The following is a 57,671-nucleotide window of genomic DNA, read 5'->3' as shown; positions in this document are numbered from 1 at the left end:
TGCACACCAAAAGGGATTTTTTTCTGCAGTTCATTTTCCACTGGCTTTTCACTTGTTTCCGAGTCTTGATTCTTTTGAAATCTCTTCAATAAAAACTGAATCCAGTACGGTAAAATAATTAACATTCCCACTAAACGAGCTAATTGCATAGTTGCGACAATTTCAGCTTGAGCCCCCATATCAATACTGATTAAGGAAACATCCATAATTCCCCCTGGCAAGCAAGATAGCAAAGCTGTGATTTGATCCAAATGAAAAAATTTACTAAATAGCCAACCCATAGCAAAAGTATTAATAGTAAAAAAGAGCATTAACAACGCAATCGCTTTAGCTAATTTAGGAAAATTCAGCAAATCAGCTTTAGAAACTTGCTGACCAATATATGCTCCGCTGACAATTTGTGCAAAAATCTTCATAGTTCGCGGCATATACATTTCCCCAGTAACCATAGAAAAAACTGCCACTGCAATCATGCTCCCAGTCATAAAAGCTGCTGGCAAACGCATTCTTCTTGCAATCAAGCTGCCTAATAAACCAACCACCAACGTTAAAAGTATTTTTATCAACAACAAACAAATCCTCCAATCATCTAACTGATTAACCCTTTATAAAATATTCTAGCACTTTTTATAAATCGAAAACTTGTTAATCATCAAAAAATAGCAAAACTCACAATAAATCTTAATAGATGATAAGAAAAGCGAAGCAAACAAAAAAATCATATGAAGCCAACTTTAAAAGTTCCCTTCATATGATATCAGTCATGAATTATTTATTTCTAATCAAGTAATCGAAAGCACCTAAAGCTGCAGTCGCCCCTGAACCCATAGAGATAATAATTTGTTTATAAGCACTATCGGTACAATCCCCTGCCGCAAAAACGCCTGGAAGACTTGTTTCACCATGTTTGTTGACGACAAGTTCACCCATGCGAGTTTTCTCTAAAGTATCGCCTAACCAAGCTGTATTTGGTACTAAACCAATTTGAATAAAGACACCGGCTAAATCAATATGGGTTTCTTGATTGGTTTCCCGGTCAATATAGGTTAAGCCATTTACTTTAGTATCACCTGTGATTTCTTTTGTTTGAACATTTTTTAACACGGTAACATTTGGTAAAGCCGCAACGCGTTCTTGTAATACTTGATCGGCTTTTAATTCTGGTAAAAATTCTAAAACCGTTACGTGTTTCACAATACCAGCTAAATCAATTGCTGCTTCAATCCCAGAGTTTCCGCCACCGACAACCGCAACTTCTTTGCCAGCAAACAACGGCCCGTCACAATGGGGACAATAAGCCACACCTTTAGTTTTAAATTCTTTTTCGCCAGGTACGCCGATATCTCGCCAGCGAGCACCTAAAGCTAACACAACGGTTTTACTTTTTAGGACGCCACCATTTTCTAAAGTAGCTTCAATGAAATCTTTCTTTTCAAGGGTAACAACTTTTTGGGCTTTCATCACATCAACTGGATATTCATTGACATGCTCTTCTACAGAAGCCATAAATTTAGGGCCTTCTGTATATTTGGTACCGATAATGTTTTCAATCCCCAGCGTTTCCATCACTTGACCGCCAAAAGTTTCCGCCAGCAAACCTGTGCGAATACCTTTGCGGGCAGCGTAAATAGCCGCACTTGAACCCGCTGGTCCGCCACCGATAACTAACACATCAAAAGGTTCTTTTTCAGTAAATTCTGTTGGATCCGCAACTTCGCCAACTTTCGCTAAAATATCTTCTAAAGTAGTTCGACCACTTTCAAAGAACTCGCCATTTAAGAAAACAGCAGGAACAGCCATAATTTCGTTGGCTTCAACTTCTTCTTTAAACATCCCACCTTCAATCATGGTATGTGAGATATTAGGATTTAAAACACTCATAATATTTAAAGCTTGCACGACATCCGGACAGTTATGACAAGTTAAACTAACATAAGTTTCAAAAGCTAATTTTTTATCAATTTTTTTAATTTGCGCTACTAAGTCATTTTCAATTTTCGGTGGACGACCACTTACTTGCAGTAAAGCCAATACTAATGACGTAAATTCATGACCTAAAGGAATCCCTGCGAAAACCACGCCTGATTGTTGATTAGGTTGGGTTACTTGAAAACTTGGGGTACGTGCTAATTGCACTTCTTGCATACTAATTTTTGCTGACATGGCAGCAATTTCTGCCACAAATTCTTTCATTTTATTAGAGTTTTCGCTACTATCTAAACTTATTTCAAGAACAATATCTTGCTCTAATAATTCAAGATATTGAGCCAATTGACCTTTAATATCTGCTTCTAATGCCATATAACTACTCCTTCTTTATGAAAAATCCACGGAAATTTCCACCGTGATTACTATTTTTTTAATTAAAGGGATGGACATTTGTAAGGCCCATCCCTTTAAAATATGTTTTAGATTTTGCCGACTAAGTCTAAGCTAGGTTTAAGCGTTTCTTCGCCTTCTTTCCATTTAGCAGGGCAAACTTCCCCTGGATGATTGCGAACATATTTAGCAGCTTTAATTTTATTCACTAAAATACTAGCATCACGGCCAATGCCATCTGCGTTGATTTCAATGCTTTGAACTACGCCATCTGGGTCAATAATGAAAGTGCCACGACCAGCTAAGCCAGATTCTTCATCTAACACATCAAAGATACGTGAAATTTTTTGTGATGGATCACCAATCATAATATATTCAATTGTGCTAATTGCATCTGAATGATCATGCCAAGCTTTATGAGTGAAATGAGTATCTGTTGAAACAGAATAAACTTCAACTCCTAAATCTTTTAATGTTGCATATTGACCTTGTAAATCTTCAAGCTCAGTTGGACAAACAAAAGTAAAATCTGCTGGGTAAAAACAAACTACGTTCCATTTTCCTTTAAAATCTTCTGAACTTACCTCAATAAATTCACCGTTATGATAAGCATTTGCTGTAAAAGCTTCGACTTCTTTTCCTACTAATGACATAATAATTCCTCCAATAATTTAAATTTAATAACTCTCTGTTAATAATTATTATAAAAAACTCACCAAATGTCAATAACCATTTCTAAAAAAATGAAAATATTTCCATTGAAAACCACCCTTTTTCGTAAAAAATAATAATTCTCAGTTATTGTTAGTTAACAACAACTAATTGAGAATAAAAGATTGATTATTGAGATTCATTTTTTAAGATTTCAGTGAATTTTCTCAATTACTCTGCTTGCTTAATTTCACTTTAACACAGTCAATTCTGCAAAAAAAGAAATCTGCTTGCGGAACTTTGGGGCAATTTTTTCAATAGTATTAATTTGTCAGGCAATTTATGATAAAATGGAAGCAATAATAATTTAGCATTTGAATGAAAGGGTGTTCTTTTGAAAAAGATACAAGGATTTTTCTCAATTATTATCTTAACCAGTTTTCTATTTGGCTTCGGCTCTTTCGTTGACGCTGAAGATGATATTATGAAAATTACTCAGGATGCTGGCTATACTGACGTCCTAGAAATTAATAAACCGCAATCTTCTATTATTATTGATGGCAACAATGGCCAAATCCTTTGGGCGCAAGAACCTGATATGCCCCGAGATCCAGCTAGTATCTCAAAAATGATGACTGTTTTTCTACTATTTGAAGATATTGCTGCAGGTAAATTATCTTTAGATACAACTATTACCGCTTCAGAAACTGATGAAGCGATTGCTGATATTTATGAAATTAGTAATAATAATATCGTCAATGGTGTTGAATACCCGGTTCATGAGTTATTAACGATGATTGTGGTGCCTTCTTCAAATGCCGCAACTGTGATGATTGCCAATTATTTATCAGAAAACGATGCAACTGGTTTTGTCCGTCGTATGAATGAAAAAGCGGTAGAGTTAGGAATGTTAAATACTTATTTCAACAATTGTAGTGGTGCTTCTGCTGATAATTTTGCAGATTATTATAACCCTGATGGCTATGATATCCATGCCACTAACCAATCGACTGCTCGTGACTTAGCAACCATGACTTTTCATTTAATTAATCGTTATCCGCAAATTTTAGATTTTACTAGTAAACCAGAAGTTACCGTGATGGCAGGAACACCTTATGAAGAGCATTTTGAAACTTATAACTATTCATTACCTGGTGCTGCTTACGGAATCGAAGGTGTAGATGGTCTAAAAACTGGTTCTAGCTCAGCGGCTGCCTTTAACTACATCGCTACAGCCAAACGTGGTGAAACCCGTTTGATTGAAGTTATTTTAGGGGTAGGTGATTGGTCAGATCAACAAGGAGAATATTATCGGCATCCTTTTGGCAATGCTTTATTAGAAAAAGTATTTGCCGAGTATGAGTTTCAAGAAATTTTACCTGTGGGTGAACATAAAATTGCTGATGAAACAATTTATTTAGATCAACCTTTTTCTGCTGTTGTAAAAAAAGATGCTAAGCCTGAGTTGGCTTTAAAAGATGGTCAAGTGGTTTTAGCGAATTCACCAGAAATTGTCGCTGGAACAATTGAACCAGCTGCTTTAGCTTATCATAAATCCGAAGTGGCAGCACAAGTTGCTAATAATCCTGAAATGGCAAACGATCCAAGATATCGTTTGCTGAATACTTTTACTAGCGTTAAAGAGTTCTGCAAAAAGAATCTTATTGGGATTATTTTCCTAATTATCGGCATCGTTTTGGCACTAGCTTCCTTAGCATTTCCTAGCAAAGAGCATAAAAAGACTGCCTCACTAAGAGATGAGCGACGAGAATCAGTCTCTATCAAACCTATTTTGTTAGGTTTAGCTGGTATTTTTTCAGTCGGTGGAGTTGTTTTAATCCTGCTGGCAACTTTCTTATTTTAATAAAAAAATAGCGAATCCCCCCAATTTTAAAACTTGGCGGTATTCGCTATTTTTATTAATACTCAATCAAAGTCATACCTTGGGCAAACTCAGCTTTCAAATGTTTTTTCCGATAAGTTTGAAACGCGGCTTGATTATTTTTTAAAATCGTCCGAATTTTTAACGGATTATATTTTTCAACTAAATGATTTTTTAATACAAAATCTCGCGTTAATTGCCATTCATAATAATAACCAAAAGGCCGACAACTATAACGGGTACCGTGAATCAGTTTATCTTCAAAACGGCGATGAGTGTGCCCGAAAATGACTTGTTGTACATGATTGAATTGATCTAGCACAGCCCCTAATTTTTCAGAACCTAAAAAAGCATTTAACTGATTCCAGCGCTGATATTTCCCCGTTTGATAAACAATAAATTCTTTTTTCGGTACAAAATGGGTGGCTAAAATCACTTGTTTTTTAGCAGCGGCTAATTTCGTTAAATTAACCGTTAACTCTGCCAAAATTCTTGCTTCCACTTGCGGATCACTGCCACTTCGTTGAATCGAGCGATCATACCAATATACATTTTTAGTTCGCAAAATTTTAGCAGGATCTTTTTCAAGCGCGAAACTATAATCGTACCAGCCGTTGATTGACAGCAACACTTGCTTTTCATTTAGCGGTAACCAGCGTTGATTCAAAAAGTTAGCATCAGCAAAACCTTCAATCTCTTCCTCACCAGCTAAACTAGGCATTTCGTGATTCCCAAAATTGTAAGTCACCGTAAAAGCTTGTTGCTCCAAAAACATCACGATTTCCAATAATTGCTGCAAATGATTGGCGGTATCGCCAGCTAAATGCACATGAGTAACCGCCTGATCCTGTAAAACTTCCACCAACAATAATAATTCAGCTTCTTGTAGCTGATTAATATCAGCATGCAAATCACTAATAATCGCTAACTTCCTCATTACTTGCTAAACCTCATTTTTTTGATTGATTTGCCACATTGCTTGTGTGATTCCCCATTGAATCAAGGTGATTTTTTCACCTTTCAAAATTTTGGCATCCACTATTCGGCCTTCTTGCAACATCCCTAATTTCTTCATTACGCCGCCAGAATTAGGATTTTTTTCATTATAAACTGCAAAAATTCGTAATAAATTTAGTTTCCCAAAACCGAAATCAATCAGCACCTTAGCTGCTTCGGTGGTAATTCCTTGACGCCAATAATTTCGATGTAAGGCGTAACCGATTTCCGCAACTTGATTATTTTCATCAACCCGTAAATCAATCGTCCCCACCATTTTCCCAGAAGCTTTTAACGTAATTGCAAATTTGCCAAAAGATTCCTTCATAAAATAATTGGCAATCACTGAACGTGTCGTGTTAACGTCGGCATGAGGTTCATAGGAAACATAGCGGGCCACTTCAACATCACCAGCAAAAGCAAACATCTCATCCGCATCTGCTAAAGTTAAAGGCCGAAGTATTAATCTTGCCGTTTCCAACTGTTGATTTTCTGCAAAAATCAAGCCATAATCAATTTTTTCCGCCATTACCAACACTCCTTATTTTTGTAAAATTTGTAGCAAGCTTGCTATAAAGCTATCAATTTCAGCAGCTGTGTTCTCGTAACCAAAACTAATCCGCACAGATTCTTTAGCCGCCGCTGCATCGTTAGGATACATAGCTGTAATCACGTGAGAGGGCTCCACTGCCCCCGCTGTACAAGCAGAGCCTGTGGAAACCGCAATCCCTTGCAAATCCAGTTTCATCAGCAATAAATCATTGCGCTGCCCATTAAAGCGCAAATTTAAAATATGGGACGATTTAGTCGTTAAATCCCCATTAACCTGATAAGCTACCTGCGCTTCGTCTAAAGCTTGTAAAATTGCTGTTTGAAATTGTAAATGATTAGCAGCTCGATCTGCTTTTTCGGCTTTAGTTAAAATCGTCACCGCTTGACCTAAGCCAGCAATGCCAATTAGATTTTCGGTTCCCGGACGTCTTTTTTCTTCTTGTTGACCGCCGTGAAATAAAGTCGGCAATTGAACATAATCAGCTTTATATAAAAATCCCACACCTTTGGGGCCATTAATTTTATGAGCTGAGGCACTTAATAAATCAATCCCCAATTCTTGTGGAACAATCTCTTGTAAGCCATACGCTTGCACCGCGTCGGTATGAAAATAAGCCGAATGCTCTTTTAAACGCGCCCCAATTTCTTTAATCGGCAAATAATTACCGGTTTCATTGTTGACAAACATTATCGAAACAAGAATCGTATCCGCCCGCAAAGCTGCTTCAAAGTTTGCTAATTCCAGCTGACCTTGTTGATTAACTGGTAAATAGGTTACTTCAAAACCTTGCGTTTCTAAAAAATTCATCGTATTTAAAACTGCATGATGTTCAATCGCAGTCGTAATAATATGTTTGCCTTCCTGTTTTCGCGACTGAGCCACCCCTAAAATTGCGGTATTCGCCCCTTCTGTACCACCACTGTTAAAAATTATTTCGTGAGTTTTCGCTTGTAAAGAATCCGCTACAACTTTACGAGCAGCGGTTAATTTCTCTTGGGCTTTTCTGCCAAAATGATGCACACTTGAAGGATTCCCAAAATTGCCTGTCATCAATTGGTTCATTTCAGCAATTACTTCTGGATGTAAGGGTGTTGTTGCTGCATGGTCTAAATATATTGACTGCATAGCTGCCAGTCCTTTCTGAAATCAAAGTTTATAGGTGCTATTTTAGCACAGACAAAGAGGGAAAGAAACTCAAGGCTACTTGAGCTGCTTTCCCTCACTAATTTTTTATTCATCTTCCAAAATAACTGCAGTTCCCATAACAAAAGGACGTGTGCGATCACCTAAACTAAAAGAAATTCCTAAAATCCCATTAGCTCCTAAGGTTTTTGCAGCTTTTTCCATATCCTTGATAGCCAATTTAAAATATGCTTCAGAGTAACTTCCGGTGCGCACTAAGCTGATTGAATCATCATAACCCGTAACAATCCCTAATTGCTGAACCACTTTCTTACCTGGGTAACTATCCAAAGTTGAAGTAATCATCTTTTAACCAACTTTCTGAATATTTTTAGCTATTAATAATTTAATTTGGTCGTTCGGCAACAAACAACGGACTGACTGGTCGTTCTTCGTGAATCCGTTTCATGGCTTCACCCATTAATTCGGAACAAGTAATAATCGTTAAATTATCTGGTCGTCCTTCAGCAGGGGTTTCTACAGAATCCGTAATACAAATATCTTTAATTTTTGATTGCTCTAAAATTTCTTTGGCAGGTGGAATTAACAAACCGTGAGAAGCGCAGGCATAAATTTCTTTGGCCCCAGCTGCTGCTAAAATTTCGGCAGCATTCGCTAAAGTCTGGCCGGTTGTTAAAATATCATCAATCATGATACAGGTTTTCCCTTTAACATCGCCAATCACATAGCCATTTTCAGCGCCATCAACATCAACTTGTTCAACAATTGATAAAGTCGCATCTAAATATTCAGCTAAGCCGCGAGCGCGTTTTACGCCACTATTTTTTGGAGAAACAACGACAAAATCATCGCCTGTCATTCCTTTATCCCAATAATAACGGACAAATAATGGTAAAGTATATAAATTATCAGCTGGGATATCAAAGAATCCTTGCACCTGCACAGTATGCAAATCTAGCGTTAAAACTCTAGTAGCACCGGCTTCTTCCAACATATTAGCAATTAATTTAGCGGTAATCGGTTCATGGGGATTTGCGGTCCGATCTTGACGAGCATAGCCATAGTAAGGTAAAACAATATTAATCGTTTTAGCGCTGGCGCGTTTTAAAGCATCAATCATAATCATTAATTCCATGTAATGATCGTTAACTGGTGCATTCGTGGATTGAATCACGAAGACATCATCTCCCCGCACACTTTCCTCAATATTAATGGCAATTTCCCCATCACTAAAATGTTTTACATGACATTTCCCTAATTCTGTACCAAAAACTTTAGCAATTTTTTCAGCTAATGGTTGATTGGCATTTAAGCTAAAAATCTTGAGTGTCCCATCATGGGCTGTCTTTTCCATAATTTCCTCCAAAAGTAAGATTCCTTTTTATTTTAACACAGTTTGTCAGGAAAATAATTGAAAATTCAGGAAAGCATAAAAATTTATTGCTTTATTTTTTGAAAAAAAGCAAAGTATTCCATTAAATTTATGGCTTTACTTTGCTTTTTATAGTTATTTAGTTGATTCCCGCATAATTAATTCTGGTAAAAAACGGCGGTAGCCTTGGCTCTTGCCTTCTTCTTCAATCTTCTTCGTTAACATTTCACCACAAACTTCACCCATTTTAATAATCGCTTGTTTGGCTGTGGTTAATTTTGGCGAACCAATTTGATCAAGAAAAACACCGTCAAAACCAATGATGCCAAAATCCTCTGGCACCTTTCCGCCACAGTTAATAATTCCCCGTTCAATCCCAATCGCTAAACGATCGGAACTACAAATAAAACAAGTATTTTTAGGGAAATCTTCCCAATAAGTTTCGATAAATAATTTGGCTAAAGTAGAGCGATTATTAAAGCGCTCAATTCTGGCAGGCAGACCTTGCTGCTCCATCACTGCTAAATAACCAGATTCTCGTGAGCGCTCAAAAGGCTCATCAACATCAATCCCAATATAAATAATTGAATCATAGCCTCTTTCCAGCGCATACTTGGTGGTCATCGTGGTACCGTAGTAATTATCGCTATCTACAAAATCAATATTATATTTATTTTCACCAAATAAAACAACTGGTTTTTCCAAGCTATTAATCCATTGAAAATCGTCATCACGAAAGCCAGTTATGATATAGCCATCACAAGTCCCGGTATCAAATCCGCCTTTAGTAACTAGCTGCAAGGAATAATGTTCCTCCCCTACTGCTTTAGCAATTCCCATTAATAAATTCATGTAATAAGGTTCAGTCGTGTCAATTTCTTCCAAAATGAAAAGCTTAATGATTTGTGAGCGATTTTTCGCTAAAGCTTTGGCGGCAATATTGGGATGATAATCCAACTCGGCCATCGCTTTAAAAACTAATTCTTTCAGCTCATCAGTTACTTTTTCTGGATGATTAATCACCCGCGATGCCGTCATTTTTGAAACATTTGCCAACTTCGCTACATCAGAAAGTGTCGCCACAACCTCACCTCATTTCATTTTTCACTATTTTTATTATACAGGAAAAAGCTTTTTACTCCAAAAATTTAAGCGAGCTACGATTTTATTTTCTTATAATAGACATTTGCTTCAAATGGTCGTAGTTCTCCTTTATTAGTTGATTCTTCAGGATAACTACTCAACAATCGCTGCCAATTATTAGTCGCTATTTCACTTGCCAGTGAAAAATCAGCGGGCATTTTAGATAAATTACTAACAATCAGAAATTCTGCGGTTTCAGAAATTCTTTTGTAAGCAAAAATTTGTTGATTCTCTGCTAAAATTTCTTGATAAGTACCATAAATCAAAGTTTCATGCTGCTTTCTTAATTGAATCAACTTTTTATAAAAATGATAGACTGAATTTTCATCTGCCATTTCCTTTGCAACATTGATATTTTCTTTATTAGGATTGACTTTTAACCAAGGTGTCCCTTCAGAAAAACCAGCAAACTCGTCATTGCTCCATTGCATCGGCGTCCGAGCGTTATCCCGCGTGGTTTCCGCTACAATCTCTAACGCTTCTGCTGCCGAAGTTCCTTTAGCTAATAATTCTTGATAAAGATTTTTGGAATCTACCACATCAATCTCGGAAATATCATTGAAAGCCATGTTAGTCATGCCTAATTCCTGACCTTGATAAATAAAAGGTGTCCCTTGTAGCAACATATAACTAATCGCTAAAGCTTTCGCTGAAATTTCTCGATAGGCACTGGTATCATCACCCGCCACTGAAACAGAGCGGGGAATATCATGATTTTCCATATATAAAGCATTCCAGCCTTTTCCATCTAAGGATTGTTGCCAACGAGAAAGAGCCGATTTAAAAGCCGGCACATCAAAGCCCTCGTCTTTTGATTGACGCCACAAACGAATATGTTCAAATTCAAAAATCATATTAAAATAGCCGTCATCACCAGCCCATAAAATTCCTTCATCAGCACTGACTCCATTGGCTTCTCCAACAGTCATGATTTCATATTCAGCAAAAACTTGTTGCAATTCTTTCAGATAGCTATCAATCCCAGTAATATTTTGATAGCGCTGAGAAGGATTTTCAGAATCGGCTGGCAAATCGAAGGGTTCCTTTTTAATATGCGAAATGGCATCCACTCTAAAGCCATCAATTCCTTTATCAAGCCACCAACGAATCATATCAAAAATTTCTTGTTTCAAAGCTGGCGACTCCCAATTTAAATCGGGTTGTTCCTTGGCGAATGCGTGAAAATAATATTCGTTAGTTTGTTGATCGAACTCCCAAACGGAACCACCAAAGATTGATTGCCAATTATTCGGTAAAGCTCCCTCCACACCTTCACGCCAAATATAATAATCGCGATAAGGATTATCCATACTTTTTTTCGCTTCTTGAAACCAATAATGCTGATCTGAAGTATGATTAATTACTAAATCCATAATCACTTTTAAACCGTGATTATGCGCTTCTGCTAAAAGTAAATCAAAATCCGCCATCGTCCCAAATTCTGGCTGAATTTTTTGATAGTCACTAATATCATAGCCATTATCAACATTAGGGGATTGATAAATCGGATTCAACCATAAAAAATCAACGCCTAATTCTTTTAAATAGGGAATCTTTTCACGAATCCCATTAATATCACCAATACCATCTTGATTGCTATCTTTAAAACTTCTCGGATAAATTTGATAGCCAATTTCTTCTTTCCACCATACACGTTTCATCATCTAAACCTCCAACATCCTTATTTCACTGCGCCATCAGCCACACCTTTGATAATTTGTTTTTGCATGACAAAATAGAAAATAATTACTGGTAAAACCGCAATTACTAAACCGGCTAAAGCCAAATGCCATTGTTTGGTGTATTGACCAAAGAAGAAAAACATTTTCAAAGGAATCGTTTGCGTGGTTGGTGAATTAATTACCAATGATGGCAATAAATAATCATTCCAAATCCACATGGTATTTAAAACCATCACGGTCACCGTTGTCGGTTTTAGCATCGGGAAAATCACATGCCAGAAAACTTGAAAACGATTGGCGCCATCAATAATTGCTGCTTCATCTAAAGCTTTAGGAATACTTTTTAACGCCCCATGATAAAGGAAAATCGACATACTTCCACCAAAACCTAAATACATGAAAATAATCCCTGCTTGATTTAACAATTGGGCTTTACCAAATAAAGAAACCAAAGGCAACATCACTGATTGAAAAGGCACTAACATTGCTGCCACAAAAATCATAAAAATAATCGTACTGATTTTTGTTTTGTTGCGCTCTAATGCATAGGCACATAAGGCAGAGAAAATCACAATCACTACCACGCTAATAATCGTAATCACCAAAGAATTCATTAAGGTTTTAATAAAATCCAGCTGACTAAAAGCTTCTGGATAATTTCCCCAAGTAAAATCTTTAGGAATCCCTAATGGGTTAGTAAAAATTTCTTGTTTTGATTTAAAAGAGTTGCTAATCATTAAATAAAAAGGAATCAGCCAAACTAGACCTAATAAAAGCCCCAGCAAGCTTCGAATTAACTGGCTTTTCGCTTTCGTTTGTTTCATTATGCTTCAACCTCTTTTCTTTTCGTCAAATAAACTTGCGTTAATGAAATGGCAGCAACAATAACAAAGAATACCACTGCTTTTGCTTGTGCATAACCCATTTTATTTTCTCCAAAGGCTGTATTATAAATATTCATAGCTACCATTTGAGTAGAGTTATATGGTCCACCATTTGTTAATGATAAGTTTTGATCATATAATTTGAAGCTATTTGATAAAGTCATAAATAAACTAACTGTGAAACCAGGCATAATTAAAGGCAATTTAATATTCCAAAATTTTTGCCAAGTGCTTGCGCCATCTAAATCAGCTGCTTCTAATAGAGATTCATCAACACTTTGTAAATAAGAGATATAAATTACCATAATATAACCCGACATCTGCCAACACATGACGATAATTAGCGCCCAAAAACCTGTTTGAGTAGTTGAAAGCCATGTTTTTAAGCCTTGATTACCGATAACATCGCCAATCGCACTAAATGCATTAATAAAAATAAATTGCCAAATAAACCCTAAAATAAGTCCACCAATTAAATTGGGCATGAAAAATATCGTTCTTAAAAAATTAGCCCCTTTAAATTTACTCGTAACTAACATCGCTAAGCCTAAACCAATAATATTGGTTAAAATAATCGAAATAACCGCAAATTTCACTGTAAAAATCATCGCTGACCAAAAATTTTTATCAGAAAATAGTTGAATATAATTATCTAAGCCAACAAAAGTTTCTTTTGAAACGCCATTCCACTGTGAAAAAGAGTAATAAATCCCATAGATAAACGGAACGATGACGACTGCAATCAAAGCCAAAGTAACTGGCGCCGCAAATATATAAAACCAGCTTTTCTTCTGTTTTACCATTACTGTTCTCTCCCTATCTTTACTTTTATTAAGCTAGCTACAAGAGCTATCTCTTTTTGGTTTAAATACAGTTGGGGCAAAAGTTTAGTCGCCTTTTGCCCCAAATTTTTCAAATTATTTTCTTTCTTCAGCCCATTTTTTCTGAACGGTACTGATAACTTCTTCCCAAGAAGCATCGCCTGCTACATATTTTTGAATTTCCGCTCCTAAAGATTGTTCTCCCCAGCCAGCTGGATAACCCATGAAGACCCAACCAGTTGTATTGCCTTCAGTGTAGTAAGTATAGACATCTTTAGATAAAGGATCTGAAATTTTATCCGTATCATAACCTTGATAAGCAGGAACAAATTTGAAATCTTCTAAAACGATTTGTTTGCCTTCTTCTGAAGTGTATAAATAATCTAAGAAATCTTTTGCAGCTTGAATTTCTTCTTCTGATCCGTTGCTGTTAACGCCCCAGTACATTGGCACACCAACCGGTATTTTGCCTTCAACTACGCCGTCAATCGGAATTGGCAATAAACCAATTTTTTCATTAGCTAACGTTTCATCAATTCCTTCAATGGTTGGATAAACCCAATTTCCTTGTTGGGTCATGGCTACTTTGCCGTTAGCAAATAGCTGTTCAATTTGTTGTGAATAATCTAAACTATTCGCTGGTTGCACAGAGTATTTATTCATCCAGTCAATATATTTTTTGAAGGCATCGCCATATTCAAAAGCTACTTCTTTTGATTCAAAAGCCTGCATTACATCATTATTAAACTCAGCATTTAAAAAGGCGTTAGCAGAGTGTAAACCAGTAATCCATTGTTCTTTGGCTGCTAAAGCAAAAGGTGCTTCAATTCCTAACTCAGCTTTTTGTTTCTCTAATGTTTCCGCTGCTTTTTCTAAATCAGCTAAAGTAGTAATTGTAGTTGCATCGATTCCCGCTTCTTCAAAAATTTCTTTGTTATATAAAATCCCGTAGCCTTCAATATTATAAGGTAGGCCTAAAACTTTATCGTCTTTGGTTGCACCGGTTAAAGTGCCATCCAAAGCTTGCTTAGCGGCTTCCGTATCACTTAAATCAGTTAAACTATCCAGCCACATATTTACGTCTTCTGGACCACCAATATTAAAGATATTTGGTTCATTACCTGAAGAAAACTTCGATTTTAAAGCTGCACCATAATCCGAGCCACCACCAACAGTTTCAATATTAATTTTAATATCTGGATTTTCTTCTTCATACTTTTTGGCTAAAGCCTCAAACTGATCTTTAAATTCTACCTTAAACTGAAAAATACTAATTTCTGTTTTACCAGCTGCATCTCCATCAGAACCTTTACTAGTTTCACCGACATTGCCACAAGCCGCTAAACTAGCGACTGCTCCTAAAGTAACAAAAGCTAAACTGATCTTTTTCAAAAAAATGTTTGTCATTTTGCTGACCCCCTATTTCATTTCATAGCCTTATTATGCTACCCTAAACCCTTTAAAGCAAACGGTTTCTTCGTGTTACCGATAACAGAATTTTATTGCTATCATTAGCTTTTCAAAAAGAAAAAAGCAATCAAGGAACATTTCTGAATCGTCCCTTGATTGCTTAATAAAATTTCTTATTTAGTTCTGATTTATTTTAAAGCTTGTTGTACATCGTTTATCATTAATTCAACCGACTTCAAGCCACCACCACTTAAATACCATACATCTGGTGTAAGTGTGTAGACTTTTCCATTTTTACCCGCATTGGTTTCTTTAACTAATTCATTGTCAGCAACTTGATTCTCAGTTGTATCGCCACCAATTGCTTGCGTACGGTCAACTACAAACAAAATATCCGGATTCATTTCTAAAACATATTCATAAGAAACGTTTTGACCATGAGTTGAAGCTTCAATATTTTCATCAGCTAAAGCAAAACCAAAGACATCATGCACAATCCCAAAACGTGAACCAGAGCCATAAGCTGATAACTCCCCTTCGTTGACTAAAGTTACTAAAGCTTTTTCGCCTGATTCAGTGGCTTGCGCTTTAACATCAGCAATTTTTGTTTCTAAATCAGCCAAAGCTTTTTCTGCTTCGGTTGTCTTATCAAAAATTGTTGCTAATGTTTCAACGTTGTTTTCGATTGAATTCCAAGTATCTGCATTATCGACACCTAAAAAGATAGTTGGCGCAATCGCTGATAGTTCTTCTTTATAATCTCCTTGACGACCAGAAATAATAATTAAATCGGGCTCCATTGCATTGATTTTTTCCATATCAGGCTCTTTAATGCCCCCAGCTGATTCAACATCACGGTATTCTGCTAAATATTCTGGTAAATTATCCACTGCAGCACCTACTACTGAATCTCCCACACCTAAAACATCCAGAGTATCTAGTGAACCATTATCAAAAACCACCACTTTTTCCGGATTTTTAGTTATTTCAACGCTATCGCCTTGGCTATCCGTCACTGTCACGGCGGTCACTTCCGCCACGCTTGAACTAGCTTGTGTAGAAACTGCTGTTTCAGAATCTTTTGTGTTACCTCCGCTACAACCTGCTAATGCACCTACAGCTAATAAAAGCCCTAAATTCTTAACTAATTTATTCATATCTTTCCCCATCCTAACTTTTTTTATATTTTAACTACTGAAATCAGTAGTAAATAACTTAATTTATTACTTTTTAACTAAAATACATACAGAAACGTTTGCCTTCAATTTCACAAATTTTAATCTCCATGTCATATAAGTCATTCAAAACTGCCGTTTGAATCATTTCATCTACATTTCCATGAGCGAAAACTTGCCCTTTTTTCATGGCAACAATTTCATCCGCATAACTAGCAGCAAAATTAATGTCATGCAAGACGATAATAATAGTTTTGCCCAGTTCATCAACCAACCGCCGTAATGTTTGCATCATTTGCACCGCGTAATTCATATCTAAATTATTTAAAGGCTCATCTAACAAGATATAATCGGTGTTTTGTGCTAAAACCATTGCGATATAGGCTCTTTGTAATTGGCCACCAGATAAAGTATCAATCGTTTCTTCCGCCAGCTCTAATAAACCTAAATTATTCAAGGCTTCCGTCACTAACACCTCATCTTCAGCAGTTAAGCGCCCTTTACTATAAGGAAAGCGCCCAAAATTAACTAACTCCCGCACGGTAATTTTTAAGGCAATACCGTTGCTTTGTTTTAAAATTGATAATTTTTTCGCTAACTCGTTGGCTTTCCAAGTTTTAACTTCATTATGATCTAAATAAATTTCACCGATATCTTGTGGTAACAAGCGGCTAATCATCGCTAACAGCGTACTTTTGCCAGCACCATTAGGACCAATAAAGGCGGTCAACTTTTGGGGGGTAATCGGCAAATTAATATCGGTAACGACTAATTTTTCGCCATATTTTTTTGTGACATGATGCATTTCAATCATGAAGCTTTTTTCCTTTCACGAATAATTTTAGCGACAAAATATAGTCCTCCAGAAAATTCGATGACAATACTTAAAGTCGTTCGTAAAGCAAAAACTTGCTCCACTAAAAATTGGCCCCCTACTAAAAAAATAATTCCCAGCAGTGTGGCAATTGCAAACAACCAATCATGACGATAAGTCGCCGCATATTGATAGCTAACATTCGCCACCACAAAGCCTAAAAAAGTAATCGGGCCCATCAACGCCGTCGCCGTTCCTGTTAGTAGGCTAACTGCCAATAGCAACCAAATTTGTAAGCTTGATAAATTAATCCCTAACGCCAATGCTTGATCTCGCCCTAAATGCAACACATCAAGCGTGTGGCGCTGTTTAAAGAGCAACACCACTACCAGCAAAATACTTCCTAGCGCCCACAGCAAATGATAACTATTCACATTACCGAAGCTGGCAAATAATTTTCCTTGTAATAAATCATATTCATTCGGATCCATCACCACTTGTAAAAAAGTGCTTAAACTACTAAACAACGTCCCTGAAATCATGCCCACCATTAAAAGTAAAAATAAATTATTTTGAGCTTTCGCTAACAGCCAGCGAGATAACAGTAAGCTACCGCAAGCCATCAAAATAATATTACCGAGAAACATCCCTAAACTTTCTTGCGAGAGCATTGTAACTCCGCCTACGAAAAAGAACAGCAGCGTTTGAACTAAGACATATAAAGAATCCAACCCTAAAATATTCGGGGTTAAAAAATGATTTTGCGTCAAGGTTTGAAAAGTAATCGTTGAAAAGCTACTGGCTATAGCGACTAAAATCAGTGCCACAACTTTTTTTCCGCGAAGTTTCAAAGCAAATTGCCAATTACCATAAGTGTTATAGGTTAAATAAAGAAAAATTAAGCCCGCAGCTACTACTAGTAACGGCAGAAGTTTTAACCATAAAGATGATTTTTTCATGCTTTTTTCCCCTTTGTTAAAAGTAAGATAAAAAGCAAACTACCAATGATGCCCACTACCACACTCACCGGAATTTCATAAGGAGCAATCACCAAACGAGCGATAATATCGCAGCTAAGCAAAAAAATACTGCCGGCTAGCGCCGTTAAACCTAACGTTTTCTGCATATGATCGCCGTAAAATTGCGCAATAATATTAGGAACCACCACACCTAAAAAAGTCACCGTTCCTACCATAATTAAAACAATCCCACTAGCGATAGCAATTAACAAAATGCCCAGCAGTTGAATCATGCGATAATTTAAACCTAAATTTTTAGCAAAATCTTCCCCTAAGCCGACAATTGTAAAAGCATATGCAAAGCCATAAACCGCAATAAAAACGGGAATGGTCAGATAAAGTAACTCATAATTGCCTTTCATGACGGTGGCGAAATTCCCTTGTAACCAAGCGGACATATTTTGAACCACTTGAAACTGGTAAGCAAAAAAAGTTGCGATTGAACCGATAATATTACCAAACATCACACCAACTAGCGGTAACATCATTTGATTTTTACCAGGTAAAAAACGACTCAGACCTAAAAAAGCTAACGTTCCTAAAAAAGCAAACAGAAAAGCCACCAAAGAACGCAACAGCGTCGAAGCACTAGGTAAAAAAATCATCACAAAAACAATCCCTAAGCGGGCACTTGCCATGGTTCCCGCTGTTGTTGGTGAAACAAATTTGTTTTGCGTCGAATGTTGCATCACTAAACCGCAAACGCTCATGGTTGCACCAGCTAAAACTAAACTAATCGTTCTGGGAATCCGCGTTGTAAAAAAAATCAGTCGTTGCTGCCCGACGTCATTTAATACGCCGCTAAAATCCATATCCTTAACTCCAACAAATAAAGAAATCAGAACAAGTAATATTAAAAGTATAAAAAGACCGACTTTTTTCAAAACTTTTACTCCTATCACCTTTTTGCAATTGAGAATGATTTTCATTCCAAGTGCTAGTTTATGAGAATATCACAAAAATTGCAAGTCTTTTTTTATTTTTACTAATGAATTGTGGTGCTTTTATTTATCGTCTGACTTGGGAAAATCACGAATTTTTGCTATACTAAAAATGAAGCTAGATAATAAAAAAAGAGGTATTTCATGGGGAAAGATAAAATTCAACAACGAATAAATGATAGTCAATTTGGACGCAAATTAAATCCTGATGAGCAACATTGCTACTTGGGGACTTTTCGAGAACGCTGCTATTTAACACTTATGGTTCGCCAAATGGCTAGCGACCATAATCAACAAGCCTTAATCAAGGAATTTCAACAGCATCCTGATAGCAAGCTGCTGTTAAACGGTAAAATCTCAGAAGATTTGCAAACAACTTATCTCCAATTAGCCACTAAAAATCAATTACCTTTTACCATAGTTAATGATTTTGCTGGCGATAATCCTGATGATTTTGGCGGGATTTTAATCGCTACAACAGCTGTGAGTGCAGCTATCATTGATGTTGAGGAAAAATATCCTTTAAGCAAACCGACTATCTCAGCAAACATCCCCGAAAAGAAGAGTAAAAAAGGCTTCTGGAGGAAACTTTTTAACTAAATAAACCACTAAAATTTTTTTCAAACTAATAAAGAAGGTGAAAAAAATGCCAACTTATCAAGAATTATCACAGGAGTTGCTGGCAGCTTTAGATTGCCACATTGATATTTTGCGGGAAGTTGAAATGATTGAGGCAGACAGCTTAGATGGCTTTTTGTTTATGATGCGCAGTTTTGGTTTTATTTTTGACCGAGCACCACAAGTTTTAGCGGTTGATGACTTGTTAGAAATGAATTACATGATGTTTCAATATTACAGCTTGCTGACGGAATTAAAATATAATTTAACCTTGAGCTTTCCTTATGCAAAACTGCAAAAACGAAGCTTACTAACAATCGTTGAAACCTTCCCCACCACTTACGAAAAAGAAATGAAAGCTTGGTGGGAAGAACACACTGGTTTGCAAGTCGAAGAAACCAAGCAAACGATTGAGATTGCCGAATTTGAATACTAAATGAAAAAAAACTAAATTATCCTTATCTAACTTACGATAGGATAATTTAGTTTTTTTATATTTGGCTTAACATTTTTGATTGAAAGCTTCTGGGTATAGTAATTTTAAAACTGCCATAGTTAACCGGCGACTGCTGCCTTGGTAAGGATAAATATGCATATGCATCGCCGGATTAAAGTTGGCTTCGATGACGCCGTAATTATCTGAATCAATTGTTGCTGGTTGTTGATAATCAGGAATAATTAAATCAATCCCGGAAATTTCAGCGCCTAAGGCTTTGACCGCAGCAACGGCAATTTCTTTGTAAACTGCTGGCATTTCATCTGTCATGTCGATTGAATCGCCACCTGTGCTGATATTTGAATTTTCCCGCAAGTAAACGACTTCTGACTTAGCAGGAACACTTTCTACCGTAAATCCTTGGGCTTTTAACATCAGTTTTTCAACTTCCCCTAATTGAATTAACTCTAGTGGTGCCCGATGATGACTGCCTCGCAATGGGTCTTGGTTTTTCTCAGCGACTAATTGTGCAATTGTCTGCTGTCCATCGCCAATTACGTTAGCGGGTACTCGCAACATCACCGCCTGAACTGCTCCGTCTAAAACGAAAAAGCGATACTCTGTACCTGGTAAAAATTCTTCTACTAACACCGCTTGGTCCTCTTGAAAAGCGATGGCTAAGCCTGCTTGATAATCAGCAAACGAGGCGCCATCTTTAAAAATCGTAATTCCTAAGCCATAATTTGTCGTTTTAGGTTTAATCACAAAAGCTTTAGCGGCAAATTGTGGAAAAGCTTTTTCAGCTAATGCCATATCATTGAATTCTGCCCCCGCCGGCACTCGAAAACCAGCTGTTGCTAAAACTTTTTTAGTGACTGTTTTATTTTCCATAATTAAAGGTACAATATAATTATCACGACTAGTCATATTGGCATTTTTCACGTACTCTGTTCGGCTAGCAAATCTCAATTTTAAAAATTGCTCTGACTCATCTAAAATTTCCACGGTAATCCCTTTTTGAATAGCATCGAATAAAAAGATTTGCGTGGACAATTCCATTCCCCGATAACCAGCTAGCTGATAAGGTTTTTCATAAGCTTTTTGCTGATATTTTTCAGCAAATTTTGTGGCTACTTCGGCTTGCGAAGTTTCTTCAACAGCGGCTAACCAACGAGCAGCTAAAGTTTCCGCTGGTTGCGTTAAACGTTTTTGTAAGCTTTCAATAAATGGCAATTCTTCTGTTAAATCCAAAGCTTTTAACATTGCTAACATTTCTTCAAAAATCAGTTCTCCTTCGGCTTGTAAAGCGGTTGGCTGTTGTGGCTGCTCCAAGGCAACTTGATTGTTGTACTGGTCTCCTAACGCCACCCATTCATCTGCTGACAATTTTTCTTCCGTCCACAATAAATAAAGCATAAATAACTGTAGAAAATGCAGCTGCTCTTCTTGAATGCCAATTCTTTCAAAAGGATTTAAATCAATGTTTCGTAATTCAACATAACGAATGCCGCTAGCGGCTAGTTCTGACATTTTATGCCCACCCCGTAAACGAATCGGTGCATAAAATTCTTTTTCTTCTGATAACTTCCCACTTTCTACCATCAAAGCAATATCAGCGATATATTTTTCTAAAGAAGCATAAGAAACCTTAACATCGCTATGATTTGTATAGCCATATTGACTGCTACGAATACTGCGGACAGGTTCTTTCGGGCCTTCGCCTGCTGCAAAATAATTGGCTTCACTAAGCGGTGCAACGCCATAAAGATAGGTAATCAACCAACGATAGCGTAAAAAATTTCGGGAAACTTTCATATAAACTTGTGTTTTAAAAACTTCAATTTCCGCGATTTCTGTTTGCTGTTTAAACAAGGCCTGAATCAAGCTTTCAGCGAACTCAAAGTTAAAATGAATGCCGCTAACCATTTGCTTTCTTTTACCATACGTTTTAGCTAAATAGCGGCGATACAACACATCTTCAAACTTAGCTAACTTAGCAATTTGAATCGCCGCTTCATTTTCCGGCAAAGCTGGCGGCATACTCAAAGGCCACAGCATTTCTGTGGTTGCCATCGAGCGTAAAGTAACATCGTGAATCGCTGCCAAAGAACGCATTAAATCTTGACGGCTATTCACAACTGGCGTAATCAACTCCAGCTGGGTTTCGCTAAAATCCGTTTGAATGTAAGGATGATAAGAACGACAACCTAATACCGCTGGATGCTCGGTCGTCGCTAAATGTCCTTGTAAATCGACCCGCTGACTCTCTTTCTCCAAGCCTAAGCGCACCTCTAATAAATAGGGTTGGACTTGCTGACAACTTAATAGTTCTTTAAAATTCATGACGCTATTTCCTCCAAGATTTTCTCTGGCAATTTTTCTTTATCTTCAAATTAATTATACCTAAAGAAGAAAAAAAGAATAGTTTTATGTTTAAAAATTATTTTATCAAAACAAAAAAGCAAGTAGCTAAGCTACTTGCTTTCGTTAATTTTTAAGCTGTTTCTTCATTTAATAAATCTTTAAATAAACCGATAACAAAATCATTAGGGTTGAAAGCTTCTAAATCATCAATACCTTCGCCTAAACCAACTAATTTCACTGGTAAATGTAATTCATTACGGATGGCTAAAACAATCCCACCTTTTGCAGTACCATCTAGTTTAGTTAAAACCAAGCCAGTAACATCAGTGGTTTCTTTAAACTGTTTCGCTTGCACCATCGCATTTTGCCCAGTTGTTGCATCTAGCACTAATAAAACTTCATGTGGGGCATCAGGTACTTCTCTTTGAATAATTCGTTTGATTTTTTCTAACTCATTCATTAAGTTGACTTTATTTTGCAAACGCCCAGCAGTATCCACCAATAAAACATCGGCATTTTCTGCTTTAGCTTTGGCTACTGCATCATAAACTACTGCGGCAGGGTCGCCACCGGCATTGCCCCGTACGACTTCAACGTCGGCTCTTTCGCCCCAAACGACTAATTGGTCGATTGCGCCAGCCCGGAACGTGTCAGCCGCCGCTAACAGCACTTTTTTACCAGCTTGTTTGTATTCGTGAGCTAATTTGCCAATACTGGTGGTTTTTCCCACGCCATTAACACCAACAAAAAGCATAATCGTTAAACCATCCGGTTGCAGATTTAAAGTGTTTACTTCATCGACACCTTCTGATTCGTATAAATCAACTAATTTTTCAATAATCGTATTTTGAACTTCAGCGGGCTTTTTAGCATTCCGCAATTTAACTTCTTGTCGTAAAGATTCAGTGATTTTAATCGCTGTTTCAAAACCAACATCCGCTCCGATTAAAGTTTCTTCTAACTCTTCAAAAAAGTCTTCATCTACTGAACGAAAATTAGCAAAAAGCTCATTCATTCTTTCCCCAAAAGTTTTACGGGTTTTCTCTAAACCTTGTTCATACTTCTGCTGAACCTCGACTTCTTCCGGTGTTTGCTCTTCCTCTTTACCAGTAAAAGCTTTTTTGACTCTATCAAAAAATCCCATAGTCATCCTCCATTTTTAATCGTTATTTGCTAAAGGGGCTAAAATAAAACGCTCGACAACTTCAGCTACCCCATCTTCTTGATTGCTGCTGGTGATATAATCAGCGGCGGCTTTAACCGGGGCAACCCCGTTAGCCATCGCCACACCTAAACCAGCGTATTTAATCATTGGCAAATCATTTTCTTCATCACCAATCGTCATAATTTCAGCTTTTGAAATCCCTAATTCTTTGGCTAACAAATCCACCCCATAAGCTTTAGTTACGCCTTTTGGCATAAATTCCAATAAGCAATCGCGGGTTTTAATAATTTCAAAACGCTCCTGATAACTTTGGGGAATTTTAGGAATTTGTTCATCTAAAACTGCTGGCGTAAAAGCTGAAACAACTTTATTATACAGCTTTTCCTCCGTAATTTCAGTTACCGCTAACTCTTTAAAAGTTAATAAGCCATTTAGCACGTTATAAATTGATTTATTTTTTGCAGAAGAAGGCAATTGGTAAACTGTGCCTTCAGAAACCACATCAATTGGTAAATCTAACTGCATTCCTAATTGATATAAATCTAAAACATCTTGCGTAGTTAAAGCAGCCTTAGCCATGATTTCACCAGTGTCGTTTTTTTGAACCAAACCACCGTTAAAAGTAATGCTGTAATCGCCAGCTTCTTCCAAATTTAACTCTTGTAAATACAAATCAATCGCCTTTAGGGGGCGCCCTGTACAAATTACGACTTTCACCCCAGCAGCTTTGGCTTTTAATAAAGCGGTTTTGTTACGGGGGGAGATTTCTTTTTGATTATTTAATAAGGTACCATCTAAATCAATTGCAACCAATTTAATCATGTTTCAACTCCTTATTTAGTTCTTTGTTTTTCATTTTATTCAAGGGTAGAGCAAGTCACTCCGCTTTTCTTTTTGTCTAGTTGCGTGAGCTAGCGCTCTTCGCCTTTTCTTTATGAAATTGCGATTCTGCCATCATCAGAAACATCTTCCAGTCGAACAGAAACGATTTTTGAAACGCCAGATTCTTGCATGGTTACCCCATATAAAACATTGGCAGCTTCCATAGTGCCTTTTCTGTGAGTGACAACGATAAATTGTGTATCACTTTGAAATTGGCTTAAATAGTGACCGAAACGGGCAACATTAGCTTCATCTAAAGCCGCTTCCACTTCATCTAAAACACAAAACGGTACGGTGCGGACTTGAATAATTGAAAATAGTAAGGCAATCGCCGTTAACGCTCTTTCTCCACCAGATAATAAGCTTAAACTTTGTAATTTTTTCCCTGGCGGTTGTGCTTCAATTTCAATGCCGGTGTTTAATAAATCAGTTGGGTCAGTTAAACGCAGCTCAGCGCGACCACCACCAAACATTTTTGGAAAAATGACTTGGAATTTGCTACGGATAGCTTCAAAAACTTCTTTAAAGCGGTGTTTCACTTCTTCATCCATTTCGGCCATTGTTTCAAAAAGTTGATCTTTTGCAGATAATAAATCGTCTCTTTGGCTAGTTAAAAATTCATAGCGCTCAGAAACTTGTTGATATTGCTCAATCGCATTTAAATTGACTGGGCCTAAATGTTCGATTTGGCGTTTTAATTCACGCACTTCCCGTTTAGCTTCGGTTAAATCGGCTGTTAATGGATATTGCGCTAAAGCACCTTCGTAAGTTAAATTATATTCTTCTTGTAAATAAGCTAAAGCGGTATCTAACTGAATTTCAGCACGATTTTTTTGCACTTCCATTTGGGTTTGTTTTGAAAGTAATTCTTTTTGTTGTTTATTTTTGGCTGTTAGCTGTTGGTCTAACGCATCCACTTGCTCTTGCAAGCTTTGGCGTTGCTCTTTTTCTGCTTGCCAAGCGTCTTTGGCGTTTGTTAAACCATCTTGCAAATTAGCCACTTGTTTATTTAAAGTTTCTTCATTTGTTTCAAAAACAGTGGAATCGCTAGTTAAGGCTTCAATTTGGCGTTGTAAACTTTCTTGGCGATTTTCAGCTTCCCTTAATTGTTGGTGGAAACCTTGTAATTGAATTTGCAAATGATTTTCTTGCTCTTTCGCAATTCCTAACGCTGCTTGTTGTTGATTGCGGGTTTCCAACAATTGTTGGCGCATTTCTTCAACTTTTTCACTTTCGTGAGTTAACAGCTGAATTTCTTCATCTACTGCTTGACGATTTGTTTCTAACTGCTGTCTTTGCGCCTCTAGTTTTTCCTTATCAACTTGATATTCCTCTAAGAAACGTTGTAATTCCCGTGATTCATATTGGAAAAGTTGTAATTCTTTTTCTCCTCGTTGTAAAGACTCTTGGCTGTTGCTCAAGCGATTGGCTAATTCTTGTTCTTGATAGCCGGCTTGCTCGCCTGCTGTTCGCAATTCTTCTAATTTCGTAGAAGCTTGGCGAACTTTTTCTTCCAACTGTTTCACTAGCTGTTCTTTTTGCGCTAATTGTTGATTTAAGCGTTGATATTCATCTGTCAATTGTTGCAACTCTTGCCCTTGACTAAATAAATTACCTTGATTCCCTCGCTTAGTTGCCCCACCAGTCATGGAACCGCCGGCATTCATAACGTCGCCTTCTAAAGAAACCACGCGGGCTTGATATTGAATAGCTTTAGCGATTTGATTGGCGCTAGCTAAATCTTTAGCAATAATAATATTTCCTAATAAGCTTTCGGCAATATTAGCAATATTTTGCGGATAACTAATTAATTTGCTGGCAACTCCTAAATAACCTGGAATTTCAGCAGCTTTCTTTTCATGGTTAATATTTAAATAGCGACCTTTAATCGTCGTTAGCGGTAAGAAAGTTCCCCGGCCACCTTTACGTTCTTTTAAGAAAGTAATTCCTTGACGGGCATCTTTTTCGCTTTCTACAACGATATGTTGGGCAGCGCCCCCTAAAGCTGTTTCGATCGCTAAAGTATATTCTGTTGGTACTTCAATTAATTCTGCCACAGCGCCTAAAATACCACTTAACTGATTTTTATTTTGCAGGATTAAACGTACTCCTTGATAAAAACCAGTATAGTTATCATGAATTTCTTGCAAACTCTTTTGGCGAGCGCGGACTTGTTGCACGCGGCTCATTAATTGATACATACTTTGTTGCTCGGTTTTAAATTGCGCTTCAGCATTCCCTAAAGTCTGTTGCATCGCTACATATTGTTGACGGCGCTCTTGTAATTGAGTCGCCATTCCTTGATGCTGCTCCGCTAAATCGACAGATTTTGCTTTTAAAGTTTGCAAATTATTTTCAAGTTCTTCAGCTTTTTCAAGGGTTTGCTGATTTTTAGCTGTTTCTTGTTGATATTGGCGTTCTAAATGTTTTAAATCATTGTTGGTTTGCGCTTGCTCTTGTAAAACTTCAGTATATTGCACACGTAATTCAGCAATAATCTCTTTTGAAGATTTTTGATATTTTACTAAGCTTGCTTCTGTTTCCGCAACTTCAGCGGCTAAATCGTTAATTTCTTGCTTTTTAGCGGTAATTTTTTCTGAAACTGTTTGAATTTCTCCTTGAATATTAGCGATTCGTTCTTCCGCTTCACTTAAAGCGTCTTGATATTCTTGGGTGTTTTTCAAAGTATTTTTTGAGCGCTCTAACAGAACTTCTTTTTGGCCTTCTGCCTGTTTAGCCGCTTCTGCTAAGCGTAAAATTTGTTGATTGTATTCTTCGATTTTTTCATCTGCTTGACTACGCTTTTGCCGAAAATCAAATAGACGGCTTTCATTTCCTTGAATTTCCGTTACTAAATTAGTTAATTCTTGATTTAAATCAGTTAACAGTGCCGCCTGTTGATCCCATTGTTCTTTAGTTTCTTGAATCTCGGTCACTTGGGCGCTAACATCCACTTCTGTTAGTTGTTTTTTCAAAGTTAAAAACTGTTCAGCAGCTTGGCTTTGTTTCTCTAAAGGCGCTAGCTGATCTTCCAGCTCATAAATAATATCTTGCACACGACTTAAATTGTCTTCCGTTTCAAAAAGCTTTTGTTCGGCTTTTTTCTTCCGCTGTTTATACTTTAGAACTCCGGCAGCTTCTTCAAAAATCCCCCGGCGTTCTTCCGGTTTACTGCTAAAAATCGCTTCAACTTTCCCTTGAGAAATAATTGAAAAAGATTCTTTTCCCAATCCAGAGTCCATAAATAAATCATTAATATCTTTTAAACGACAACTTTGCTTATTAATGTAAAAATCACTTTCACCACTACGACGATAACGGCGGGTCACGCTGATTTCACTAAAATCTAGCGGTAAATAAGCATCGCTATTATCTAAAATAATCGTTACTTCCGCAATATTTAATGGTTTACGAGATTCTGAACCCGCAAAAATAATATCGGGCATCTTTCCCCCACGTAAACTTTTCGCCGACTGCTCACCTAAAACCCAACGAATCGCTTCAGTAATATTACTTTTACCACTTCCGTTTGGTCCCACTACAGCGGTCACACTATTTTCAAAATCAATTACTGTACGATCAGCAAAAGATTTAAAGCCAGCTATCTCAATTCGTTTTAAATGCACTAAACTTTCCTTCCTTGTTTCAACGCTAAAAAACACAACAAGCAGAGAATAAAGTCCTTTTCTTTGGAAAAGCGGCTTTACACTCTGTTTAAACACTCACAGCTATTTTTGAATATCCGCTAAAGCTTTCGCTGCCGCGGCTTGTTCTGATAACTTCTTGGATTTACCATGGCCTTCACCGATGACTTGGCCATCAACTAAAACTTCGGACCAAAATTCCCGCTCATGGGCAGGCCCCACTTCTTTAACTAGCTGATAATCAATCGTTACATCCCCTGATTTTTGCAAAACTTCTTGCAAGCGGGTTTTATGATCCATCTCATGTGAAAAAGCACCATTCTCAACTTTAGGAAAAACAACTGTGGCTAAAAAGCCTTTGACAGCTTCAATTCCTTGATCTAAATATAAAGCTCCTAAAAAAGCTTCAAATAAATCACAAAGTAGTGCAGGTCGATTACGACCACCAGAATTTTCTTCGCCCTTACCTAATTGCACATAAACATCAAAATGACATTCTTTAGCAAATTTAGAAAGACTATCTTCCCGAACAATCGCTGCTCGTAATTTAGTTAACTTTCCTTCAGGTAATTTAGGGAACAGGTGATATAAATGGTTGGAAATTAATAGCTCCAACACCGCATCTCCTAAAAATTCTAATCGTTCATTATCAGATAAATTTAAATGACGATGCTCATTCACATAGGATGAATGGGTAAATGCTTGCTCCAATAAATCTACATTATGAAAGACAATTTGATATTTCTCTTGTAATTCTTTGGCTAACAGATTATTCATTTGCCACATTCCTTTTTTAAAGATTTGCATACTCGCTAAGTTAACGCCATAGCTCTATCTATTATACTGTTTTTTGCCTTTTTTTGAAACACTTCATTTCGGATAATCTCTGATTCCTTGAAAAAATCAAGTAACCCTCTTTTTCAAGGCGAAAAAATAAACTTACAAACATTTTTTCAAAAAGAAAAGTTGTTTGTAAGTTCTCATTTCATAAAAATTTTTTTTACAAATTACCAGTGATATAATCGACTGCTGCACCGACTGTTTCAATTTTTTCTGCATCTTCATCAGAAATTTCAGTTCCGAACTCATCTTCAAGTTCCAAAACAAATTCCATAACACTGATTGAATCTGCGTTCAGGTCATCTTTGATACTGATTTGATCCGTAATTTTTTCAACTTCCATGTCAAAATGTTTGGCAATAATATTTGCGACTTTGCTAAATACTTCTTCCCGTGTCATCTGGATCTCACCTCCAATTATCCTTAACCACTTTTCTCAAGTGCCATCTTTTATTTTACTTACAAAGCAATTACTTGTCTAGCTTTTTTTAAAGCTTTCCCAGTGATTGTTTTAGTCTTTTTGAGTAAAAGACTTGAAATATTTTTTTCTTAGCTAAACTTATGCCTCTTGTTCCGCAAAATATTCAACTAATTGGCCCACAACGTCAGTTTCTAACATTGTATGGATTTGGCGAATCGTATAGCGGACCGCTTCTGGACCAGTTGCTCCATGGGTTTTAATCACTGGCGCTTTCAAGCCAAATAAAACTGCGCCCCCATGAGAAGAATAATCCATTTCATTTTTAATATTCCGTAAAGAATCTTTTAATAGCAATGCTCCTAATTTACCAGTTAAACCTTGATCTGAAATTGATTTTTTTAACAAGCCCATAATTCCTAAAGCTGTGCCTTCAATTGATTTCAAAACTGCATTACCAGTAAAGCCATCCGTAACTACCACATCACAGACTCCGCTTAATAAATCTCGCGCTTCTACGTTACCAATAAAATTCAAGCTCGCTTCGGCGCTTAATAATTCATAAGCTTTTTTCGTAACCTCGCTACCTTTGCTTGCTTCGGTACCATTATTGAGTAAACCGACTTTTGGTTGACTGATATTCCGAACTTTTTCTGCGTAAAAAGAGCCTAAAATACCGTATTGCAATAAATGCTCCGCTTTATTTTCAGCATTAGCCCCTAAATCCAACATATCAAAGCCACCATCTGGCTGACCAATCACTGGTAAAGTCGTCATTAAACCAGGTCGTTCTACTTGTTTAATACGACCAACGATAAATAACCCAGCTGCTAACAAAGCGCCTGTATTCCCAGCTGAAAAAATCGCATCGGCTTCGCCGTTTTTGACCGCTTGGGCCGCTAAAACCATCGAAGCTGTTTTTTTGCGACGAATCGCTTTAACTGGCTCATCATCACTGGCGATTTTTTCATCCGTGTGAATGATTTTAATATTTTTTTCATTGGTTAAATATTTTTTGATTTCAGCTTCTTTACCATATAATTGAAATTCAATCTCTGGAAAATCTTTTTGAGCAAGCATCACGCCTTCTACAATTGCTTGTGGGGCGTTGTCGCCACCCATCGCATCTACAGCAATTCTCATTGTCATAATTAAATGTATCCTCCTTGTGCTATCTTCAAGTGCTTTTTACCACTAATCAAAAAAGCGACTTTCGGTTTGATCTAATTTTAATGTCTCTACTAGACTACTATATTCTGGTAAAACTTGCCAGCTTGAATCCTGCCAAATTTTTTCAGCTTCTTCACGGGCAACTTCTAACACATTAAAATCATTGACTAAGTCCCCCACTAAAAATTGCGGCACTCCTGATTGGCGAAAACCAAAAACTTCACCTGGGCCTCTTAATTCTAAATCTTTTTCACTTAAAACAAAACCATTATTGGTTTCAGTCATGATTTTCATGCGCTCGACGCCCATTTCATTTTTCGGGTTGGCTACCAAAATGCAATAAGAAGCTTCTGCTCCCCGCCCTACACGGCCACGCAATTGATGCAACTGGGCTAAACCAAAGCGGTCGGCATCCATAATCAGCATCACAGTGGCATTAGGAACGTTCACCCCGACTTCAATTACGGTGGTGGAAACTAAAATCTGTAACTCTTGTTCTTTAAACTCTTGCATAATCGCTTCTTTTTCCTGATTTTTCATTTTGCCGTGTAATAGGCCCACTTGATAATCAGTACCATAAAAACTTTGCAATTTTTCAAAAATCTCCGTGGCATTTTTCACATCTAGCGCTTCGGATTCTTCGATTAAAGGACAAATCACATACATTTGATGACCGGCTTGCAATTCTGCTTTCGTCCAATCTAAAACATTATTTAATTGTGGATGCCGCACCCAGCGAGTTTCAACGGGAATCCGACCAGCTGGTAGTTCATCAATAATCGAAACATCCATTTCCCCATAAACGGTAATCGCTAATGTTCGCGGAATTGGCGTAGCGGTCATAAAGAGCACATCTGGCTGTTGCCCTTTCTCCCGTAAAACTTTCCGTTGATTCACACCAAAGCGGTGTTGCTCATCGGTAATCACTAAACCTAACCGATTAAACTGTACATCTTCTTGAATCAAAGCGTGGGTTCCCACTACTAAATCTAATTCACCACTAGCTAACTGAGCTAAAAGCTCCCGCCGCTCTTTTGTTTTCGTAGAACCGGTTAATAAAGCAATCCGCACATCAAAAGGCTGAATCAGCTGACTTAAACTTTCCATGTGCTGTTGCGCTAAAATCTCCGTCGGCACCATTAAAGCCCCTTGGAAACCAGCCGTTACCACGGCATATAAAGCAATCGCCGCAACCACAGTTTTGCCGCTCCCCACATCCCCTTGCAACAAGCGCTGCATATGTTTAGGGTTGCGTAAGTCCCGACAAATTTCATTGGTTACTTTTTTTTGGGCAGCGGTTAATTCAAAAGGCAGTTGGCTAATAAAATTTTTCAGTTGGGGCACATCATATAAAACCGGAATGCCATTAATCTCTGATTTTTCAGTTGCTTTCAAACCTTGAATTCGCATTTGAAATAAGAAAAATTCTTCAAAAACCACTCGTCGTTTCGCTTGATGGCTTTCTTCATTATTTTTAGGAAAATGCATAGCCACAATCGCTGCTTCGCGAGAAATCAAACGATATTTCTCTAATAAAAAATCAGGTAAAATTTCAACAATTTCTTCTTGATATAAAGGCAGCGCTACTTTAATTAAATCAACTAGCGTGCTTTGGCGAATCGCTTTACTTACATGATAAATTGGCGCAAAATCTTCCGCCGACTTACTACCTAAAATTTTCATACCAGTTAAAGCTTTACGCTTAGCATCCCACTTGCCATAAATTGCAATTTCTTCTGATAAAACAACTTTATCTTTTAAATAAGGCTGATTAAAAAAAGAAACATTGAACACATCATGGTCTTGCATTAAGCGAAATTGTAAACGACTTTTTTTATAACCATAGCGAGTAACCACCGGTTCAGAGACGACAATCCCCTTTAAAGTCACTTTTTCTTGATCTTGAATCTCTAATAAATTTTTTTCTTGAATATCCTCATAGCGAAAAGGATAATAAGTCAGCAAATCTTCAATGGTGATAATTCCTAAACTGGCTAAATTTTCAGCTCTTTTCGGTCCCACACCAGCTAAAACACTAACGCTATCAGATAAACTCGGCATAACTTATCTTCCTTTCACTAATTTTTTTATAAAATTGACAAAAGCCTGCAGAATAATTGTTAGCTCGCTTGTAAAAAAACAACGGCAAACAACTAGCATCACAGGCTTAGGAAACTGAAAAGCTAGAACATCCGCAAATTCCCATAGTGCCTGAGCCTCTAAAAGAAAGTTAATGTTCTAGCCTCAATATTTTTTATTACTCTGCTGAGAATAAGTAGGGATATACAGGCTGTTCGCCGGCATGAATCTCTAATTCTAAATCAGCATGTTTTTCTTCTAAAGCGGCTGCTAATTCTTCGGCTTGCGCTTGGGAACCACCTTCACCGTGAATGATGGTAATGATTTCTGTATCTTCACCAATCATTTTTTCTAGGGTTTCAAAGGCTGTTTCAAATAAATCAGCTTTTGATAAAATGATTTTGCCATCAATCATGCCTAAGAAATCACCTTCAGTAATTTCTACGCCATCAATGGCAGTGTCGCGAATCGCATGAGTGACTTGACCACTCACAACGGTTGCCATTAATTCAATCATGGCATTTTTATTTTCTTCTAAAGTTGCTTGATCGTTAAAGGCCAACATCGCTGTCATCCCTTGAGAGATTGTTTTAGAAGGAACTACCACTACTGGCATCTCAGCAACTTCAGCTGCTTGATCCGCCGCCATGAAAATATTTTTATTATTAGGTAAAAGAATAATTTGATCAGCATTCACTTCGTTGATTGCTTTCAAAATATCTTCGGTACTAGGATTCATTGTTTGTCCGCCACTAATTACATAATCAGCACCTAAGCTAGTAAATAGTTTTTGAACACCTTCACCGGCAGCAATTGCAATAATCGCAAAAGCTTTGCGGGCTTTTGGTGCTACAGGAGCAGCTGGTTGTTGATCATGTTCAAGAATTGTTTCATGTTGTAAACGCATGTTATCAACTTTAATCTTGATTAATGAGCCAAATTTCTGACCATAATTCATAACTTCACCTGGATGCTCAGTATGAACATGGACTTTGATAATTTCATCATCATTAACAACTAATAATGAATCACCAAGTTCATTTAAATAATTACGGAAAGTGTCATAGTCAAATTTGCTATCAACTGTTGGGCCTTCGCCAATTTTCACCATGATTTCAGTACAGTAACCAAAAGTGATATCTTCAGTTGCTAATTGACCTTGCACACTACGATGATGCTCTGCATTAATCATTTCATCCATAACAGCTGGTGTTGCTTCAAAATCAACGCCGGCTTCATATTCACCATTTAAAGCAAATAAGAATCCTTCATAAATATAAAGCAAACCTTGGCCACCACTATCAACAACGCCGACTTCTTTTAAAACAGGCAATAAGTTAGGGGTATTGGCTAAAGCTTTTTTGGCACCTTCAACTACAGCAGTCAAAACTTCAACACAGTCATCACTTTGTTGCGCTTTACGATTTCCGGCTTTAGCACCTTCTCTGGCAACTGTTAAAATTGTGCCTTCAACTGGTTTCATCACAGCTTTATAAGCTGTTTCAACACCATGGGTAAAAGCGGCTGCTAAAGTTTTAGCATCTAAAAATTCAATTTCAGGGATTTCTTTCGAGAATCCTCTAAATAATTGTGATAAAATAACGCCAGAATTTCCACGGGCACCCATCAATAAACCTTTTGAAAGAATCGTTGCTAATTCTCCCACTTTTTGAGAAGCTGAATCAGCTACTGCTTTCGCACCACTAGTCATTGATAAATTCATATTTGTTCCAGTATCGCCATCTGGCACTGGGAAAACATTTAATGAATTAACATATTCTGCATTTACTTGTAAACGTTGTGCACCGGCCTGAACCATTTCTTGAAACTGACCACCGCTAATTTTTGTAACACTCACTTGGAATTTTCCTCCTAGTTCATTTCATAGTATTAATTTTTCCTTCGAAAAATTAGTTTTATCTTCACCACGTATATCATTCGACTAGTTTATTTTTTGGGGTTAAGTCGAACTGACATCCTAGTTCATTTCATAGTGTTAATTTTTCTTTTGAAAAATTAGTTTGATAAATATATCCTGACTATTTCTTTAGTCTGGTAAAACGCGTACACCTTGAACAAAAACATTAACTGAATTAGCGGTAACACCTAATAAATTTTCTAAATTATATTTCACTTTTTCTTGTACGTTACGAGAAACTTCAGAAATTTTTGTACCATAACTTACTATTGTATATACATCTACCGCTACGCCATTTTCTTCTTGACGAACAATTACACCACGGGCATAATTTTCTTTTCTTAAGATTTCGTTAAAGTTATCTTTAATTTGGTTTTTGCTAGCCATACCAACAATCCCAAAAACATCAGTTGCTGCACCGCCAACGACAGTTGCAATAACTTCATTTGTGATTTCGATTGTACCTGCTGCAGTTTTAATTTTCACAGCCATAATTTTGTGCCTCCTTATTCATATTAAATAATCATTTCTTGCACGATAAAGGACTTCATCATCTCAAGAGTTATTAAATCTACTATTTGCTTTTACGAACAAGCAAACGCTACTTAGTTTATTTTATCATAGCAACAATTCAAATAAAAGAAAGTTCCCTTAATTATATCTGATAACTTCGTATAATTTACACGCTTTCGGCAAGAAAGTCAATTATTTACGAAAAAAATTCTTGCTAAAAGTAACAGTTTATGATAAATTATTTTAGTATGAGCTAAAGAATACGCTCCAACATCAAGGCAAAGGAGGAAAAAATTAATGGCTAAAGTTTGTTACTTTACAGGTCGTAAAACTCAAAGCGGCAATAACCGCTCTCACGCTATGAACGCAACAAAACGTACAGTTAAACCTAACTTACAAAAAGTTCGCGTATTAATCGACGGAAAACCTAAAAAAGTTTGGGTGTCAACTCGTGCTTTGAAATCAGGAAAAGTTGAGCGTGTTTAATTTTAATTAAAACGACAAGATGAATCCAGAAGCTGCAGTTGCATTGTTTAAATGCATCTGACAGTTTCTTTTTTTTGCCTTTTTTTAAGCTGATGCGATTTTATAAACCAGCGAGGATATGGTAAACTAATAACCAGTTAAAAATTTCCAGAAATCAGGTGCTGAAATTACAATGAAGCTTAAAAACTTTTTTTCCATAAAAAAAGCCGACTGGCCCATGTTAGCTAGTTTCTTGATTCCCCTTTTAGTGATGATTATCGTCTACTTGCTTACAGGGATTTATCCCGGCAGTAGCCGTAGTATTTTGGCAAGTGATGCTTTTTCACAGTTTTCAAATTTCTACGCTAGCTTTCGCAATGTTTTAAGTGGACAGCAAAATATCTTTTATACTTGGACAGCCGCTTTAGGTTTAAATTATTTGGCGTTAGTTTCTTATTATTTAGGTGGGGCTTTTACTTTTTTAGTTTTCCTTTTTCCTAATCAATGGATGCCTGATGCTCTTTATTTTATTACGATTATTAAAATCGCTTTGGCAGGTTTAGCTTTTTATCATTTAGCCAAACGAACTTTTAAAATTCCCCCTTGGCAGCAAACCGCTTTATCGGTCGCTTATGCCTTAATGTCTTTTGCAACCGCCCATTCAGAATTAATCATGTGGTCAGATGCCTTTATTTATTTACCCTTAGTCATTTTAGGCATCAATCAAGTGTTGGCGAAAAAACGACCGACGCTGTTGTTTATCAGCTATTTACTATTATTTACTTCCAATTTTTATATGGGTTTTATGGTAGCCATTTTTTCAGGTCTTTATTATTTGGCTCGCTTATTTAGCAATTGGAAAAAACACCGTCATAGTATCTTTCGCTATAGTTTGACAGCCCTTTTAGCAACTGGCGCTTCCATGGTTATCATTTTGCCAACAGTTTTAGATTTACGAAATAATGGCGAAACCTTATCAGATGTCAGCACTTTAAAAACGGCTGCCACTAACGTTTGGGATATCATCATGAAAAACATGATTGGCGTTTACGATACTACAAAATATGGCTCAATCCCCTTTATTTATGTTGGTTTACTGCCTTTTGTGCTTTGCTTATTTTACTTCGTCACTAAGAAAATTGCTTGGCGTAATAAATTAGCTTTTGCTAGCTTGTTTGCTATTTTAATTGCTAGCTTCTATTTAAATCCTTTAAATCTCTTTTGGCACGGAATGCATGCGCCAAATATGTTTTTATTCCGCTATGCTTATTTGTTTTCCTTTTTAGTTGTTTTATTAGCTGGTTACGCCTTAGAAGTCGTCAATGTTTTAAAAGCTTTTAGTCTTCGTCCTTTTATTTTATTGGTGGCGGCTATATTCTGTATTGTTTATGGTGTTGCTAAAAATCAATATCCTTATGTTAGTCTCTTTTCTTTTATTTTAACGATTGCTTTTCTGCTACTCTATTTTGCTACTTTTAGCCTTTATCAAATAAAAGTTCTTTCTTTGAAAAAAATGACTGCTTTACTCTTGTTATTTATGACGGCAGAAGCTTTTATTAATACTAATTCCATGATTCAAGGGATTTTAGATGACTGGAATTATGCTTCCCGTAGCTTGTTTACTGAGCCTTATCCTGATATTAAACAATTAGTCACCACGGCTCAGCAGGAAGAAGATGAGTTTTTCCGCTTAGAAAATCTAAATCCGGTTTCTTCCAACGACAGTTTGAACTACGGTTATAACGGTTTGAGTTTTTTCTCTTCCATTCGTAATCGTAATTCTTCTAGCTATTTGAATCAGCTAGGTTTTCGTTCGCGAGGAACTAACTTAAATATGCGTTATGCTAACAATACTTTGTTAATGGATAGCTTTTTCGGTTTTAAATATAATATTAGTCAAGATGATATTAGCAAATATGGTTTTAATAAAATTGATAGTGCCAACACTTACAATTTATATCAAAACCAAGCCGCTTTGCCGTTAGCCTTTTTAACTAGCGAACATATTTATCAACTTGCAGAATTGCCTAATGATAATTTAGGCACTCAAACCGATTTGATTAACACGGTAGCGGGCTTAGATTTAAATTACTATACTTTTTACGAACCTTATATTATTGAAACCAATAATACCGAAGTCATTGAAACAGTGGCTAATGTTACTTACAAAGAATTAGAGGGCAACATTGCCAAAGATATCAGCTGGGAAGTTGTCGTACCAGCCCACACGCAAGCTTATATCAGTCTTTTCCCTACTGATTTTGGCGAATTAAAAAGTTCTACTGCTACTGTGTCAGTCAATGGCGAAAGTCAAAAATCACAAATCAACATTACTGGTCAATATTATAATTTAGGTTATTACGCTGAACAAACGACCGTTGAATTTACTGTCAGCTTTTATGGCACACCTTCTATCACTTTGCTGAAACCAAAAGTTTTGGCCTTAGATACAGTAGCTTATCAAGCTGCAATGGATGCGATTAATAGCCAAGGACTTACGATTGCAGAAAATCCCGGTCGCAAAGTCACTACTACGGTTGAAACACCACAAAAACAAGTGCTTTTAACAACCATTCCTTATGACCAAGGCTGGCAAGCTTATGTGGATGGTAAAAAAGTAGAAATTGTTCCTTTTGAAGATGCTTTTTTAAGTATTCCTATTCCGGCGGGGCGCCATCAAGTGGAATTTAAATTTTTACCCCAAGGCTTTAAAATCGGCTTATGCTTATTTATTATTTGTAATGCTATCTTCTGGTTGTATTGTTGGCATTTAAAACAACAAATGCTGAAACAGCGCCAAAGACAGCGAGCTCGAAAAAGAAAATTAAATCATTAAAAAGCACGTCAGAAAAGTGAAAATAACTTTTCTGGCGTGCTTTCTTAGTTATTGTTAAGCTTCTAATTCAGCAACTAAAGCTTCTAATTCGTTTAAGCGAGTTTCAAAGACGCTCATGGCATCTTCAATATAAGCGGCTTGAGTCATATCGACACCGGCTTTTTTCATAACTTCAATTGGGTAGTCACTGCTACCAGCTTTTAAGTAATTCAAATAATTCTCTAACGCTTGCGGCTCTTTAGTCAGAATTTTTTTAGATAAAGCTGATGCCGCAGAAAAACCAGTGGCATATTGATAAACGTAATAATTATAGTAGAAATGAGGAATCCGGCTCCACTCTAATTTAATTTCTGGGTCTTCAACCACATCTGGACCGTAATATTTAGTGTTTAATTTACCATAACTTTCACTTAAATATTCGCTCGTTAAAGGTACTCCTTTGGCATCTTCTTTATGAATGAAATATTCAAATTCCGCAAATTGAGTTTGCCGGAAAATCGTGCCTTTAAAGCCATCTAAATAATGATTTAAGACATAGGCTCTCACTTTTGGATCAGTTTCTGTTTGCAGTAAATATTCGGTTAAAATATTTTCATTAGTTGTTGAAGCAATTTCTGCTAAGAAAATTGAATAGTCACCGTAAACATATGGCTGATTGTTTCTTGTGAAATAGCTATGCACACTATGGCCCATTTCATGAACTAGTGTATACAATTGATCTAAACGGTCGTTCCAGTTCATTAAAATGTATGGCGCTGTATCATAAGCGCCGGAAGAATACGCACCACTGCGTTTCCCTTGATTTTCAACCACATCAATCCAACGGCTCTTCAAAGCAGTTTCAACCACTTCTAAATATTCCGCCCCTAATGGTTGTAAAACTAGCTTCATTTTTTCAGCCGCTTCTTCATAAGAATAACTAATACCCACTTCACCTAAAATTGGTGTGTATAAATCATACATATGCAACTCATCTAGTTTTAAAAGACGTTTTCTTAAAGCGATATAGCGATGCAATAAAGGTAGATTTTTATTAACAACCGTCACTAAAGTATCATAAACACTTTCTGGAATATGGTTGCCACTTAAAGCTGCCGCCCGCGCAGACGGATAGTTATGGACTTTCGCTTGATAATTATGCTTTTTAACATTCGTTGATAAAGTGCTGGCAAAAGTATTTTTAAATTGATCATACACGCCGTATAAAGCTTTAAAGGCGTTTTCACGAACTTTAGGATCGGTACTTTCAACTAACTGACCATATACCCCGTGAGAAAGTTGCACTTTTTCGCCATTTTCATCTTCAATTACAGGGAATTTCAAATCGGCATTATTTAATACTGAGAAAATATCGCCAGCTGCTCCAAAAATTTCACCAGCACCGGCTAATAAAGCTTCTTGTTCAGCCGAAAGCACATGAGGACGATTGTCCACCATTTGTTTTACAAAATGACGATACATTTCTAATTTAGGCTCTTCCGTAAAATAACCCCAAATCTTTTCATCAGATAGCGTTAAAACTTCTGGTTCAAACCAAGCTAAGCTTTCACTCACTTGGGCGTATAAACTGCTAGCTCGCGCGTATAGTCCTTGATAAGTAGCATCAGCGGTATCTTGGTCATTCTTTAAATGCGTGTATACATACAAAGATTCAATCTGACGATAAATTTTTAGTAAATACTCAATTGCTGCTAGAAATGCTTGTGGGCCTTCAGCTAAGGTTCCTTGATAATCTTTAGCAGATTTGATTTCTTCTGCCAAAGCAGCAAAGCTTTCATCAAAAGCGGCATCACTAGCAAAAATGGTGGTTAAGTCCCAAGTTGAAGCTTCGGGAACTTCTGAACGTAATGGTAATTGTTTTGGTTCTGACATGGTGAAACACTCCAATCCTATAAAAATTTTAACCTTTCTGTTTGATACAGAATAAAGGAAAATAACTTTAGCTTTATCTTACCATATTTTTTAAAGGAAGCTGATAAATATTGTCTAGTTTTCCTTGGTTTTTCGCTCCTGTCGTTAATAACAACCAAGTTTCTGTGAAAAAACAAGCCCAGACTAATTGCTGATTTACTAAAGGAAAATGACTGGCTTCCGAAAAGGGCTCAACTTCTGCTAAAAAAAGTTGATATAAACTTTTAAGAGAATGTCCAGCTTTTTTCAAAAATAATTGATAAATCAAAAAACGAAAATACAAAAGCCAGTCGCCAAAGTATAAATAAAACTGACTGCTGCTATATAAAATAGCCGGCAATTGTAATAAATGCCCTTGTCGCTGATATAGCAAACCTTGAATCGTCAAAATTTTCTTATCTCTCAAGCCTAATTTTTTCATTAGTTGTTGCTGATAAGCCGTGGTTAAGCCTTGCTGATAAGACCAACGATGCTTTGGCTGAAAAGTTTGTAGAAACTGCAACACACTGTTTAAAGATTCTTTTTCAAAAGAAAAGACAACTTTTTCAGCAAGTTGTTGATGTTGCCATAATTCTTGCAGATGATAATACAAAATCACCTGTTTTCTTTGACAGAGCAGTTGCCAAAAATGAAAGCCTAAACGTTGATTAAAATAGCAAAAATTGCGGGTTAATGGGGTTAATTTATTTGCAGCTGCCAAACGTCCCCCTAATAACCACCACTGCTGATATTTTTTAGCGTGGTAACCTGCGACCCGTTCTTGCAGGCGTTGACTGCTTAAAGGTGAACACTGAAACTCAATCACTAAGCGCTGAGGAAATAACAAATCTGGTCGCTGAGGTAAATCAGGTAAGGCTGCTTCTAAAAGTGCCGCCCCTGCTCCCCACTGGTAAAACAAACGTTTCCCTATCAAATGTTCCAACGTTTCTCCTTCACTAAAACTATGGCAATCTGCTTGGGGATAATGAGCGAAATGGGGCATTTTGATTTTGCCATTTTTAAAAATTAACGGACTATGACAAGTTGGACAATAAAATTGCCCTTGCAAAAGCTCTTGCCTTCCAGAAAAATCTAGCAAATTAATAATTTCACCACTCGTTGTTTCAGCAATTAACATCTGCTCACTCCCTTTAAAAAAGAGTACGCAAAAAAGCGGCTGAAACATTAAGTTTTTCCTTAATCCTTCAAACCGCTTTTCTTAATTGCTATTTGCTTACTTAAAATAATGTCGCAACTGCTCTAAAGCTGTCCGCTCCATAATTAAATGACCATATTCTGTTAAAAATTCTGGCGTAACCGTTGAAAAATCAGCAAACTCCAAAATTCTCGCTAACGTGGTTTCTTGTGTTTCCAAAACAAGCTCTTCTTCTAAGAAAGTCAGTTGTAAGAAGTACTGCTCTTCAAAAGAATAAACATTGGTCCAAACAGCCTCTAAATCCAATTCTTGTGCCATTTGAATCAAATCTTCAAAATCGTAAAATTCAAAAACATACATATTAGCTAATTTAGAAAAAGTTTCTGGCTCGACCTCTGCCTCTTCTTCATTAACTGTGCCAAATTGATTTTTCAAATATTCAGCAATATCATTTTTGAAATTCTCGCCTGCTTCAAAGCTATTTAAATCTTCCCCGTGAGGATTTTTACTAATAAATAGTTCAATGCCATCACCTTTTGGCATCACTTGGAAAACAACACTTTCACTGCCTTGAAATTCTTCTTCAATATCAACTTCTTCCAAAATTGAATAGAAAAAATTTTCAATATCTCGTTGGCTGCCTAATAAATCTAAAAAAGTAACCCCGCGAGCTGCTAAATCGTCGCTGCGAATAACCACCCGAATAGTATTTTCATTAATATGTTCCATTTCCATCTTTCAACACCTCGCTTTTGGAAAGGATAATAAACTATAGCTTAATTGTAGCCTAAAGACTATAAAAGTAAAGTAAAAAATAAGAAATGTTAAGAAACTTAACCGCCCCTTTCACAAGAGTTACAAAGATTCAAAACAAGCTAGCAAAAAACCTCGCCAAGTTAGCGAGGTTTAATTTATCTATCATTCATGCCTAATTATAAGCCTGCCATCAATTGTGCTCGACGCAACTCCATCTGTCTAACGTCTCTAGGTAAAAAGCGACGAATTTCATCTTCATTGAAGCCAACTTGTAACTTCTTATCATCAACTAAAAGCGGTCTTCTTAATAGTCCTGGGTTTTCTTGAACGAGTTTCAATAGTTCTTTTAAAGGTAAATCATCAAGATTTACTTTCAGTTTTTGAAAAACTTTAGAACGAGTAGAAATAATGTCCTCAGTACCATTCTCAGTCATTGTCAAAATATGAGTCAACTCATCAATATCTAAAGGGTCGGAAAAAACATTTCTCTCAACAAAAGGAATCTCATGTTCTTGCAGCCAAGCACGTGCTTTGCGACAAGAGGTACAACTAGGAGATGTAAACAAAGTTAACATCGTACTTCACTCCCTTTTCGTGAATCCTATTACTTTTCCAAACAACTTTCGCTGTTTTGGCGTCTGTTGTTATTATACCTAAAATAGGCCATAAAAGCTAGCCTATTAAATAATTATTTTTTCTAAAAAAAGCAGTTAAAGGCTTAAATTTGTTCATCTCTTTTTCTAAAAAATAGCAAAACCAGAATTTTTATAAGCCACCCTTTTTACCTATACAATAGTAAAAAAACTGTATTATTATTTAGTAAAATCTGTTTATCAATCGCTAACTTTCATAGCAAATTAAAAATTAACTGAAACGAAACTGGGCATCATACAATTTACGGTAGTGTCCTTTTTTAGCCATTAATTCTTCATGAGTGCCTTCTTCCAGAATCCCCGCTTCACTCACTACAATAATCCGCGTGGCATGTTTAATCGTCGCTAAACGATGAGCAATAATTAAAGTCGTTCTGCCTGCTGCTAAGGAATTTAAAGACTCTTGAATGACTTGTTCTGTTTCTGTATCTAAAGCTGAAGTAGCTTCATCTAAAATTAGAATCGGTGGATTTTTTAAAAACATGCGGGCAATCGCCACTCGTTGCTTTTGACCACCAGATAATTTCACGCCACGCTCACCAATTACGGTATCTAAACCTTCACTCATATTTTCAATAACCGCTTCTAAATGGGCTAATTTCACTGCTTGCAAGATTTCCGATTCTGTCGCATCTAATTTACCGTAAGCAATATTTTCACGAATACTGCCAGGAAATAAAAAGACATCTTGCTGAACAGTCCCGATTTGACTTCGCAAAGAAGCCAACGTCATCTCTTTAATATTGATGCCATCAATCGTGATTTTCCCTTCAGTCACTTCATAAAAGCGGGGTAATAAATTGCAAAGAGTCGTTTTCCCAGAACCGCTTTGACCAACAAAGGCGACGGTTTCCCCTTGATGAATTTCTAAATTTAAGTTGCTTAAAACTTTTCTAGAATCAGCATATGCAAAGGAAACTTGGTTATAAACGATTTCTCCATTTAGGTGCTCCACAACTTGCGCATCGGCAGCATCAACAATTGTTGAAGGTCGGTCAATTTCATCAATAAAGCGTTTAAAACCAGCAATTCCTTTAGGATAACTTTCAATCATATTGTTGACTTTTTCAATCGGTCGCACAAAAACATTTGCCAATAAAATAAAAGCCACAAACTGACCACTAGTAATTTCTCCTGAAATAACATAATAAGCCCCAAAGATTAAGGTAAATAAATTAATTAAGCGAATCATTAAATAGTTAAAAGAAGAACTATACCCCATAATTTTATAAAATAAAATTTTTGATTGGCGATACATTTGATTTAACTTTTCAAAACGTTTTTGTTCAAATTTTTCATTGGCAAAAGATTGCGTCACACGAATGCCGCTAACCGTCGCTTCAATTCCTGAATTAAATTCTCCTAAATTATCGTAAATTTGCGTGTTGACTTTAGTCATTTTTTTATTAAAGAAAACCAAGGCAATTGTGATAAAGGGAACCAAAATAGAAGTTGCTAAAGCTAGCTTAACGTGCATTCTCATCATCAATAAAAACGAACCTAACAGCGTCATAATCGTAATAAAGATATCTTCCGGTCCATGATGGGCGACTTCTGAAATTTCAAATAAATCCGTCGTTAAGCGGCTAATTAACTTGCCGGTCTTTTGATTATCATAATATTCAAAAGGTTGCGTTTGTAAATGCTGATACAACTCGCGGCGCATATCAGTTTCCATATTAACTCCCAGCTTATGACCATAGAAAACCACAATATATTGCAGAATAGTATTTAAAATATAAAAACCAAACAAGCCGAAAGCCACCAAAGCCACTAAACGAAAATTCCCTTGCGGCATAATCGTGTCAATCACCTGATTAACCACCACCGGAAAAGCCAACTCTAAAACTCCAGCAATTACCGCACAAGTAAAGTCCAAAATAAATAATTTTTTATACGGACGATAATAACTAAAAAAACGTTTTAACATAAATCCCCATCCTATCTTTAAACTTGGCAAAACCAAGTTCTTTCACAATTTTCACAGTTAGAAAAAATTATAACATAAATTGGCAAGGAAAAGGGGGAAACACCACTTTCTTGAACAATCAGTATTTCATTTTAAGTTTTTCCGATATCAATTTTCTACAAAAATGAAAGAATTCATTTTTGTACTCCACTCTATAAACGAAAGTTTTTAAAGAAAATGTCACCCATCTTTCCAAAAAAATATTTTCAATTTTAGTAATAAAATATATTGATTAATAAAAATATCAAAAAACAAGCAAGAGATTTTTTCCCCCTGCTTGCTTATTAATCAATCTTAATTCTCCGCCCCGATACTTAAAATCGTGCGAATATCGTCTTCTGTCAAACGTTGTAACTGCTCTTCGTCCCCTTGAATGACTTGTTGGAACAATTTACGTTTTTCATTTTGCAATAAGTCAATCCGTTCCTCTACAGTGCCTTCTGCCAATAAACGCCAAACTTCTACCACGTTTTTTTGACCAATTCGATGGGCTCTGCCGGCTGCTTGTTCTTCAACCGCGGGATTCCACCACAAATCGTACAAGATAACGGTATCGGCACCGGTTAAGTTTAGCCCCGTGCCACCAGCTTTTAGAGAAATTAGAAAGACATCTTTTTCCCCTTCATTAAAAGCATTAACCATCTCTAAACGCCGTTTCGGGTTGGTACTCCCTCGTAAATAAAAAGTACTAATCCCCAATTTTTGAAATTCTTCTTCAATAATCGTCAACATAGAAGTAAACTGTGAAAATAATAAAATTTTATGATTATTTTCTTTGGCAGTTACCACTAATTCTTTTAGCTGCTCTAATTTTCCAGAGTCCCCAACATAATCAGGAATAAATAATTTTGGATGACAACAAATTTGGCGCAAGCGGGTTAAGCCCGCTAAAATACCAATCCGATTTTGTTTAAAGGCATTGCTATCCATGCCCGCCACTTGCTCTTGCATTTGCCGCAAGTGAGCTAGATAAACTGTTTTTTGTTCTTCTGTTAAATCACTGTAAATATTCATTTCAATTTTTTCTGGCAAATCATCTAAGACATCGCTTTTTGCTCGCCGTAAAACAAAAGGTCGAATCATTTGCGCAACCATGGCAGTACTTAGTTGATTGAATTTTTCTTTGCTAGGGAAAAAGCCTGGCATGATAATTTGGAAAAGCGACCACAGTTCCCCTAAATTATTTTCAATCGGCGTGCCGCTTAAAGCAAAGCGCTTAGGAATCGTTAAATCCCGCAAGGCTTGCGCTGTTTTGCTGGCACTATTTTTAACCATTTGTGCTTCATCTAAGATTAAATAATTCAATTGGGCTTCTTCATAAATTTGGCTGTCTTGTCGTAACGTCCCGTAAGAAGTGATAAAAACATCCGCGGCTGCTGTTAACAATTGCTGCCGCTCGGCTTTACTGCCGGAAACCACGCAAACTTGTAAACTTGGCGCAAATTTTTTCAATTCTGCCTGCCAATTATAAATTAAACTAGCGGGTGCAACGATTACAGCTCTTAACAACTGATTATCTGTGCTTTCTTTTTCTGCTAATAAATAGGTAATGGCTTGTAAAGTTTTCCCTAAACCCATTTCATCAGCTAAAATCCCACCAAGATGATAGTCACTTAGCATTTTTAACCAACGGAAACCCGTTAGCTGATAAGGTCGTAATTCTGCTTGTAAAGCAGTTGGCAAATCAACCTGATAGTTTTCTGGATGAATTAAATCCAGCGTTAATTGTTGCAAGCTCGGTGCCCAATCAATTGGAATGTCAAAATCTTGTTCTTGCTCTTTCAGAAATAGCGCTTGATATTTAGGCACTTTTAATTCAACAGTATCTTTTTGCAAACGATGACGAAGTTGTTGTAAAAACTGACTGGCTTGCTGGAAACTCTCGGATTCCAAAGACAGTATCTCGCCATTTTTCATAGTATAAAAATTTTCTTGGTTTAGTAAACGCTGTAAAATTGCATCAATCTCATCATCATCAATTCCTGAAATATCAAAATGAATATCCAACCAAGAATCACTTTCCTTAATGGATAGTTGCGGACGAAACTGCTGGGCATCTAAAAATAGTTCTCGTAAAGCTTTAGATAATACTACTTCTCCAAATTGTCTGAAAAACGGCAGTTCTTGCGTGAAAAATTGATATAAAGCTGACCCTTGCGGTAAAGTTTTCGCCATCCCAGTTGCTGTTTCTTGATAACCTAACGCCAAAAAGCGCTGAGCCAACTGTTTTTCTTCTTTAGTATCTCGTAAAACTTTTTTCGTTGTAGGTAATTGTTGATGCTTTTTATCGGTAGAATAAATAGCTGTGCCATAATGGGCATCAATCCGCAAAGTAATTTCGGCTTTTTCACGGTGGAAATACATTTTTAAAGCTAAAGGCTCATCCACCAATTCAGCTAAAATTTCTTCAACCACCGTCACTGTCCCGATTTTTTTAAGCAATGGCACCACTTCTTTAAATAAAGGCAGCAGTTCTGATTTATCATAAGCAATCGCTTGTTCTTTAAACCGTTTCAGCAATTGTTGTAAGGTCAAATAAATTTCTTCTTGCTGATTATCAAAGCTATAAAAATGATTGCCGATAACGCCCCAATGATAATTAGCCAAGTAATAATCAAATAAAGTTTGAAATTTTAACCAATAACCACCGGCTTTACTTTCCACAGAAAAATCCAAAGGGCGTTTATTTTCGCTAAAAGAAATTTTGCGGGTTATTTTTTTATCTAATTTCAATTGCAAAACTCGCAAACGACTCATTTCTTCTAACAATCTGCCACCCTGTTGTGGCGGCAGTAATAAAGCCCGTTTTGCAAATCGGGTACGATCTAAGTTGGCGTTGCTACCACCAAGTTGTTGCGTTTTTGCTAAACCATATAGCTCTAGCAGCAAACCATTGATTTCTTCATCAAAAGCCGAACGGGCTAAGTGAACTTTTTCTTGATTAATTTCATAATTCCCTTCAAGAAACCACATTTCTAAGAAATCATAAATATTTTTAACTACATAAAGTCGCTTCTTATTCGCTAAAAAGCCAACTTTTAATTGTAAACTAAATAAATTTTCTTCTGGGCGGAAAAGATTTTCTGCCACCATCTCCACTTGGCATTCTAAAGCTAAAGCTGGCACTGTTGTCGCAGCTGGCTTTGCTAAAATTCGGGAAAAACCTTTGGTAAAGACTTCTGAACGGGAAGCGATAAATTCAGTAGTTGGTTTATCAATTACTCGCGAAATGCCTTTTTGTTTTAAATACAGTTCAACGGCTACGGTATGCCGACAATACTGATGATCTTGCCAGTAAGCGCAAGTGCACCAATCTTTTTCCAAGGGTGAACCATCAAGACGGACTTCATATAATTTACTTCCCATCACTTCTGCATGCCAAATTCGTTCATTATAATCTGGTTCCGCTGATAAAACGCGGCCTTTTTGTACATAATTGCGGCCTAGCTCAATAATTTTTTCTGGAATTGTCCATTTCAATTTTATCACCTCTTCCTTTAACAAAGTGAGGGAAACCTCATTTTGCTAGCTACTTAACTTTTAACTATAATTGATAGGTAATCTCGCTTTGCCCGCTGCCATTCCCCGTCACTAAAATTTGTTGTGGAATTCGCTCTTTCAACTCGCCGACATGACTGATAATGCCAATCATGCGACCATCGCTTTCAATGGTTTCTAAAGCTTCCATCGCCATATTTAACGACTCTTCATCTAAAGAACCAAAGCCTTCATCAATAAATAGCGCCTCAATTGAAATTCCACCACTTTGATTTTGAATGACTTCCGCTAAAGATAAAGCTAACGCCAAAGCAGCAATAAAGCTCTCACCACCCGAAAGCGTATTGGCACTGCGACTATTTCCGGCATCATCGTCATAAATATTAATCTCTAGGCCAGTAACATTGCGGCGACTACCAATTGCCGTAGAAAGTTCAAACTGATAACGATTCCGTGTTAAAAGCCCTAAACGCTGATTGGCAATTTGTAAAACTTCCTGCAAATAACTTTGCAAAATATAGCGTTCCAAACTGGTTTTCATGGCGTTATCACCATTCATCACTTGACTCAACTCAGATAACTGTTTAAATTCATCCAGTTTTTGCTGATTTTTTTGATAAAGTTGCGTAAAATTAGCCAAAGTTTCTTGATTTTGCGTCAGCTGACTTGCCAATTGATAAATTTCAGCTTGTTGATTTTGCACTTTTTCACGACTCAGCGCTAAAGCTGTTTCAAATTCTGTTAATTGCGGTGGTGCTTTTTGCGTCAGTTGTTCTGCCAACGTTTGAAGCTGTTGCTGATTGAGATTTTTTTGTAATTGATAAGCTTGAATTTCCTGACGCATGCTACTGATTTCTGCAGTATCTTGTAGCCACGCTTGAAGCACCGTTAAATTTCCTGCCATTTCAGCGGTGGCTAATTCTTGTTGTAGCAGTTGATGCTGTTGTTCGCTCGTGCTCTCAGCCGTCTTTAAAGCTTGCAGATTATAAGTTAGTTGTTCCTCTAAGCGAATTTCTTGTTGCTTCAGCTGTGTTGACTCTTCAGCTAACAAGCTCTCTTCTTTTTGGTAAACGCTGATTTCTAGCGTCAATTGTTGTTGTAATTCCGCTAATTCTTGATAAGAGGCTGACACCCCTTGCGCTTGTAAACTACTGATGCCTCCAGCTAAACTAGCTTGTTGTTGCTTCAATTCGTGTTGCGCTAAATCAGCTGACTTTTGTTCTTCAACTAAAACTCGTTGTTGCTGCTGAACTGTTTGCAATTGGTTTTTAGCATCTGCTAATTCCTGCTCTTGCAAAGTAATTTCACTTCGCAACTGTAGCAGGAGGTGCTCGCCTTCAGCTAAGGTAGCGATTGGTGATTGGCTATTTGCTACTAATAAAGTAGTTAACTCTGCTAATAAATTTTCTGCTTCAGCTTCAGCAACTAAAATTTGTTGTACAAGATTTTGCTCTTCCGCCAATAAATGCTGACTTTCAGCCTGCAAAGTCGTTTGTTCTTGTTTTAATTTTTCAAGCTCTTCTTCTAACAAAGCCAGACTTGCTTCTTGCTGTCGAATGCTCTCGCTGGAATAATCAGCCTCTTTAGCAAAAGGTTGCGGATGCTCTAGCGCACCACAAACTGGGCACGGTTCGTCGTCAGTGAGCTCCAAGCTTAAACGGGCAATTTGCATTTTTAACCAGTCATTTTTAACTGCGGTATAAGCAATAGTTTTTGTTGCAACGCTGGCTTCAACCGCGGTCAATTTTTCAGCAGTAGTAGCTGATGCTCTTTTATTTTGCTCAGCCTGTCCTTGAAGTTTTTCTTGCTCTTGTTTTCGCTTGGTCAATTGTTTTAATTTTTCTTGAAATAAAGCTAAAAAATTCGTTGTTTGCTGCAAAGTTTCTCCACCAACAACTATTTCTGTGATAGCTAGTTGTTGCTGGGCTAAAGTATCCTGAGCTTGCTTGTTTTCAGCAATTTCCGCTGCCGTTTTCGCAATGGCTGCGGTAACTTCGGTTAGCTGCTTTTGGTCGGCTGCTAATTTTTCTGCTAATGGCAGCTGTTGTTGTACGGTTTGTAATTGTGACTGACAATTTTGATAGCTTGGTAATTTTTCTTGAAATAGCTGATTTTTACTTTGCCAATCAAGCTGTGCTTGCTGATTTTCATTAATTTCCGTCTGTAAAGTTTGTTGTTTAGCTGTTAATTTAGCGGCTTCTGTTTGGGCTTCTGCCAATTTATCCACTAAAGGCTTTTGCTCAAGCGCCCATTCTAGCTGTTGCAATCTTTGTTCTTGCTGTTTTATTTCAGGTTCTTTCGCCAGTAATTGTTGCTGCTGATTAAGTAAGTCAGCTTGCTGGGCAAAAAGTTTACTGATTTCTTGTGCTTGATAAAAAGCTTTTTCTGCTTGCTGCTCTTGAACTTGCAACTCAGCCAACATTGTTTTGGCAACGGCTATTTTTTCTTGCTGTAAAGTGATAGCAGCATGTGCTTCAGCGATAAATTCTTGGTTAGGTAATTCTGACAGAGCCACTTCACTTGCAAAATTTTCTTGCAACAGTTTTAATTTTTCTTCGGAAGCAGTCCACTCTTTACTGGCTTCTTTCACGCGCTCTTTTAATTTTTCTGCAAAATCACGAAACATTTGCGTACCAAATAATTGGCGTAAAACTACTTCTCTCTCATCACTTTTCGCACTTAAAAACGTGCGGAATTTGCCTTGTGGTAATAACACGATTTGCGTGAATTGCTCGGCAGTCAAATGAACCAACTCTAATATTTGTTGAGCCACTTCACCGTTTTTATTGTATTGACGCAATTCTTTGCCAGCCAAATCCATGACGGTTAAGCTGACTTTAGCAGCTTGTGAACGCTCGCCAGCCCCTCTTTTTTTCATGACAATTTGCTCTGGCATCCGCATCACTTGATAAACTAAATCCTGATGCTCAAAAGTAAACGTCACATAAGTTTCTTCCGTTGGTTGCGCAAAAGCCGAACGCATTTCTTTCCCCGTCCGCAATTTACCAGAAGTTTCTCCAAAAAGAGCATAAGTCATGCCGTCAAAAATGGTCGTCTTACCGGTTCCCGTTTTGCCACTAATTAAAAATAATGTAGCACTACTTAACTGAGAAAAATCAATTTCTTCATCAATAAAGGAACCAAAATTTTTCAATTTCAATCGTAGTGGTCGCATACTTACTCCCTCCCTTGAACTTCTCCTAAAATTTCTTGTAGCCAATTGCTTTGTTGGGTTGTTAACTCATGGTCGGTCATTTCTTCAAAAAAAGTCGTCATTAATTCTTGGGGTTTCAAATCCCGACGTTTCACTTGCTCAGTAATTTTCGCTTGTTCAATTTCTCGACCGTTCTCACGAGTAATACTTAAAATCCGCGGATAAACCTGCCGCAGTTGATTCATCATATTAGGAATAGCGCCTTGGTCCGTTAAACAAATTTCTAAATAATCTTCACGATTGTTATTTTGATAAAAATCCGGATTTAGCAGCTCTTGAAAACTACCTTTTAATTGCCCCATTTCAAACAAAGGGGTTAAAGGCATAAATTCTTTTTTAAAATCTGGTAGGTCCACTAACCACACGCCTTTTTCTTGTTGCATTTCTGAAAGAGAAAATTTCAAAGGCGAGCCGCTATACCGCATTTTTTCTTCTTGTAAGGCGTTACGATTATGCAAATGCCCTAGCGCCACATAATCAAAATTTTGCAGCAAATAACTAGGAACACTATCTAAGCCTCCTACTTCAATTTTCGTTTCTGAATCACTTTTCTCACTACCAGCAACAAAAAAGTGAGCCACTAAGACTTGTTTTTTATCGGCAGCAAACTGCTGCTCCATTTCCGGAACAACTCGCTCTAACGCCTGTGCTAGCGTACGAATACTATCGTCTTGAAAATAAAGACGGGCTGCAATCGGTTCAAAATAAGGTAATAGGAAAAATTGCGTATCTTCGATTTCAACTGGCTGAAAAGCCTGCGCCAATTGAGTATGTAAATAAAAATCCGTCATTTGATACCAACGGCTGCCAGCTGCTAAACGGGTAGCACTGTCGTGATTACCAGAAACTGCTAAAATCGGAATTTTCTCCTGTAAATTGACTTCTTCCACAAATTGATTTAACAATTCAATGGCTTCTAATGGCGGCACAGAACGGTCATATAAATCACCAGCAATCACTAACGCATCAATTTTTTCAGCTTTAGCCAGTGCCACTATATCCGCTAAAATTTTTCTTTGATCCGCTAATAAATCATAACCATGTAATTTTTTGCCAATATGTAAATCTCCCGTATGTAAAAAACGCACTTTCTCCCACCTTCCATAAAAAAAGCCCTTCTAACCATTATAACATTTCTAAATAAATTTATTCAAAGATTAACTAAAGAAAAATAAAGCTTATTGCCTAAAAAACAAGCTAAAAGATTTTCTCTCTTAGCTTGTTCCTTTAAATTATTTTGGTTCGTATTTAAAATTTGGATCAATTTCTGTATCCAGTTGATCAAAGGCCCCTTGCAAGCGCGTTTCAACTTCTGCTAAGCCATCTTTATCCATTTTTTTAATATCACTAATATCAATGGCTTCTCCAAAACGGACAGTAATTCGTTTTCGTTTTAAAACCCCTTTAAAAGTTAAGGGACCTTGATAAACACAAGGAACAATTTTAACTTTCGCCATTTTAGCAATCAGTGCCATACCGCCTTTTAAAGCAGTGGAATGGCGCGTACCACTAGGAAACATAATTAAACTTAAATCAGTATCTTTTAAAAGTTTAACTGGCGTTTTAATGGCGCTCGGGCCAGGATTATCCCGTTTTACTGGGAAAGCATTGGCGTGAACTAAAATATAACGCAAAATTGGATTTTTAAATAATTCTTCTTTTGCCATAAAACTGAACTTCTTCGGCGAAGCGCCTACAGCCATATGAACAGGTTCCCACCAGGTTCGATGAGGAGCGACTAAAATATAATTTTCGTCTTGCGGTAAAGCTTCACGGTTCTCATAATGAGCATTGCCGTTGACGATAAATAAAACCACCCGCGCAACGACTCGAATAAAGCGATAAAACATATTTTTCTTCCTTTTCTTAAAAAGCTGAACCCACAGGCTGAGCTTTTGTATTAAAATCTTAACTATTCCTTAATATGCCTAAAATCCATTTATTTGACAAGTATTTTTTCTAGTAAATAATATTATTATACTCCATAAACATACGGAGTGCAAAAAGAAAGTCTTCAATTCTAGTTGCAGCTTTTTTTTGGTAGAGTATAATAAATCTAGCGAAATTTTTGAAAGAGTAGAAAATAATGAAATTATATCCTAATGAACGTATTGATCAATTATACGCTGATGATGTCAAAATCATTCAAAGCGCCGAAGTTTTTTCTTTTTCCTTAGATGCTGTCTTATTAGCGAATTTTCCACAACTGCCTAAAAAAGGTCGGATTGTTGATTTATGTGCAGGCAATGGCGCTGTTGGTTTATTTGTCAGTAAAAAAACTAGTGCTGAAATTACCCAAATTGAATTGCAACCTCGCTTAGCTGATATGGGGCAGCGAAGTATTCAACTGAATCACTTAGAAGCACAAGTTACTATGATTCAAAGTGATATTAAGGACAGCTTTCAGCATATTAAAGCTGATTCCGTTGATTTAGTGTTATGTAATCCCCCATACTTTAAGGAATTACCCACTAGCAAAAAAAATCCTAATGCTCATTTAGCAATCGCTCGTCATGAGATTGAAACCAATTTAACAGAAGTTGTCCAAATTGCCAGTCGTTTATTAAAAACAAACGGCCGTTTCGCCTTAGTTCATCGCCCGGATCGCTTTTTAGAGATTTTAGATGAGCTGCGGGCACAGCGCTTAGCTCCGAAAAAAATCCGTTTTGTTTATTCTAAAGCCAATAAAGAAGCCAACATTTTATTAATCGAAAGCATCAAGAACGGCAAAGAAGACGGTCTGCGAATATTACCGCCTTTGATTACTTATGATGAACAGGATGACTATCAAGAAGAAGTGCGGGCAATGATTTATGGAAAATAAACAACACTTTTTTTACGTGCTCCATTGTCGCGACAATAGTTATTACGGCGGCTATACTACCGATTTGGCTCGGCGTTTAAATGAACACAATCAAGGAACTGGTGCGAAATATACTCGCCCACAAACTCGGCGACCACTAACGATGATTCACGCGGAAAGCTTCTCAACCCGCAGTGAAGCTACTAAAGCTGAAACAGCTTTTAAAAAATTGACTCGCCCCAATAAAGAACGCTATTTAACAAATCATCAAAATTTAAACGTGTTATAACCTAAAAAGACTGAATGTTGCGCTTATTTCCTGCAACATTCAGTCTTTTTTATTTATCTTTTAAAATAGTTCGGGCAACTAAGCCAGCATAAGCCACTGAACCCGCTTCATTAGGATGCACACGATCTTCATAAAACCATTCGGGATGACTCCTACTGTAATCATGCCAATCAATCAAAGTCAGATTGGCATATTTTTCATTCATCTTCGTCAACATGGCATTTACTTCTGTCTCCCAACGTTGCGTTGGCACATACAAATTCACCCAAAAGATTTGGCGATCACCAAAAGCAGCCATCACCCCATCAAATTCTTCTTCTGAAAAAGGACCATTCGCCCCTAAACTAACAATCACCGCATCACGCAATTGATCTTCTTCTACCAAATTACTGATTAAAGGTGCACTGTCAATCAACTGGCGACCAATATCGCCATCAACCACAATGTTAGGAAAAATATTTTGCAATTCATTGGTTGTTGCTAACATTAACGAATCACCAAAACCAGAAATTTGCATATTAGCTGCGATAGCTAATTTTTCTGGTGGCAACCCATAGAGATTCTCTGGGTCTTCAATTCCAGCAATATTGCTTTGTTTCTCAGCATCTTGCTTTTTACTAGCTTCAGCTAGTTTTTTATTTTCAGCAATTTTCTGTTGCAACGCCTCTTGTTCAACAGAAGCTTTTGTTGGTGCAATCACCAAACCCACCAAACTAAGTACCGTCATAGCAATAATTGGGATAGAAACCAATTGCGTTTTGGAAAATTTCGGTTTTTTGATAAAAACTTTGAAATCTTGCCAAGTCTGGCGATAATCCATATGGCGGAAAGGCTCTTCAATAAAGCGATAAGAAAGTTCACTAATTCCTAAAATCAGCACTAATTCAATAATAATGTGTAAACCTAACAGATTATTAATATTACGAACTTTCGCTTCATAAAAAATCATAACTGGAAATTGATATAAATAAATTCCATAACTCCGTTTACCTAACCAATCAAAGACAGGATTCGTTAACCATTTCCCTAAAGATGCGCCAGGATGCGCCGTAATCGCCACTAAAACGCAGCACACAACGCTGTACAAAAACATCCCGCCATAGTAAACGAAAGTACTGTCGGCCTTCAAAAATAATAGGCCTAAAATCACAATGATTAGCGCAGCAATTCCAATAGCATTTAAAATAGCCCGAGCTTCTTTCGAGATTTTTTCTTTGATTTTATCGCTAGGCCAAACCATCCCTAATGCGCCACCAAGTAGTAAAGAGAACACACGTGTATCTGTGCCATAATAAACCCGGCTTGGATCTACTCCTGGTTTATATAAAATCAACATCAATAAGCCGGAAATAACTGCCAAGCCCGCTGTCGCATAAAACATTTTTGAACGCTTCCCTAAGAAACGCTTCAATAAAATAAAAATTAAAGGCCAAATCAGGAAATGCTGACTTTCAACCGCCAACGACCAAATATGCGTAAATGGTGATTCATTCCCAAAACGATCAAAATAAGAAAGCCCGTTATTAATCTGCCACCAATTATTCACCCACAATAAACTACTAGCAACAATTTGCCGAATGTCTCGCAACAAATTCCGTTGAAACAGAGTCATATAGCTAATCGCCATTAAGAACATTGCCAACAAGGAAGGATATAATCGCTTCATTCGTCGGAAATATAAATTTTTCAAATCAATTTTTTTATTATTATCCCACTGTCGTAACAAACCATCTGTTAATAAATAGCCTGAAACGACAAAAAATATTGGAACTCCTAAATACCCACCTTTCATACTGGAAGGCAATAAATGATATAAAATGACGCCAATTACTGCGACTGAACGCACGCCGTTCAAGCCAGTGATATAACGCCTTTTAAGAGTTTCATCCTCTTTATCTTTCTTCTTTTTCTTTTCGGTATCAGTGTCTTCTTCTGCTTCTTCGGAAACTTCTTCTTTGTCTTTTTCTTCTGAACTTACTTTATCAGTTTCTTGCTCTTCAGGTGGAGCTTCTGCTACCTGATTTGCTATTTCTTCTTGTTTTTCTTTTTCTGCAGCTGCTTCAGCGGTCTCTTTTTCAATTAACTCTTGCCTTTTTCTACGACCTTCTTCTAAACTTTTTTCTATCATTTCTTTAAAACTGGCTAATTCTTGTGAACCAGTTGCTACTTTTTCAGTTGTATTTTCATCTATAGATAACGCGGAATCGCGGTGATCATCCTCTTTAATATTTTTTGTCATTATATTTTCAATCCTTCTATGAATATACTAGTTATGTTACGTGGATTTGCTTGAAAAAGCAAGCTGAAACTTCACTTATTCTGATAATTAACAAAATTTTTCTAGTCCCACTTTTTATTACTAATTTTCTTTGCGGGGAAAGTGTAAATCCGTAACTATACAAGTGTTATTTTATGCAACTATATCGCCAAAAATCAGCAGTAAAAAAGGAACGGATCTCTCCGTTCCTCAAAAAAACATTAAAATTTTGATAGTAAACTTATAAATCACCTTCATAGTCTGCGATAAATTCCGTCAGTTTTTCATGTGCTTTCTTAGCTGCTTCTTCGGGAGAACTTCCAAATAGAGCATCTTGAATCATGTCACCGATAATATCACTTACTTCTGAAGGTAAAGACGATTCAGGGCGTTCTGTACCATAAATATTTTCTGTTATTTCTTTTGCTAGATTTTGTTGATAGTCGGCTTCACCTTTTTCTACAACACTTTTTCGTGGAGAATATGAGAATTTCGCTTCAGTATTCCACTTCAAACTATTTTCTCCAGATTCATCTAAAAACATGTATTTTATAAATTCTGCTGCTTCTTTAGGATGTTTACTTTGATTATTAACTACAAAGCTCCAACCACCAGCAACCGTTACATCTTTCGCATCATCATCTGGTTTGGGCAAAGGAACAACACCAATATTTCGGTCTTTATACTCATCGTTAAGTGCTCTAATTCCTACTGTTCCACCAATCCATAGTGCAGTTTCATCATCTCCTAAGATGCCTACATCGCCTGCACCTCGCGAAGGTTTAATATTAGCACTACCATTATCAATAAATTCTCTCCAAAATGTTAAAGCTTTTATAACTTCTGGAGAATCCAAATTTGATTTGCCATCAACAATATAGTCGCTACCTTGTTGCCACAAAAAAGGCATCATTAAAAAGTTTTGAAAAGCACCTTTATTAACTTCGAAAGTCAGTCCCGAACGGTCATTCGTTGTTAGTTTTTTTGCAGCAGTAAGTAACTCATCCCAAGTAGTAGGGGGAGCTATATTCTG

General features: G+C 36.9%; 45 protein-coding genes (2 of these 45 cut by a window edge). 7 read left to right on the top strand and 38 right to left on the bottom strand.

From position 1 onward, the window contains the following. From M2139_RS04400 to ahpC, 3 genes are all read right to left on the bottom strand, one after another. Nucleotides 1-566 carry the 5' portion of an AbrB family transcriptional regulator gene (locus M2139_RS04400; protein ID WP_280737608.1) on the bottom strand. 496 nt of this gene lie to the left of the window's left edge, so the window shows 566 of its 1,062 coding nt (coding positions 1-566); its start codon is at nucleotides 564-566; its stop codon lies off the left edge, out of view. Nucleotides 567-768: 202 nt separating this feature from the next. Continuing rightward, nucleotides 769-2,301 (bottom strand): alkyl hydroperoxide reductase subunit F, encoded by a 1,533-nt coding sequence (ahpF, locus tag M2139_RS04395; RefSeq protein ID WP_280737509.1) that lies wholly within the window; start codon nucleotides 2,299-2,301, stop codon nucleotides 769-771. Nucleotides 2,302-2,408: 107 nt separating this feature from the next. Continuing rightward, entirely contained in the window at nucleotides 2,409-2,972 is a 564-nt protein-coding gene (gene ahpC, locus M2139_RS04390; protein WP_280737510.1) for an alkyl hydroperoxide reductase subunit C, read from the bottom strand. A 392-nt stretch (nucleotides 2,973-3,364) separates the two neighbouring features. On the opposite strand from ahpC, the gene M2139_RS04385 reads away from it, so the two are divergent. Continuing rightward, nucleotides 3,365-4,834 (top strand): serine hydrolase, encoded by a 1,470-nt coding sequence (locus M2139_RS04385; protein WP_280737511.1) that lies wholly within the window; start codon nucleotides 3,365-3,367, stop codon nucleotides 4,832-4,834. Nucleotides 4,835-4,889: 55 nt separating this feature from the next. Here the strand turns inward: M2139_RS04385 and M2139_RS04380 are convergent, their stop codons facing one another. The 14 genes from M2139_RS04380 to M2139_RS04315 all read right to left on the bottom strand — a co-directional run bounded on the left by M2139_RS04380 (nucleotide 4,890) and on the right by M2139_RS04315 (nucleotide 18,748). Then, a complete protein-coding gene (locus M2139_RS04380; protein ID WP_280737512.1) occupies nucleotides 4,890-5,789 on the bottom strand; it encodes a metallophosphoesterase in 900 nt (299 codons plus the stop codon). Nucleotides 5,790-5,795: 6 nt separating this feature from the next. Continuing rightward, nucleotides 5,796-6,377: a GNAT family N-acetyltransferase gene (locus M2139_RS04375; protein ID WP_280737513.1), complete on the bottom strand. Its 582-nt coding sequence runs from the start codon at nucleotides 6,375-6,377 to the stop codon at nucleotides 5,796-5,798. Nucleotides 6,378-6,389: 12 nt separating this feature from the next. After that, nucleotides 6,390-7,526 carry a cysteine desulfurase family protein gene (locus tag M2139_RS04370; protein WP_280737514.1) on the bottom strand — a complete coding sequence of 379 codons (1,137 nt, stop codon included), beginning with the start codon at nucleotides 7,524-7,526 and terminating at the stop codon, nucleotides 6,390-6,392. 105 nt (nucleotides 7,527-7,631) lie between these two features. Then, nucleotides 7,632-7,889, bottom strand: coding sequence for a heavy metal-binding domain-containing protein (locus M2139_RS04365; RefSeq protein ID WP_280737515.1), 258 nt, complete (start codon nucleotides 7,887-7,889; stop codon nucleotides 7,632-7,634). Between the two features lie 40 nt (nucleotides 7,890-7,929). Next, nucleotides 7,930-8,898 carry a ribose-phosphate diphosphokinase gene (locus M2139_RS04360; protein ID WP_280737516.1) on the bottom strand — a complete coding sequence of 323 codons (969 nt, stop codon included), beginning with the start codon at nucleotides 8,896-8,898 and terminating at the stop codon, nucleotides 7,930-7,932. 153 nt (nucleotides 8,899-9,051) lie between these two features. After that, the gene (locus M2139_RS04355; protein ID WP_280737517.1) at nucleotides 9,052-9,999 is read right to left on the bottom strand and encodes a LacI family DNA-binding transcriptional regulator; all 948 of its coding nucleotides are present in this window, start codon (nucleotides 9,997-9,999) and stop codon (nucleotides 9,052-9,054) included. A 74-nt stretch (nucleotides 10,000-10,073) separates the two neighbouring features. After that, nucleotides 10,074-11,723 (bottom strand): alpha-glucosidase, encoded by a 1,650-nt coding sequence (locus M2139_RS04350; RefSeq protein ID WP_280737518.1) that lies wholly within the window; start codon nucleotides 11,721-11,723, stop codon nucleotides 10,074-10,076. A 17-nt stretch (nucleotides 11,724-11,740) separates the two neighbouring features. Continuing rightward, the gene (locus M2139_RS04345; protein ID WP_280737519.1) at nucleotides 11,741-12,565 is read right to left on the bottom strand and encodes a carbohydrate ABC transporter permease; all 825 of its coding nucleotides are present in this window, start codon (nucleotides 12,563-12,565) and stop codon (nucleotides 11,741-11,743) included. After that, nucleotides 12,565-13,428 (bottom strand): sugar ABC transporter permease, encoded by an 864-nt coding sequence (locus M2139_RS04340; RefSeq protein WP_280737520.1) that lies wholly within the window; start codon nucleotides 13,426-13,428, stop codon nucleotides 12,565-12,567. Before M2139_RS04340 ends, M2139_RS04345 begins: the two co-directional genes overlap by 1 nt. Before the next feature lie 114 nt (nucleotides 13,429-13,542). Then, complete coding sequence (locus tag M2139_RS04335) at nucleotides 13,543-14,853, bottom strand: ABC transporter substrate-binding protein (RefSeq protein ID WP_280737521.1); 1,311 nt, start codon at nucleotides 14,851-14,853, stop codon at nucleotides 13,543-13,545. 191 nt (nucleotides 14,854-15,044) lie between these two features. Then, complete coding sequence (locus M2139_RS04330; RefSeq protein ID WP_280737522.1) at nucleotides 15,045-16,013, bottom strand: siderophore ABC transporter substrate-binding protein; 969 nt, start codon at nucleotides 16,011-16,013, stop codon at nucleotides 15,045-15,047. Between the two features lie 73 nt (nucleotides 16,014-16,086). After that, nucleotides 16,087-16,845 (bottom strand): ATP-binding cassette domain-containing protein, encoded by a 759-nt coding sequence (locus M2139_RS04325; RefSeq protein WP_280737523.1) that lies wholly within the window; start codon nucleotides 16,843-16,845, stop codon nucleotides 16,087-16,089. Next, a complete protein-coding gene (locus tag M2139_RS04320; protein ID WP_280737524.1) occupies nucleotides 16,842-17,804 on the bottom strand; it encodes an iron chelate uptake ABC transporter family permease subunit in 963 nt (320 codons plus the stop codon). Before M2139_RS04320 ends, M2139_RS04325 begins: the two co-directional genes overlap by 4 nt. Next, nucleotides 17,801-18,748, bottom strand: a complete 948-nt coding sequence (locus M2139_RS04315; RefSeq protein WP_280737525.1) for an iron chelate uptake ABC transporter family permease subunit — start codon at nucleotides 18,746-18,748, stop codon at nucleotides 17,801-17,803. The genes M2139_RS04320 and M2139_RS04315 overlap by 4 nt, the downstream gene beginning before the upstream one ends. A 201-nt stretch (nucleotides 18,749-18,949) precedes the next feature. On the opposite strand from M2139_RS04315, the gene M2139_RS04310 reads away from it, so the two are divergent. Both M2139_RS04310 and M2139_RS04305 read left to right on the top strand, forming a co-directional pair. Beyond that, nucleotides 18,950-19,405: a YueI family protein gene (locus tag M2139_RS04310; protein ID WP_280737526.1), complete on the top strand. Its 456-nt coding sequence runs from the start codon at nucleotides 18,950-18,952 to the stop codon at nucleotides 19,403-19,405. A gap of 46 nt (nucleotides 19,406-19,451) precedes the next feature. After that, nucleotides 19,452-19,859, top strand: a complete 408-nt coding sequence (locus M2139_RS04305) for a hypothetical protein (RefSeq protein WP_280737527.1) — start codon at nucleotides 19,452-19,454, stop codon at nucleotides 19,857-19,859. A gap of 66 nt (nucleotides 19,860-19,925) precedes the next feature. Here the strand turns inward: M2139_RS04305 and gshAB are convergent, their stop codons facing one another. The 10 genes from gshAB to M2139_RS04255 form a co-directional block, all read right to left on the bottom strand. Beyond that, nucleotides 19,926-22,202: a bifunctional glutamate--cysteine ligase GshA/glutathione synthetase GshB gene (gene gshAB, locus M2139_RS04300; protein ID WP_280737528.1), complete on the bottom strand. Its 2,277-nt coding sequence runs from the start codon at nucleotides 22,200-22,202 to the stop codon at nucleotides 19,926-19,928. 151 nt (nucleotides 22,203-22,353) lie between these two features. Then, nucleotides 22,354-23,367 carry a signal recognition particle-docking protein FtsY gene (ftsY, locus tag M2139_RS04295; protein WP_280737529.1) on the bottom strand — a complete coding sequence of 338 codons (1,014 nt, stop codon included), beginning with the start codon at nucleotides 23,365-23,367 and terminating at the stop codon, nucleotides 22,354-22,356. Nucleotides 23,368-23,382: 15 nt separating this feature from the next. Further along, complete coding sequence (locus M2139_RS04290; RefSeq protein ID WP_280737530.1) at nucleotides 23,383-24,210, bottom strand: Cof-type HAD-IIB family hydrolase; 828 nt, start codon at nucleotides 24,208-24,210, stop codon at nucleotides 23,383-23,385. Between the two features lie 110 nt (nucleotides 24,211-24,320). Next, nucleotides 24,321-27,896 carry a chromosome segregation protein SMC gene (gene smc, locus M2139_RS04285; protein WP_280737531.1) on the bottom strand — a complete coding sequence of 1,192 codons (3,576 nt, stop codon included), beginning with the start codon at nucleotides 27,894-27,896 and terminating at the stop codon, nucleotides 24,321-24,323. A gap of 102 nt (nucleotides 27,897-27,998) precedes the next feature. Continuing rightward, complete coding sequence (rnc, locus tag M2139_RS04280; RefSeq protein WP_280737532.1) at nucleotides 27,999-28,691, bottom strand: ribonuclease III; 693 nt, start codon at nucleotides 28,689-28,691, stop codon at nucleotides 27,999-28,001. Between the two features lie 223 nt (nucleotides 28,692-28,914). Further along, on the bottom strand, nucleotides 28,915-29,154 hold the full coding sequence (acpP, locus tag M2139_RS04275) for an acyl carrier protein (protein WP_280737533.1): 240 nt from the start codon (nucleotides 29,152-29,154) through the stop codon (nucleotides 28,915-28,917). Nucleotides 29,155-29,313: 159 nt separating this feature from the next. Continuing rightward, nucleotides 29,314-30,315: a phosphate acyltransferase PlsX gene (plsX, locus tag M2139_RS04270; protein WP_280737609.1), complete on the bottom strand. Its 1,002-nt coding sequence runs from the start codon at nucleotides 30,313-30,315 to the stop codon at nucleotides 29,314-29,316. A gap of 51 nt (nucleotides 30,316-30,366) precedes the next feature. Next, nucleotides 30,367-32,403: an ATP-dependent DNA helicase RecG gene (gene recG / locus M2139_RS04265; RefSeq protein WP_280737534.1), complete on the bottom strand. Its 2,037-nt coding sequence runs from the start codon at nucleotides 32,401-32,403 to the stop codon at nucleotides 30,367-30,369. 196 nt (nucleotides 32,404-32,599) lie between these two features. Next, entirely contained in the window at nucleotides 32,600-34,279 is a 1,680-nt protein-coding gene (locus M2139_RS04260; protein ID WP_280737535.1) for a DAK2 domain-containing protein, read from the bottom strand. A 189-nt stretch (nucleotides 34,280-34,468) separates the two neighbouring features. Beyond that, on the bottom strand, nucleotides 34,469-34,831 hold the full coding sequence (locus M2139_RS04255; RefSeq protein WP_280737536.1) for an Asp23/Gls24 family envelope stress response protein: 363 nt from the start codon (nucleotides 34,829-34,831) through the stop codon (nucleotides 34,469-34,471). Between the two features lie 318 nt (nucleotides 34,832-35,149). Here M2139_RS04255 and rpmB point away from each other — a divergent pair, with 318 nt between their 5' ends. Both rpmB and M2139_RS04245 read left to right on the top strand, forming a co-directional pair. Next, complete coding sequence (gene rpmB / locus M2139_RS04250) at nucleotides 35,150-35,338, top strand: 50S ribosomal protein L28 (protein WP_280737537.1); 189 nt, start codon at nucleotides 35,150-35,152, stop codon at nucleotides 35,336-35,338. Nucleotides 35,339-35,510: 172 nt separating this feature from the next. Then, on the top strand, nucleotides 35,511-38,153 hold the full coding sequence (locus M2139_RS04245; RefSeq protein ID WP_280737538.1) for a YfhO family protein: 2,643 nt from the start codon (nucleotides 35,511-35,513) through the stop codon (nucleotides 38,151-38,153). 54 nt (nucleotides 38,154-38,207) lie between these two features. On the opposite strand, the gene pepF is transcribed toward M2139_RS04245, so the two are convergent. From pepF to M2139_RS04200, 9 genes are all read right to left on the bottom strand, one after another. After that, nucleotides 38,208-40,025, bottom strand: a complete 1,818-nt coding sequence (gene pepF, locus M2139_RS04240; RefSeq protein WP_280737539.1) for an oligoendopeptidase F — start codon at nucleotides 40,023-40,025, stop codon at nucleotides 38,208-38,210. A gap of 73 nt (nucleotides 40,026-40,098) precedes the next feature. Then, nucleotides 40,099-41,181 carry a competence protein CoiA family protein gene (locus M2139_RS04235; RefSeq protein WP_280737540.1) on the bottom strand — a complete coding sequence of 361 codons (1,083 nt, stop codon included), beginning with the start codon at nucleotides 41,179-41,181 and terminating at the stop codon, nucleotides 40,099-40,101. Between the two features lie 96 nt (nucleotides 41,182-41,277). After that, a complete protein-coding gene (locus tag M2139_RS04230; protein ID WP_280737541.1) occupies nucleotides 41,278-41,934 on the bottom strand; it encodes an adaptor protein MecA in 657 nt (218 codons plus the stop codon). A gap of 197 nt (nucleotides 41,935-42,131) precedes the next feature. Next, the gene (locus M2139_RS04225; RefSeq protein ID WP_280737542.1) at nucleotides 42,132-42,530 is read right to left on the bottom strand and encodes a Spx/MgsR family RNA polymerase-binding regulatory protein; all 399 of its coding nucleotides are present in this window, start codon (nucleotides 42,528-42,530) and stop codon (nucleotides 42,132-42,134) included. Nucleotides 42,531-42,819: 289 nt separating this feature from the next. Beyond that, complete coding sequence (locus M2139_RS04220) at nucleotides 42,820-44,538, bottom strand: ABC transporter ATP-binding protein (RefSeq protein WP_280737543.1); 1,719 nt, start codon at nucleotides 44,536-44,538, stop codon at nucleotides 42,820-42,822. Between the two features lie 333 nt (nucleotides 44,539-44,871). Further along, complete coding sequence (locus M2139_RS04215; RefSeq protein WP_280737544.1) at nucleotides 44,872-48,057, bottom strand: DEAD/DEAH box helicase; 3,186 nt, start codon at nucleotides 48,055-48,057, stop codon at nucleotides 44,872-44,874. 64 nt (nucleotides 48,058-48,121) lie between these two features. Beyond that, entirely contained in the window at nucleotides 48,122-51,250 is a 3,129-nt protein-coding gene (locus M2139_RS04210; protein ID WP_280737545.1) for an SMC family ATPase, read from the bottom strand. Between the two features lie 2 nt (nucleotides 51,251-51,252). Further along, nucleotides 51,253-52,377 carry an exonuclease SbcCD subunit D gene (locus tag M2139_RS04205; RefSeq protein ID WP_280737546.1) on the bottom strand — a complete coding sequence of 375 codons (1,125 nt, stop codon included), beginning with the start codon at nucleotides 52,375-52,377 and terminating at the stop codon, nucleotides 51,253-51,255. A 144-nt stretch (nucleotides 52,378-52,521) separates the two neighbouring features. Beyond that, nucleotides 52,522-53,139 (bottom strand): 1-acyl-sn-glycerol-3-phosphate acyltransferase, encoded by a 618-nt coding sequence (locus M2139_RS04200; RefSeq protein WP_280737547.1) that lies wholly within the window; start codon nucleotides 53,137-53,139, stop codon nucleotides 52,522-52,524. 236 nt (nucleotides 53,140-53,375) lie between these two features. Here M2139_RS04200 and M2139_RS04195 point away from each other — a divergent pair, with 236 nt between their 5' ends. Next, nucleotides 53,376-54,113 carry a tRNA1(Val) (adenine(37)-N6)-methyltransferase gene (locus M2139_RS04195; protein WP_280737548.1) on the top strand — a complete coding sequence of 246 codons (738 nt, stop codon included), beginning with the start codon at nucleotides 53,376-53,378 and terminating at the stop codon, nucleotides 54,111-54,113. Next, nucleotides 54,103-54,381: a GIY-YIG nuclease family protein gene (locus M2139_RS04190; RefSeq protein WP_280737549.1), complete on the top strand. Its 279-nt coding sequence runs from the start codon at nucleotides 54,103-54,105 to the stop codon at nucleotides 54,379-54,381. Before M2139_RS04195 ends, M2139_RS04190 begins: the two co-directional genes overlap by 11 nt. A 49-nt stretch (nucleotides 54,382-54,430) precedes the next feature. On the opposite strand, the gene M2139_RS04185 is transcribed toward M2139_RS04190, so the two are convergent. Together M2139_RS04185 and M2139_RS04180 are read right to left on the bottom strand one after the other, a co-directional pair. Then, entirely contained in the window at nucleotides 54,431-56,620 is a 2,190-nt protein-coding gene (locus M2139_RS04185; RefSeq protein WP_280737550.1) for an acyltransferase family protein, read from the bottom strand. A 259-nt stretch (nucleotides 56,621-56,879) separates the two neighbouring features. Beyond that, nucleotides 56,880-57,671, bottom strand: partial view of an ABC transporter substrate-binding protein gene (locus M2139_RS04180; RefSeq protein ID WP_280737551.1) — the 3' portion only. 489 nt of this gene lie beyond the right edge of the window; only the last 792 of its 1,281 coding nucleotides appear in the window; its start codon lies off the right edge, out of view; it ends in the stop codon at nucleotides 56,880-56,882.

The sequence above is a fragment of the Enterococcus sp. PF1-24 genome, assembly GCF_029893325.1.
Lineage (GTDB): Bacteria > Bacillota > Bacilli > Lactobacillales > Enterococcaceae > HY326.
This window is presented reverse-complemented; position numbering and strand designations above follow the sequence as displayed.

Excerpts from the sequence above, each read along its gene's own strand:
- ahpF (WP_280737509.1), bottom strand. The coding sequence starts at position 2,301 with ATGGCATTAGAAGCAGATATTAAAGGTCAATTGGCTCAATATCTTGAA.
- ahpC (WP_280737510.1), bottom strand. The coding sequence starts at position 2,972 with ATGTCATTAGTAGGAAAAGAAGTCGAAGCTTTTACAGCAAATGCTTAT.
- M2139_RS04380 (WP_280737512.1), bottom strand. The coding sequence starts at position 5,789 with ATGAGGAAGTTAGCGATTATTAGTGATTTGCATGCTGATATTAATCAG.
- M2139_RS04375 (WP_280737513.1), bottom strand. The coding sequence starts at position 6,377 with ATGGCGGAAAAAATTGATTATGGCTTGATTTTTGCAGAAAATCAACAG.
- M2139_RS04370 (WP_280737514.1), bottom strand. The coding sequence starts at position 7,526 with ATGCAGTCAATATATTTAGACCATGCAGCAACAACACCCTTACATCCA.
- M2139_RS04365 (WP_280737515.1), bottom strand. The coding sequence starts at position 7,889 with ATGATTACTTCAACTTTGGATAGTTACCCAGGTAAGAAAGTGGTTCAG.
- M2139_RS04360 (WP_280737516.1), bottom strand. The coding sequence starts at position 8,898 with ATGGAAAAGACAGCCCATGATGGGACACTCAAGATTTTTAGCTTAAAT.
- M2139_RS04350 (WP_280737518.1), bottom strand. The coding sequence starts at position 11,723 with ATGATGAAACGTGTATGGTGGAAAGAAGAAATTGGCTATCAAATTTAT.
- M2139_RS04345 (WP_280737519.1), bottom strand. The coding sequence starts at position 12,565 with ATGAAACAAACGAAAGCGAAAAGCCAGTTAATTCGAAGCTTGCTGGGG.
- M2139_RS04340 (WP_280737520.1), bottom strand. The coding sequence starts at position 13,428 with ATGGTAAAACAGAAGAAAAGCTGGTTTTATATATTTGCGGCGCCAGTT.
- M2139_RS04335 (WP_280737521.1), bottom strand. The coding sequence starts at position 14,853 with ATGACAAACATTTTTTTGAAAAAGATCAGTTTAGCTTTTGTTACTTTA.
- M2139_RS04330 (WP_280737522.1), bottom strand. The coding sequence starts at position 16,013 with ATGAATAAATTAGTTAAGAATTTAGGGCTTTTATTAGCTGTAGGTGCA.
- M2139_RS04325 (WP_280737523.1), bottom strand. The coding sequence starts at position 16,845 with ATGATTGAAATGCATCATGTCACAAAAAAATATGGCGAAAAATTAGTC.
- M2139_RS04320 (WP_280737524.1), bottom strand. The coding sequence starts at position 17,804 with ATGAAAAAATCATCTTTATGGTTAAAACTTCTGCCGTTACTAGTAGTA.
- M2139_RS04310 (WP_280737526.1), top strand. The coding sequence starts at position 18,950 with ATGGGGAAAGATAAAATTCAACAACGAATAAATGATAGTCAATTTGGA.
- M2139_RS04305 (WP_280737527.1), top strand. The coding sequence starts at position 19,452 with ATGCCAACTTATCAAGAATTATCACAGGAGTTGCTGGCAGCTTTAGAT.
- gshAB (WP_280737528.1), bottom strand. The coding sequence starts at position 22,202 with ATGAATTTTAAAGAACTATTAAGTTGTCAGCAAGTCCAACCCTATTTA.
- ftsY (WP_280737529.1), bottom strand. The coding sequence starts at position 23,367 with ATGGGATTTTTTGATAGAGTCAAAAAAGCTTTTACTGGTAAAGAGGAA.
- M2139_RS04290 (WP_280737530.1), bottom strand. The coding sequence starts at position 24,210 with ATGATTAAATTGGTTGCAATTGATTTAGATGGTACCTTATTAAATAAT.
- rnc (WP_280737532.1), bottom strand. The coding sequence starts at position 28,691 with ATGAATAATCTGTTAGCCAAAGAATTACAAGAGAAATATCAAATTGTC.
- acpP (WP_280737533.1), bottom strand. The coding sequence starts at position 29,154 with ATGACACGGGAAGAAGTATTTAGCAAAGTCGCAAATATTATTGCCAAA.
- plsX (WP_280737609.1), bottom strand. The coding sequence starts at position 30,315 with ATGAGAATTGCTGTAGATGCGATGGGTGGCGACAACGCCCCACAAGCA.
- recG (WP_280737534.1), bottom strand. The coding sequence starts at position 32,403 with ATGCCGAGTTTATCTGATAGCGTTAGTGTTTTAGCTGGTGTGGGACCG.
- M2139_RS04255 (WP_280737536.1), bottom strand. The coding sequence starts at position 34,831 with ATGGCTGTGAAAATTAAAACTGCAGCAGGTACAATCGAAATCACAAAT.
- rpmB (WP_280737537.1), top strand. The coding sequence starts at position 35,150 with ATGGCTAAAGTTTGTTACTTTACAGGTCGTAAAACTCAAAGCGGCAAT.
- M2139_RS04245 (WP_280737538.1), top strand. The coding sequence starts at position 35,511 with ATGAAGCTTAAAAACTTTTTTTCCATAAAAAAAGCCGACTGGCCCATG.
- pepF (WP_280737539.1), bottom strand. The coding sequence starts at position 40,025 with ATGTCAGAACCAAAACAATTACCATTACGTTCAGAAGTTCCCGAAGCT.
- M2139_RS04235 (WP_280737540.1), bottom strand. The coding sequence starts at position 41,181 with ATGTTAATTGCTGAAACAACGAGTGGTGAAATTATTAATTTGCTAGAT.
- M2139_RS04230 (WP_280737541.1), bottom strand. The coding sequence starts at position 41,934 with ATGGAAATGGAACATATTAATGAAAATACTATTCGGGTGGTTATTCGC.
- M2139_RS04225 (WP_280737542.1), bottom strand. The coding sequence starts at position 42,530 with ATGTTAACTTTGTTTACATCTCCTAGTTGTACCTCTTGTCGCAAAGCA.
- M2139_RS04220 (WP_280737543.1), bottom strand. The coding sequence starts at position 44,538 with ATGTTAAAACGTTTTTTTAGTTATTATCGTCCGTATAAAAAATTATTT.
- M2139_RS04210 (WP_280737545.1), bottom strand. The coding sequence starts at position 51,250 with ATGCGACCACTACGATTGAAATTGAAAAATTTTGGTTCCTTTATTGAT.
- M2139_RS04200 (WP_280737547.1), bottom strand. The coding sequence starts at position 53,139 with ATGTTTTATCGCTTTATTCGAGTCGTTGCGCGGGTGGTTTTATTTATC.
- M2139_RS04195 (WP_280737548.1), top strand. The coding sequence starts at position 53,376 with ATGAAATTATATCCTAATGAACGTATTGATCAATTATACGCTGATGAT.
- M2139_RS04190 (WP_280737549.1), top strand. The coding sequence starts at position 54,103 with ATGGAAAATAAACAACACTTTTTTTACGTGCTCCATTGTCGCGACAAT.
- M2139_RS04185 (WP_280737550.1), bottom strand. The coding sequence starts at position 56,620 with ATGACAAAAAATATTAAAGAGGATGATCACCGCGATTCCGCGTTATCT.